Source organism: Nonomuraea cavernae, from assembly GCF_040655715.1.
Taxonomy (GTDB): Bacteria; Actinomycetota; Actinomycetes; order Streptosporangiales; family Streptosporangiaceae; genus Nonomuraea; species Nonomuraea cavernae_A.
Window position 1 is genome coordinate 1 of the sequence record NZ_JBFAKL010000001.1, and the last position, 56057, is coordinate 56057.

Annotated in this window: 56 protein-coding genes and 1 riboswitch (1 of these 57 running past the window's edge); of the genes, 32 read left to right on the forward strand and 24 right to left on the reverse strand. The window is 70.1% G+C overall.

The features are described from left to right. The first annotated feature begins 488 nt into the window (after positions 1–488). Positions 489–2588: a S9 family peptidase gene (locus AB0I38_RS00005; protein WP_358459236.1), complete on the forward strand. Its 2100-nt coding sequence runs from the start codon at positions 489–491 to the stop codon at positions 2586–2588. Next, the gene (mgrA, locus tag AB0I38_RS00010; RefSeq protein WP_358459238.1) at positions 2585–3571 is read left to right on the forward strand and encodes an L-glyceraldehyde 3-phosphate reductase; all 987 of its coding nucleotides are present in this window, start codon (positions 2585–2587) and stop codon (positions 3569–3571) included. The genes AB0I38_RS00005 and mgrA overlap by 4 nt, the downstream gene beginning before the upstream one ends. Before the next feature lie 3 nt (positions 3572–3574). On the opposite strand, the gene AB0I38_RS00015 is transcribed toward mgrA, so the two are convergent. Then, positions 3575–5953: a lysylphosphatidylglycerol synthase transmembrane domain-containing protein gene (locus AB0I38_RS00015; protein WP_358459241.1), complete on the reverse strand. Its 2379-nt coding sequence runs from the start codon at positions 5951–5953 to the stop codon at positions 3575–3577. A gap of 320 nt (positions 5954–6273) precedes the next feature. Here AB0I38_RS00015 and AB0I38_RS00020 point away from each other — a divergent pair, with 320 nt between their 5' ends. Next, positions 6274–8289 carry a molybdopterin-containing oxidoreductase family protein gene (locus tag AB0I38_RS00020; RefSeq protein ID WP_358459244.1) on the forward strand — a complete coding sequence of 672 codons (2016 nt, stop codon included), beginning with the start codon at positions 6274–6276 and terminating at the stop codon, positions 8287–8289. Here the strand turns inward: AB0I38_RS00020 and AB0I38_RS00025 are convergent. Further along, a complete protein-coding gene (locus AB0I38_RS00025) occupies positions 8267–9055 on the reverse strand; it encodes a dienelactone hydrolase family protein (protein WP_358459247.1) in 789 nt (262 codons plus the stop codon). The genes AB0I38_RS00020 and AB0I38_RS00025 overlap by 23 nt on opposite strands. A 67-nt stretch (positions 9056–9122) precedes the next feature. Between AB0I38_RS00025 and AB0I38_RS00030 the strand changes: the two genes are divergently transcribed. Beyond that, the gene (locus tag AB0I38_RS00030; RefSeq protein WP_358459250.1) at positions 9123–9680 is read left to right on the forward strand and encodes a PadR family transcriptional regulator; all 558 of its coding nucleotides are present in this window, start codon (positions 9123–9125) and stop codon (positions 9678–9680) included. Here AB0I38_RS00030 and AB0I38_RS00035 read toward each other — a convergent pair. Beyond that, positions 9659–10126, reverse strand: a complete 468-nt coding sequence (locus AB0I38_RS00035) for a GNAT family N-acetyltransferase (RefSeq protein WP_358459253.1) — start codon at positions 10124–10126, stop codon at positions 9659–9661. The two genes, AB0I38_RS00030 and AB0I38_RS00035, sit on opposite strands and share 22 nt — an antisense overlap. Positions 10127–10185: 59 nt before the next feature. Here AB0I38_RS00035 and AB0I38_RS00040 point away from each other — a divergent pair, with 59 nt between their 5' ends. After that, the gene (locus AB0I38_RS00040) at positions 10186–10569 is read left to right on the forward strand and encodes a VOC family protein (protein ID WP_358459256.1); all 384 of its coding nucleotides are present in this window, start codon (positions 10186–10188) and stop codon (positions 10567–10569) included. Between the two features lie 24 nt (positions 10570–10593). Next, the gene (locus AB0I38_RS00045; protein WP_358459259.1) at positions 10594–11061 is read left to right on the forward strand and encodes an SRPBCC family protein; all 468 of its coding nucleotides are present in this window, start codon (positions 10594–10596) and stop codon (positions 11059–11061) included. Positions 11062–11066: 5 nt separating this feature from the next. On the opposite strand, the gene AB0I38_RS00050 is transcribed toward AB0I38_RS00045, so the two are convergent. The 3 genes from AB0I38_RS00050 to AB0I38_RS00060 all read right to left on the reverse strand — a co-directional run bounded on the left by AB0I38_RS00050 (position 11067) and on the right by AB0I38_RS00060 (position 12828). Next, complete coding sequence (locus tag AB0I38_RS00050) at positions 11067–11516, reverse strand: hypothetical protein (RefSeq protein WP_358459262.1); 450 nt, start codon at positions 11514–11516, stop codon at positions 11067–11069. 78 nt (positions 11517–11594) lie between these two features. Then, a complete protein-coding gene (locus tag AB0I38_RS00055; RefSeq protein WP_358459267.1) occupies positions 11595–11915 on the reverse strand; it encodes a DMT family transporter in 321 nt (106 codons plus the stop codon). Positions 11916–11947: 32 nt separating this feature from the next. Continuing rightward, positions 11948–12005, reverse strand: a riboswitch (guanidine-III (ykkC-III) riboswitch). Between the two features lie 25 nt (positions 12006–12030). Then, complete coding sequence (locus AB0I38_RS00060) at positions 12031–12828, reverse strand: class I SAM-dependent methyltransferase (protein WP_358459276.1); 798 nt, start codon at positions 12826–12828, stop codon at positions 12031–12033. A gap of 103 nt (positions 12829–12931) precedes the next feature. Here AB0I38_RS00060 and AB0I38_RS00065 point away from each other — a divergent pair, with 103 nt between their 5' ends. Then, positions 12932–14737: an acyl-CoA dehydrogenase gene (locus AB0I38_RS00065; protein WP_358459279.1), complete on the forward strand. Its 1806-nt coding sequence runs from the start codon at positions 12932–12934 to the stop codon at positions 14735–14737. Positions 14738–14944: 207 nt separating this feature from the next. Then, positions 14945–15169, forward strand: coding sequence for a DUF6458 family protein (locus AB0I38_RS00070; RefSeq protein ID WP_358459282.1), 225 nt, complete (start codon positions 14945–14947; stop codon positions 15167–15169). Position 15170: 1 nt separating this feature from the next. On the opposite strand, the gene AB0I38_RS00075 is transcribed toward AB0I38_RS00070, so the two are convergent. The 4 genes from AB0I38_RS00075 to pdhA form a co-directional block, all read right to left on the reverse strand. Next, the gene (locus AB0I38_RS00075) at positions 15171–15464 is read right to left on the reverse strand and encodes a Dabb family protein (protein WP_358459285.1); all 294 of its coding nucleotides are present in this window, start codon (positions 15462–15464) and stop codon (positions 15171–15173) included. A 275-nt stretch (positions 15465–15739) separates the two neighbouring features. Next, the gene (locus AB0I38_RS00080; RefSeq protein WP_358459288.1) at positions 15740–17230 is read right to left on the reverse strand and encodes a dihydrolipoamide acetyltransferase family protein; all 1491 of its coding nucleotides are present in this window, start codon (positions 17228–17230) and stop codon (positions 15740–15742) included. Positions 17231–17247: 17 nt separating this feature from the next. Then, positions 17248–18228: an alpha-ketoacid dehydrogenase subunit beta gene (locus AB0I38_RS00085; protein ID WP_358459291.1), complete on the reverse strand. Its 981-nt coding sequence runs from the start codon at positions 18226–18228 to the stop codon at positions 17248–17250. A 61-nt stretch (positions 18229–18289) separates the two neighbouring features. Next, entirely contained in the window at positions 18290–19381 is a 1092-nt protein-coding gene (gene pdhA / locus AB0I38_RS00090; protein ID WP_358459294.1) for a pyruvate dehydrogenase (acetyl-transferring) E1 component subunit alpha, read from the reverse strand. Between the two features lie 224 nt (positions 19382–19605). Between pdhA and purS the strand changes: the two genes are divergently transcribed. The 4 genes from purS (at position 19606) to purL (ending at position 23675) form a co-directional block, all read left to right on the forward strand. Further along, positions 19606–19851 (forward strand): phosphoribosylformylglycinamidine synthase subunit PurS, encoded by a 246-nt coding sequence (purS, locus tag AB0I38_RS00095; RefSeq protein WP_189121864.1) that lies wholly within the window; start codon positions 19606–19608, stop codon positions 19849–19851. A gap of 170 nt (positions 19852–20021) precedes the next feature. Then, positions 20022–20459, forward strand: coding sequence for an ATP-binding protein (locus AB0I38_RS00100; protein ID WP_358459298.1), 438 nt, complete (start codon positions 20022–20024; stop codon positions 20457–20459). A gap of 193 nt (positions 20460–20652) precedes the next feature. Next, positions 20653–21336 carry a phosphoribosylformylglycinamidine synthase subunit PurQ gene (gene purQ / locus AB0I38_RS00105; protein ID WP_358459301.1) on the forward strand — a complete coding sequence of 228 codons (684 nt, stop codon included), beginning with the start codon at positions 20653–20655 and terminating at the stop codon, positions 21334–21336. A gap of 62 nt (positions 21337–21398) precedes the next feature. Then, complete coding sequence (gene purL / locus AB0I38_RS00110) at positions 21399–23675, forward strand: phosphoribosylformylglycinamidine synthase subunit PurL (protein ID WP_358460761.1); 2277 nt, start codon at positions 21399–21401, stop codon at positions 23673–23675. Between the two features lie 72 nt (positions 23676–23747). Here purL and AB0I38_RS00115 read toward each other — a convergent pair whose 3' ends face one another. After that, positions 23748–24617, reverse strand: a complete 870-nt coding sequence (locus AB0I38_RS00115; protein WP_358459304.1) for a hypothetical protein — start codon at positions 24615–24617, stop codon at positions 23748–23750. Between the two features lie 242 nt (positions 24618–24859). Here AB0I38_RS00115 and AB0I38_RS00120 point away from each other — a divergent pair, with 242 nt between their 5' ends. From AB0I38_RS00120 to AB0I38_RS00130, 3 genes are read left to right on the forward strand one after another with little or no spacing between them, the layout of a single operon-like run. Continuing rightward, positions 24860–26878, forward strand: a complete 2019-nt coding sequence (locus AB0I38_RS00120; protein WP_358459307.1) for an adenylate/guanylate cyclase domain-containing protein — start codon at positions 24860–24862, stop codon at positions 26876–26878. Positions 26879–26910: 32 nt separating this feature from the next. Next, positions 26911–27573, forward strand: a complete 663-nt coding sequence (locus AB0I38_RS00125) for a Crp/Fnr family transcriptional regulator (protein ID WP_358459310.1) — start codon at positions 26911–26913, stop codon at positions 27571–27573. A 43-nt stretch (positions 27574–27616) separates the two neighbouring features. Beyond that, complete coding sequence (locus tag AB0I38_RS00130; RefSeq protein WP_358459313.1) at positions 27617–29059, forward strand: MFS transporter; 1443 nt, start codon at positions 27617–27619, stop codon at positions 29057–29059. Between the two features lie 101 nt (positions 29060–29160). On the opposite strand, the gene AB0I38_RS00135 is transcribed toward AB0I38_RS00130, so the two are convergent. The 5 genes from AB0I38_RS00135 to AB0I38_RS00155 all read right to left on the reverse strand — a co-directional run bounded on the left by AB0I38_RS00135 (position 29161) and on the right by AB0I38_RS00155 (position 34016). Beyond that, on the reverse strand, positions 29161–31038 hold the full coding sequence (locus AB0I38_RS00135; protein ID WP_358459316.1) for an ABC transporter ATP-binding protein: 1878 nt from the start codon (positions 31036–31038) through the stop codon (positions 29161–29163). A gap of 132 nt (positions 31039–31170) precedes the next feature. Continuing rightward, the gene (locus AB0I38_RS00140; RefSeq protein WP_358459319.1) at positions 31171–31368 is read right to left on the reverse strand and encodes an anti-sigma factor family protein; all 198 of its coding nucleotides are present in this window, start codon (positions 31366–31368) and stop codon (positions 31171–31173) included. Beyond that, positions 31368–31886, reverse strand: coding sequence for a sigma-70 family RNA polymerase sigma factor (locus AB0I38_RS00145; RefSeq protein ID WP_358459322.1), 519 nt, complete (start codon positions 31884–31886; stop codon positions 31368–31370). The genes AB0I38_RS00140 and AB0I38_RS00145 overlap by 1 nt, the downstream gene beginning before the upstream one ends. Before the next feature lie 131 nt (positions 31887–32017). Then, a complete protein-coding gene (locus tag AB0I38_RS00150) occupies positions 32018–33454 on the reverse strand; it encodes an MFS transporter (protein ID WP_358459325.1) in 1437 nt (478 codons plus the stop codon). Positions 33455–33527: 73 nt separating this feature from the next. Further along, a complete protein-coding gene (locus AB0I38_RS00155) occupies positions 33528–34016 on the reverse strand; it encodes a MarR family winged helix-turn-helix transcriptional regulator (RefSeq protein ID WP_358459328.1) in 489 nt (162 codons plus the stop codon). 96 nt (positions 34017–34112) lie between these two features. On the opposite strand from AB0I38_RS00155, the gene AB0I38_RS00160 reads away from it, so the two are divergent. Continuing rightward, on the forward strand, positions 34113–34550 hold the full coding sequence (locus AB0I38_RS00160; protein ID WP_358459331.1) for a sterol carrier family protein: 438 nt from the start codon (positions 34113–34115) through the stop codon (positions 34548–34550). On the opposite strand, the gene AB0I38_RS00165 is transcribed toward AB0I38_RS00160, so the two are convergent. Beyond that, positions 34547–35527 carry a DUF4190 domain-containing protein gene (locus tag AB0I38_RS00165; RefSeq protein ID WP_358459334.1) on the reverse strand — a complete coding sequence of 327 codons (981 nt, stop codon included), beginning with the start codon at positions 35525–35527 and terminating at the stop codon, positions 34547–34549. The genes AB0I38_RS00160 and AB0I38_RS00165 overlap by 4 nt on opposite strands. A gap of 290 nt (positions 35528–35817) precedes the next feature. Between AB0I38_RS00165 and purF the strand changes: the two genes are divergently transcribed. Both purF and purM read left to right on the forward strand, forming a co-directional pair. Continuing rightward, positions 35818–37254, forward strand: coding sequence for an amidophosphoribosyltransferase (gene purF, locus AB0I38_RS00170; protein ID WP_358459337.1), 1437 nt, complete (start codon positions 35818–35820; stop codon positions 37252–37254). Continuing rightward, positions 37251–38285, forward strand: coding sequence for a phosphoribosylformylglycinamidine cyclo-ligase (gene purM, locus AB0I38_RS00175; RefSeq protein ID WP_358459340.1), 1035 nt, complete (start codon positions 37251–37253; stop codon positions 38283–38285). The genes purF and purM overlap by 4 nt, the downstream gene beginning before the upstream one ends. A 160-nt stretch (positions 38286–38445) precedes the next feature. Here the strand turns inward: purM and AB0I38_RS00180 are convergent, their stop codons facing one another. After that, positions 38446–38679, reverse strand: a complete 234-nt coding sequence (locus tag AB0I38_RS00180; protein WP_358459343.1) for a DUF3073 domain-containing protein — start codon at positions 38677–38679, stop codon at positions 38446–38448. Positions 38680–38830: 151 nt separating this feature from the next. Beyond that, on the reverse strand, positions 38831–39910 hold the full coding sequence (locus tag AB0I38_RS00185; protein WP_358459346.1) for a Glu/Leu/Phe/Val family dehydrogenase: 1080 nt from the start codon (positions 39908–39910) through the stop codon (positions 38831–38833). Positions 39911–40016: 106 nt separating this feature from the next. Here AB0I38_RS00185 and AB0I38_RS00190 point away from each other — a divergent pair, with 106 nt between their 5' ends. Together AB0I38_RS00190 and bldC are read left to right on the forward strand one after the other, a co-directional pair. Continuing rightward, a complete protein-coding gene (locus AB0I38_RS00190) occupies positions 40017–40883 on the forward strand; it encodes a hypothetical protein (RefSeq protein ID WP_358459349.1) in 867 nt (288 codons plus the stop codon). A gap of 322 nt (positions 40884–41205) precedes the next feature. Next, positions 41206–41409, forward strand: a complete 204-nt coding sequence (gene bldC, locus AB0I38_RS00195) for a developmental transcriptional regulator BldC (RefSeq protein ID WP_013133571.1) — start codon at positions 41206–41208, stop codon at positions 41407–41409. Positions 41410–41556: 147 nt separating this feature from the next. On the opposite strand, the gene AB0I38_RS00200 is transcribed toward bldC, so the two are convergent. After that, entirely contained in the window at positions 41557–42222 is a 666-nt protein-coding gene (locus AB0I38_RS00200) for a TetR/AcrR family transcriptional regulator (RefSeq protein WP_358459352.1), read from the reverse strand. A 146-nt stretch (positions 42223–42368) separates the two neighbouring features. Here AB0I38_RS00200 and AB0I38_RS00205 point away from each other — a divergent pair, with 146 nt between their 5' ends. From AB0I38_RS00205 to AB0I38_RS00250, 10 genes are all read left to right on the forward strand, one after another. Continuing rightward, a complete protein-coding gene (locus AB0I38_RS00205) occupies positions 42369–43418 on the forward strand; it encodes a LacI family DNA-binding transcriptional regulator (protein ID WP_358459355.1) in 1050 nt (349 codons plus the stop codon). A gap of 120 nt (positions 43419–43538) precedes the next feature. Further along, positions 43539–43781, forward strand: a complete 243-nt coding sequence (locus tag AB0I38_RS00210; RefSeq protein ID WP_358459358.1) for a hypothetical protein — start codon at positions 43539–43541, stop codon at positions 43779–43781. Between the two features lie 28 nt (positions 43782–43809). Continuing rightward, positions 43810–44628 carry an N-acetylmuramoyl-L-alanine amidase gene (locus AB0I38_RS00215; protein ID WP_358459361.1) on the forward strand — a complete coding sequence of 273 codons (819 nt, stop codon included), beginning with the start codon at positions 43810–43812 and terminating at the stop codon, positions 44626–44628. After that, on the forward strand, positions 44625–46223 hold the full coding sequence (locus AB0I38_RS00220; RefSeq protein WP_358459364.1) for a beta-N-acetylhexosaminidase: 1599 nt from the start codon (positions 44625–44627) through the stop codon (positions 46221–46223). Before AB0I38_RS00215 ends, AB0I38_RS00220 begins: the two co-directional genes overlap by 4 nt. Positions 46224–46363: 140 nt before the next feature. Further along, entirely contained in the window at positions 46364–46876 is a 513-nt protein-coding gene (locus AB0I38_RS00225) for a hypothetical protein (RefSeq protein ID WP_358459367.1), read from the forward strand. Further along, entirely contained in the window at positions 46873–47904 is a 1032-nt protein-coding gene (locus AB0I38_RS00230; protein ID WP_358459370.1) for a peptidoglycan-binding protein, read from the forward strand. The genes AB0I38_RS00225 and AB0I38_RS00230 overlap by 4 nt, the downstream gene beginning before the upstream one ends. Continuing rightward, entirely contained in the window at positions 47897–48547 is a 651-nt protein-coding gene (locus AB0I38_RS00235; RefSeq protein ID WP_358459373.1) for an ABC transporter ATP-binding protein, read from the forward strand. The genes AB0I38_RS00230 and AB0I38_RS00235 overlap by 8 nt, the downstream gene beginning before the upstream one ends. Continuing rightward, a complete protein-coding gene (locus AB0I38_RS00240; protein ID WP_358459376.1) occupies positions 48544–49713 on the forward strand; it encodes an ABC transporter permease in 1170 nt (389 codons plus the stop codon). Before AB0I38_RS00235 ends, AB0I38_RS00240 begins: the two co-directional genes overlap by 4 nt. Before the next feature lie 57 nt (positions 49714–49770). Beyond that, positions 49771–50424, forward strand: a complete 654-nt coding sequence (locus AB0I38_RS00245) for a response regulator transcription factor (protein WP_358459379.1) — start codon at positions 49771–49773, stop codon at positions 50422–50424. 11 nt (positions 50425–50435) lie between these two features. Then, positions 50436–51548, forward strand: a complete 1113-nt coding sequence (locus AB0I38_RS00250; RefSeq protein WP_358459382.1) for a sensor histidine kinase — start codon at positions 50436–50438, stop codon at positions 51546–51548. Here the strand turns inward: AB0I38_RS00250 and AB0I38_RS00255 are convergent. Both AB0I38_RS00255 and AB0I38_RS00260 read right to left on the reverse strand, forming a co-directional pair. Then, positions 51545–52096, reverse strand: a complete 552-nt coding sequence (locus AB0I38_RS00255) for a GNAT family N-acetyltransferase (protein WP_358459385.1) — start codon at positions 52094–52096, stop codon at positions 51545–51547. The two genes, AB0I38_RS00250 and AB0I38_RS00255, sit on opposite strands and share 4 nt — an antisense overlap. A gap of 93 nt (positions 52097–52189) precedes the next feature. After that, a complete protein-coding gene (locus AB0I38_RS00260) occupies positions 52190–53242 on the reverse strand; it encodes a quinone-dependent dihydroorotate dehydrogenase (RefSeq protein ID WP_358459388.1) in 1053 nt (350 codons plus the stop codon). Positions 53243–53309: 67 nt separating this feature from the next. Between AB0I38_RS00260 and AB0I38_RS00265 the strand changes: the two genes are divergently transcribed. Together AB0I38_RS00265 and lpdA are read left to right on the forward strand one after the other, a co-directional pair. Further along, positions 53310–53723 carry a DUF488 domain-containing protein gene (locus tag AB0I38_RS00265; RefSeq protein WP_358459391.1) on the forward strand — a complete coding sequence of 138 codons (414 nt, stop codon included), beginning with the start codon at positions 53310–53312 and terminating at the stop codon, positions 53721–53723. 27 nt (positions 53724–53750) lie between these two features. Continuing rightward, positions 53751–55130 carry a dihydrolipoyl dehydrogenase gene (lpdA, locus tag AB0I38_RS00270; protein ID WP_358459394.1) on the forward strand — a complete coding sequence of 460 codons (1380 nt, stop codon included), beginning with the start codon at positions 53751–53753 and terminating at the stop codon, positions 55128–55130. A gap of 18 nt (positions 55131–55148) precedes the next feature. On the opposite strand, the gene AB0I38_RS00275 is transcribed toward lpdA, so the two are convergent. Both AB0I38_RS00275 and AB0I38_RS00280 read right to left on the reverse strand, forming a co-directional pair. Further along, the gene (locus AB0I38_RS00275) at positions 55149–55616 is read right to left on the reverse strand and encodes an anthrone oxygenase family protein (RefSeq protein ID WP_358459396.1); all 468 of its coding nucleotides are present in this window, start codon (positions 55614–55616) and stop codon (positions 55149–55151) included. An 83-nt stretch (positions 55617–55699) separates the two neighbouring features. Then, positions 55700–56057, reverse strand: the final stretch of a protein-coding gene (locus AB0I38_RS00280) for an acyltransferase domain-containing protein (protein WP_358459399.1). Its footprint extends 620 nt past the window's final position; only the last 358 of its 978 coding nucleotides appear in the window; its start codon lies beyond the right edge, outside the window; the stop codon is at positions 55700–55702.

Sequence of the window (56057 nt, forward strand, 5' to 3'; positions counted from 1 at the left end):
TGTCAACCAAAGGAATCCGTCACATACATGACGGGGTTGTGCATCATGCACTGGCTTTTAACACACTGTTGAGTTCTCAAGAAACGGACGCGTACACCCTCACAAACCCGGAACCAACCGGACCCGCTCAGAGGCGTTCACTTCGCTTCACATTTCGTTCTGTTGTGTTCAAATCCTCCCAGCCCCCCAGATCCGTGTCAAATTCACCCGAACCAGTCTGACCAGCAGAAATCGAACACCACCCCGTTCCCAGGGCAACCCCTCTAACTTACCAGCCTTCAGAGCGATCCGCGAACCGATCTTCAAGCTAGGTGAGTCTGAGAGATTACCGACCAATGCTGCGCACCATGCCAATGTCACCTAAGTGAAGGAGGTTGGTTGCCGCACCGCGTCGACTTCTCAAGATTAGCAGCGCCCCCGACCGCCCGAGACGCATTCACCACCGTTCATGGCCACAGAACGATCACAGGCGACCATAGACTCCCCACGTGAGCAGCAAAAGACCGCCACTGGCGAAGAAGGTCCTGACTGAGCGCGCGCACCATGGCGACACCGTGGTCGACGAGTACGCGTGGCTCGCCGACAAGGACGACCCCGACACCATCGCCTATCTCGAAGCGGAGAACACCTTCCTCAAAGAGGAGACCGCTCACCTGGCCGACCTGCAGGAGCAGGTGTTCCAGGAGATCAAGGGCCGCACCCAGGAGACCGACCTGTCGGTGCCGAGCCGCAAGGGCGCGTGGTGGTACTACACGCGCACCGAGGAGGGCAAGCAGTACGCCGTCTCCTGCCGGGTCCCCGCCGACGGTGACACGCCGCCCGAGGTCAAGCCCGGCGAGCGCCTCGACCGGGAAGAGGTCGTGCTCGACGGCAACGAGCTGGCCGGCGACAGCCCCTTCTTCTCCATCGGCACCAGCAGCATCACCCCCGACGGCACGATGCTGGCCTACTCCACCGACTACAAGGGCGCCGAGCGCTTCACGCTGAGGTTCAAGAACCTGGAGACCGGCGAGCTGCTGGACGACCAGATCGAGGACGTCTTCTATGGCGGCTGCTGGTCGGCCGACGGCTCGACGTTCTTCTACACCCGCGTAGACGACGCCTGGCGCCCCTTCCAGGTCTACCGTCACGCCCTCGGCACAGCTGACGACGTCCTGGTCTACGAGGAATCCGACGAGCGCTACTGGATCGGCATCGGGCTCACGAGGAGTGAGCGCTACCTCGTCCTCGGCGCCGGTAGCAAGATCACCAGTGAGGCGCGCGTCCTCGACGCCAACGACCCCACGGGTGAGTTCCGCGTCGTCCGGCCGCGGACGGTGGGCGTCGAATACAGCGTCGAGCACGCCGGCGACTTCTTCTACGTGCTCCACAACGAGAACGCCGAGAACTTCGAGCTGGCCACCGCCCCGCTCGACGCTCCCGGCGACTGGACGCCGCTGATCGCCCACAGCGAAGGCACCCGGCTGCTCGACATCGAGGCGTTCTCCGACCATGCCGTCATCCACTTCCGCCGCGACGGGCTGACCGGCATCCGGGTGCTCCCGTACGGGGACGAAGCCCCGCACAACGGCTGGCGCGACCGGGTGGAGGCCGCCTACGCCGGGGGCGCGTACGAGATCGAGTTCCCCGAGCCGCTCTACGACGTCAGCCCGGCGGGCAACCCCGAGTTCACCACGCGCCGGCTCCGGCTGGCCTACACCAGCATGATCACGCCGCCCAGCGTCTACGACTACGAGCTGGCCACCCGCGAGCTGATCCTGCTCAAGCAGCGGCCGGTGCTCGGCGGCTACACCCCCGGCGACTACGAGCAGTTCCGCGACTGGGCCACGACCGGCGACGGCACGCGGGTCCCGATCTCCATCGTCAAGCGCAAGGACACCAGCGCCCCCGCCCCCACCGTCCTGTACGGCTACGGCAGCTACGAGACCTCCATCGACCCGGGCTTCTCGGTGCCGAGGCTGTCGCTGCTCGACCGCGGCTTCATCTTCGCCGTGGCCCACGTCAGGGGCGGGGGTGAGATGGGCAGGCGCTGGTACGAGGACGGCAAGCTGACCAAGAAGCGCAACACGTTCACCGACTTCGTGGCCGCGGCCAGGCACCTCAAGCAGGCCGGTTGGAGCGATCGGGTCATCGCGAGAGGCGGCTCGGCGGGCGGCCTGCTGATGGGCGCGGTGGCCAACCTGGCGCCGGAGGAGTTCGCGGGGGTGGTGGCCGAGGTGCCGTTCGTCGACGCGCTCAACACGATCCTCGACCCGTCGCTGCCGCTGACGGTGATCGAGTGGGACGAGTGGGGCGACCCGCTGCACAACGCCGATGTGTACGCCTACATGAAGAGCTACACGCCGTACGAGAACGTGGACGAGCGGTCGTACCCACCGATTCTGGCGATCACCAGCCTGAACGACACCCGGGTGCTCTACCACGAGCCCGCGAAGTGGATCGCCAGGTTGCGGGCCACGGCTCAGGGAGGGCCGTTCCTGCTCAAGACCGAGATGGGTGCGGGCCACGGCGGGCGCAGCGGGCGCTACGACGCCTGGCGTGAGGAGGCCTTCGCCCTCGCCTGGATCATCGAGAGAGGCACCACGTGACCTATCAGGCCGGCGAGAGCCGCTACGAGCGCCAGCCGTACAACCGCAGCGGGAGGAGCGGGCTCAGGCTGCCGGCCGTGTCGCTGGGGTTGTGGCACAACTTCGGCGACGACCGCCCGATCTCCACCTCGCGCGCGATCCTGCGCCGGGCGTTCGATCTGGGCATCACGCACTTCGACCTGGCCAACAACTACGGCGTGCCGTACGGGTCGGCGGAGAGCAACTTCGGGTGCGTCCTTCGGCAGGATTTCGCCGCCTACCGGGACGAACTGGTCATCTCCAGCAAGGCCGGCTACGACATGTGGCCCGGGCCCTACGGGGAGTGGGGGTCGCGCAAGTACGTGCTGGCCAGCCTCGACCAGTCACTGGCGCGGATGGGGCTGGAGTACGTCGACATCTTCTACAGCCACCGTCCCGATCCCGACACGCCGCTGGAGGAGACGATGGGCGCGCTGGACCGGGCGGTGCGCTCGGGCAAGGCGCTGTACGCGGGCATCTCCAACTACTCGGCCGAGCAGACCGCGCAGGCGGCGCGGATCATGCGTGAGCTGGGCACGCCGCTGCTCGTCCACCAGCCGTCCTACTCGATGATCAACCGGTGGATCGAGGGCGGGCTGCTCGACGTGCTGGAGGAGGCGGGGATGGGCTGCGTCGTCTACTCACCGCTCGCGCAGGGGTTGCTGACCGACCGCTACCTGGACGGCGTGCCCGCCGACTCCCGGGCCGCGACCAGCAGGTTCCTGAGCGCCGACCAGATCGACCGCGAGCTGGCCCGCGACCTCGGCGAGATCGCCAGGAGCAGGGGTCAGACGCTGGCGCAGATGGCGCTGCTGTGGACCCTCCGGGACCCCCGGGTGACCAGCGTGCTGATCGGCGCGAGCAGCGTGCGGCAGTTGGAGGACAACGTCGCCTGCCTGGAGGGCCCCGTCTTCACCGAGGACGAGCTGGAGGCGATCGACAAGATCACCTGTTCGGCCTCGTGACCGTCACAGGGCCTCGTGCCGCTGGAGGTAGGTGAACGAGGCCCAGCCGGGCAGCACCGGCAGCCAGAAGGTGAGCAGCCGGTAGAGCAGCACGGCCGATGTGGCCAGCTCCTTGGGCAGGCCGGCCACGGTCAGGCCGACGATGAGCGACGCCTCGACGGCGCCCAGGCCACCGGGCGTCGGCGCGGCCGAGCCGATGGCGTTGGCGGTGAGGAAGACGACGGCGACGGCGGTGAAGTCGAGCTCACCGCCGAAGGCCGCTACGCAGGCGTCGAGGCAGACCACGAACGCCAGGGTGATCATCAGGGTCCCGGCGCAGCCCTCGATCATCTTGCGCGGCGACTGGATCACGTCGAGCAGCCGCGGCAGCACGTTGGAGAACAACCTCCGCATCCGCTCGGTGATCATCCGGCGCAGCCGTGGCACTCCCAGCAGCACGACGACCAGCACGGCCAGCGCCAGCAGGGCGAGGACCAGCTCGCGCGACGGGCTGAACGAGGTGGCGGTGTTGGAGCCGGTGATGTAGGCGAACAGCAGCAGCAACGTGATGTGGAAGATCATCATGACCAGCTGCGAGGCGCCCACGCTGGCCACCGCGAGCGACGGGGAGATCCCGCGTTTTTGCAGGTAGCGGGTGTTGATGGCGACGCCGCCGACCGCTGCCGGCGCCACGAGCTTCACGAACGAGGCCGCGAACTGCACGAGCACGGTGCGCCACAGCGGCAGCGCCTCGGGCACGAATCCGCGCAGCATCAGCGCGGCCGCCACGAAGCTGACGAACGAGGCGACGAGCGCCAGGCCCGACCAGCCCCAGTTGGCCGTGGAGATCACGTGGCCCAGGTTGACCTGGCTGAGCTGGGAGAGCAGGAAGTAGGCGGCCAGCGTGCTGGCGATGATGGTCACCAGGGTGCGCGGCCTGAAGCGTTCGAGGCGTACCTCCTCGACCGTGCTCTGGGGCTTGAGCGCGACGATCTGCTCGCGGATGGCGGCCAGCAGGCCCTTGTCCTTGGACAGGGCCGAGCGGGTCTCGCGGGTCAGCGCGATGCGCTGGAGCAGCGGCATCGCGTGACCCAGCGCGTCGGGGCCCATGACGGCGGCGGCCGCGCGGACCGAGCGTTCGGGCCCGACGCGCAGCGCGAGGTAGGTCAGCAGCTGCGCGACGTCGAGCCGCAGCAGCAGGTCACCGGCGGCGATCTCGCCGCTGCGGGCGTCGGTCAGCACGACGCGGCCCGCTCTGTCGAGGTGGATCCCGTCGCCGGTGAGCCGCCGGTGCGCCAGCCGCTGGATCTGCAGCAGCGCCACCTGCTCCCAGATCTGCGCGAGGACGCCGTCGTCGATCTCGTCGTCGGGGACCTCGTCGAGCGTGCGCGTGTCGAGGTGCTCGTAGGCGAGCAGCGCGGCCTCGGTGCCGATCTCGCTGGTGCCGAGGAGTCGCGGCGTGCTCGCGCCCGCCGCCTGCGTGGCGTACGCCATGAGCGCCTCGCGCTCCAGCTCGGCGCGGAGCGACCTGATCGCCCGGCGCCTGGTCTCGGAGTTGAGCCGGATCCGCCGCCACAGCCGGTACGGCAGGCCGGCCACCTGGCGGTCGCGATCGAGCACGGTGACGTCGAGGCTGCTGCCGTCCTGGAGGCCCATGTGGTAGCGGCGGCTGCCCTGGTGGTCGTCGTCGATCCGGCGGGCCGAGACCGGGGCGAAGGAGAGTTTGCGGAGGGCGGCGACCACGGCGTTGCCGGGCGGCCTGGTGTTGGGGCTGCCCACGCCGTAGAGCGTGGCGTAGCCCATCGCCATGCCGACCAGGACGGTGACGACGGCGCCCGGCAGCGTGATCTGCCGGCCGGAGAACAGCGCGAAGATGTAGAGCGCGATCACGGTCCAGGTGAGCGCGCGCCAGGTGGGCCGGCGGGAGATGCGCACGGCGGTGGTGTAGGCGATCACGGACGTGAGCAGCGTGTTGAGCGGCTCGATCGAGCGGCCGCCGGTGAGCAGCTGGCCCAGGTCCTCGGCGTTGCCGGAGAGGAGCCACTGGCCGAGCAGGAAGGAGCCGACCATGCCGATGATCGCGGCGATCAGACCTTCGGCGACGCGCAGCCCGTCGCGGTGGAAGACGCGCTCGACGGCGAACGCCACGGGCACGGTGAGCACGGCCGCGCCGCCGAGGAACGTGGCCACGCGGCTGAGCAGGTCGGGGACGAGAGTGGTGCCCTCGGTGACGTCGGCCTCAAGCCCGTTGAGGGTCTGCTTGGCGATCAGGGCGAGCAGGATGACCGCGCCGAGCACGAGCAGCGTGGCGAGGAATCGCAGCAGGTCGGAGGGGCGGCGGAGGCGTTGCGGCAGCAGCGGCTCCACTACGTAGACCTCGTGGTCTGGACGTGCCTCAGCCACGGCAGGGTCCTCCTTCGAGAGATCCTCCGTGTTCGCGCGTTCGCTGATTTCGGCCACCGACAGCGATTCTGCACCTTCCCGGCCGGACCGTACGATCTTTAGCCGCTAGTGTCCCTAATCGTCACCTCCGTCTGCACCGAATAACGACTCGGTCGGCAGTGACGTGCCCCGCCCCGGCGTTTCGAAGCGTCCGGCTTTCGCGCCCGTCACCGCACGTCAAGCGGTAGACGAGGCGCGCGAGGCAGAGTACACGCCCCAGGTGTCCCATCGGCAACACGGCTCCCCCGGGCGGTTCTGGTCTGGGAAGTAAGCTCTGCCCTATGTCGGGTGAACTGAGGGTTTGGGGAGCTTGTCCACTGGACTGCCCTGATGGCTGCTCGTGGATCGTGACCGTCGACGAGGGCCGGGCCGTGAAGATGCGCGGCAACCCGGACCACCCCTACACGCGGGGCTCCCTCTGCGTGAAGGTCAACCGCTATCTGGAGCACACCCGGGCGGACGACCGCATCCTGCACCCGCTGCGTCGTACGGGACCGAAGGGGTCGGGTCGGTTCGAGCGGATCAGCTGGGACGAGGCACTGGAGGAGATCTCGGTACGGCTACGCGGCATCATCGAGGAGCACGGCGGCGAGGCGATCTGGCCCTACCAGGGCACCGGGTCGCTCGGTTTCGTCCAGGGCTGCGAGGGGATGGCCGGGCGCCGGTTCTGGAACGTCCTGGGCGCCTCCAGGCACCGGCTGAACATCTGCTCCACCGCCGGCAACACCGGGCTGATGCTGACCAACGGCACCCCCGGCGGGATGGATCCCGAGGATTTCGCGCTGTCCAAGCTGATCCTGCTCTGGGGCACCAACACGCTGACCAGCGGCCACCACCTGTGGAAGTTCGTCCAGGACGCGCGGGCGGACGGCGCCCACGTGGTGGCGATCGACCCGATCCGCACGAGGACCGCCGACCAGGCCGACCAGCACCTGGCGATCAGGCCGGGCACGGACGCGGCGCTGGCGCTCGGGCTGCTCAACGTGGTGCTCGCGGAGGGCGCGCAGGACGAGGAGTTCCTGGCCGAGCACACGGAGGGCTGGGCGGCCTTCCGCGAGGAGATCCTGAGCCACCCGGTCGCGAAAGTGGCGGAGATCACCGGCCTTCCGGCCGAGGACATCCACAGCCTGGGGATACGGCTCGCGCGCACCCGGCCCACGGCGATCCGCGCCACGATGGGCATCCAGCGCCACGCGGGCGGCGGCACCGCGATGCGCACCATCGCCGCGATCCCGGGCGTCACCGGCGACTGGCGGCACCCGGGCGGCGGCGTCTCCTACTCCACCAGCGGGCACGTGCGCCTCCGCGTCGACACGCGCGAGGACCTGCTGGCCGCGCCGGTGCGCGCGCTGACCATGACCCGGCTGGCCTCCGACCTCGGCTCGGTGAAGTGCCTGTGGGTGTACGGGGCCAACCCCGTCGGCTCCACCTCCGACACCAACGCGATCAGGCGTGAGCTCCTGCGCGACGACCTGTTCACCGTGGTGATGGAGCAGTTCCCCACCGACACGGTCGACTACGCCGACATCGTGCTGCCCGCGACCATGCAGACCGAGCACCTCGACCTGCACGCCGGCTACGGCCACATGTACCTGCAGTGGAACGAGCCCGCCGTGGAGCCTCCGGGCGAGTGCCTGTCGACGACCGAGACGTTCCGGCGGCTGGCCCGGCACATGGGGCTGACCGAGCCCTCGTTGTACGACTCGGACCTGGAGCTGGCCGGGCAACTGCTGGCCGGCGGGCACCCGTCGCTGGAGGGCATCACGCTGGACCGGCTGCGCAAGGAGGGCTGGGTGCGGATGAACTATCCCAAGCCGTTCATTCCGTTCGCCGAGGGCTTCCCGACGCCGTCGGGCCGGTTGCGCTTCCCGCCCGCGGGTGAGGCGTACGTGCCGTCGCTGTCGGTCCGTACGGCCGGCCGCTCGCCGTACAAGCTGACTTTGATCACGCCCGCGGCGCACACGTTCCTCAACACGGTGTTCGGCAACAATCCGGAGCTGCGGCGCCGGGCCAAGGAGCCGGTCGTGCTGGTCAACCCGGCCGACGCGGCCGAACGTGGGCTGGTGAGCGGGCAGCGGGCGCGGGTGCACAACGACCGCGGCGAGTTCCTGGCCGACGTCGAGGTCAGCGACCGGGTGGCGCGCGGCGTGGTGGCCTCGCCCAAGGGGCGCTGGCCGAAGCACAGCCCCGGTGGCGCGAACGCGAACGCCGTCGTCGAGGAACGCGACGCCGACCTGGGCCGGGGGGCCGTCTACCACGACAACCTGGTCGAGGTCAGCCCTTGTGCCGGTCCATGAAGGCGACGATCCGGTCGAGCACCTCGGGGCCGTAGGAGCTGCGGAACAGGTCCGTGGCGTGAATGCGCTCGCCCTTGATGACGTGCACCTCGTTGGCGGGGGCCTTGGTGGCGGCGTCGTGGGCCGCCTGGAGGTCCTTGGCGCCGCCGTAGCCGTCGTGCTCGGTGCCGATCTGGAGCAGCGGCACGGTGATCGCGGCCGCGTTCTCGGTCTCGATCGCGCCTGACAGGGCGACGATGCCCGCCGCCTTGTCGCCCATCCGCGCCGCGGCCGGAGCGGAGACGGTGCCGCCGATGGAGCCGCCGACGAAGAACAGCCGCTTGACGCCCTTCTTTCCGGCCAGCCGCTTGACGCCCTTCTTTCCGGCCAGCCGCTTGCCCATCCTGACGGCCATGTCCTCCGGTGTGACGCTGCTGTCGCGGGCGTAGAGGAGGACGCGATAGCCGGCCTGGACCAGGCGGTCGGAGAGCGGGCGCCAGTTGCAGACGTTGCCGAGGCGCTCGTAGGTGATCACCACGCCGACCTCGCCCTTGCCCGTGATCACACCGGGCAGGTCGTCGCCGTGGGTGAAGATCTCGCCGTCCTCCTCGCCGAAGCAGCCGCTCACGTTCGGACCGGTGATCACGCGGGTCGGGGTCGGGGTCGGGGCCGGACTGGACGTCGGCGTGGGCGCCGGGGTGGGGGCGCCCGACGCGGTCGCGGTGACCGTGCCCCCGCAAGCGGTCACCACCACCACGAGCCCTAGCAAGCCGATGATCCTTCGCATGGCGCCCCCTCTTACCGTATGTCTGAACTGACATAGTCGCGGGACGCACAATACCCTTGGAAGCACCATGAGCTCAACGACGAAAACCTCGACCCTTGGATTCGCGATCCTCGCCGTGCTGGCCCGCGGCGAACGCACCGGCTATGACATCGCCGCGGCCATGCGGCGGCCCGTCTCCTACTTCTGGACGGCCGGTCACAGCCAGATCCACCCCGAGCTGCAGAAACTGCTGGCCGGCGGGCTGGTCGTCTACGAGACCCGGCACGGGCCGGGCCCGCAGGACAAGAAGGTCTACCGTCTGACGCCCGAGGGCTCCGGGGCGCTGCGGGAATGGGTGACCACGCCACCGCGCGAGCGGCCCGAGCGCGACGAGCTGGTGCTGAAGACGTACGCGTCGTGGCTGGCCGATCCCGAGCTGGTCAGGCGGCTGTTCGCCGACCAGCTCGCGGTGCACGAAGCGCGGCTGGCCGAGTACGAGCGCGAGGAGGAGCACTTCGCGGAGCCGCCCGGGCCGGGCGACCCCAGGTTCGGCAACTACGCGACGCTACGGTGCGGCCTCGGCTACGAACGGCACCGCGCCGAGTGGTGCAGATGGATGGTCGCTCAGCTCAGCGACAGCTTGTAACCCTCGTGGGAGGCGGCGAAGCCGAGCGAGTCGTAGAACCGGTGCGCGCCGGTGCGCGACTTGTCGGAGGTGAGCTGCACCATCGCGCAGCCGCGCGCCCTGGCCCGGTCGATGCCCCACTGGATCATCCGGCGGCCGAGACCCTCTCCCCTGCTGGCGGCCGCGACCCTGACCGCCTCGATCTGACAGCGCTCGGCGCCGAGCCGTGACAGGCCGGCCAGGTAGGTGAGCTGCATGGTGCCCACGACCTCGCCGTCACGCTCGGCCACGATCAGCTCGTCGTGGGGGTCGGCGTCGATGCGGGCGAAGGCGTTCAGGTAGCGGTCGTCGCCCGGGTCGCCCTCGCGCTTCGCGCCGAGCGGGTCGTCGGCCAGCATCGCGACGATCGCGGGCACATCCTCGGCCGTGGCCGTACGGAAGAGCGGGTCTGAAGGGGTTCGCGACATGGGGCTCATTATCGTGTAACCCGTTTGACGGGGCCTACTGGGGGCGCTTGGCTGGCGGGATGATTGAGATCCATGCCGTGACCATCGACTGCGCGGAGCCGTACGAGCTGGCTTCCTGGTGGAGCGAGGCGACCGGGCTGCCGCTCGGCGACGACGACGAGCCGGGCGACGACGAGGTCATGCTCCGCACCGAGCGCGAGCCGTTCCTGCTGTTCATCCGGGTCCCCGAGGGCAAGACCGTGAAGAACCGCGTCCACCTCGACGTCAACGGCACCGAGGGCCGCACCCGCGACCAGGAGGTCGAGCGGCTCCTGGGCCTGGGCGCGACGGTGCTCTGGGACCGTCGCCAGGCCGACGGCACCGGCTGGGTGACCATGCGGGACCCCGAGGGCAACGAGTTCTGCGTCTGCCGGAGCCAGGCGGAGCGGGGGTTGCCCGAATAACGTTCTGTCAGCGATGCTGACCGCATGAGCGAGCCGAGCGCGTCCGCGAGCATCGAGATCACCGCTTCGCCCGAGCGGGTCTACGCACTGGTCACCGATCTGTCCGGGATCGGCGACTGGAACGCGGAGTGCCTGCGCGCGCGGTGGATCGGCCCCGTCAAGGAGGCCAGGCCAGGAGCCAGGTTCGTCGGCGGCAACCGCAACGGGAGCCGGCGCTGGTCCACCAGTTGCACGGTCACCGCCGCGGAGCCAGGCCACACCTTCGCCTATCACGTGCGCGCGGCGGGAGTGCTCGACATCGCCATCTGGCGCTTCGACATCACCCCGACCGAGACGGGCTGCAGGGTGGAGCAGAAGACCTGGGACACCCGGGGCAGGTTCATGAACATCGTCGGCGGCTGGGCCACCAACGTGCCCGACCGGGCGAGCCACAACACCGCGAACATGAACCGGACCCTGCAGGGGCTCAAGCGCGCGGCCGAGCGCGCCTGACGGCGTCACTCGCTCCCCGCGCGTCCCCGCATGGTGAGGGTGAGGATGCCGGCGATGATGTACACCAGCAGGCCGTGCCAGAGCGACTGGAAGGCCGAGCCGAAGACGCCCTCGCCGTCGAGCACCAGCTGCACCGGGTAGTCCAGCACCGCGGTGATCCCGGCGGGGAGCAGCGCGAACTTCCACGGATGCTGCAGCGACCAGCGGCGGGCCTGCCGGGTCACCCGGTCGCCCTCGTTCGGCTTGGACACCGCGCCGATGGTGGCGATCAGCGCGAACAGGCTGATGCCGAGGCCCAGCGCCCAGACCAGGTCGGCGGGGCCGGGCAGCAGCACGCCCATGCCCCAGCTGGCCGCGGTGATCGCGCCACCGCCGATGGCCGCGGTCCTCCAGGGAGCGCCGCGCAGCGCGGCGCCGGACAGGGAGACTTCGTCGCTTCGACTGAGTTCGTTCATGTCCTCAGGGTGCCTTTTGGGTCCCCCGGTTCGCATCGGGGACGGACCCTGAGAATTCCCTTACCGGATCGCGCGGGGTCAGTGCGCGCCGGCCAGGTTGAGGCCGACGATCCCCACGACGATGAGGGCGATCGAGGCGATCCGGACGAACGACGCGTTGTCCCCCATGGCCAGCATGCCGACCACCGCCGTGCCCACCGCGCCGATGCCGGTCCACACCGCGTACGCGGTGCCGACGTCGAGGGATTTGAGCGCGTACGAGAGCAGACCGAAACTCAGCACGGCCGTGACGAAGAACGAGACCGACCACCACACGTGGGAGAACCCGTCGCTCAGCTTGAGCGACAGGGCCATGACGACCTCGAAGAGACCGGCGACGACAAGGAAGATCCAGGCCATGAGTGAAACCTCCGGGCAGCGGGACGACAGATCGTGCGTCGTCTTGGCTTTCCGGGTACGGCGCGTCTCGTCCGGGAGCGGGGGCTCTATCGAGGGAACGGCGGTGCGGGCCTGGTCATTCCCACCAGATGGTGACCCAGCGGTCTTTCGGGACGGGCCACATGCCGAGGGAGAGCGCGGTCTCCCCGACCTCTGTGGCGAGCGCCGGGTCGAGGCAGATGCGCTGGCAGGCACTGGCCGCGAGCTCCTCCAAGGAGGAGAAGCGTTCGAGCGGCGCCTCCCGTTCCTCGACCTGCACGGCGTAGCCGAGCGCGGCCGCCAGCGCGACGCAGTCTTCGGCGACGGGCCTGACCGGGCGCTCGACGCCGTGGAAGTGCTGCCAGAGCGGCGCCAGCCAGCTCATCGGATGGCGCTGCGGGAGCTCGATCACCACCCGGCCCCGGGTGCGGTCGTCGAGCGCGCGCAGGAAGACGGCCAGGTCGGGCACGTTGTAGACGACGTGCGCGGCGATCGTCACGTCGACCACGGGCACCTGCTCGACCACGTCGGGCCAGCGGCCCTCGACCGACGTCAGGGCGACGCCCAGCTTGTCGGCCCGGGTGGTGAGCTCGGCCAGCATCGCGGGCGAGGTGTCGACGGCGTAGAGCTCGCCGATGCGCTCGTGCAGCGGGAGCGAGGCGGCGCCGGTGCCGGCGCCAACGTCGAGCAGCGCGCCACCGGGTGGCAGCGCCTCAGTGAGCCGGGCCATCGTGGGCCCGTCGTCCGGGGCGGTGAGCGCCCAATCGGTGCGCGTGGCGAAGCGGCCGGGCGAGTGGCCCCAGGGATCGACCGGGGCCTTGGCCATGATCTCCTCTGGAATGGCCCAGGATTCCAGCCGCTCTCGCCAGCGCGTGGCGAGTTCTTCGGCATCCATGAAGACGAGCATGCCACGCATACCGCTGGTTACTCGCGGGTAGCATTGCTAGTAGGGTTACTAGCCAGTAGATAAAGCCCCCGGTTCAAGGAGATCAGCAGCCATGGGCCACTTCAAGAGCAACCTGCGTGACCTGGAGTTCAACCTCTTCGAGGTGTTCGGGCGCGGCGAGATCCTCGGCACCGGGCCGTACGCGGATGTGGACGAAGATGTCGCCCGCAGCATCCTGGACGAGGTCGGCCGACTGGCTTCGGGTGTCATCGCCGACTCGTTCGAGGAAGGCGACCGCCATCCGCCGGTCTTCGACCCGGAGACCAGCAGCGTCACGATGCCGGCCGGCTTCAAGAAGTCGTACAAGGCGCTCGTCGACGGCGGCTGGGCCCACCTGGACCTGCCGACCGACCTGGGCGGCCCCGGCATCCCCCGGAGCCTCGCGTGGGCCACCGCCGAGATGGTGCTGGGCGCCAACCCCGCCGTGTACATGTACGGGGCCGGGCCCAGCTTCGCCTACACCCTGTGGAAGGTCGGCAACGACGACCAGAAGAGGTTCGCCGAGCTGGCCATCGAGCGCAACTGGGGCGCCACCATGGTGCTCACCGAGCCCGACGCCGGCTCCGACGTCGGCGCCGGCCGGGCCAAGGCCGTGCGGCAGCCCGACGGCACCTGGCACATCGAGGGCGTCAAGCGCTTCATCACCAGCGCCGAGCACGACCTGACCGAGAACATCTTCCACCTGGTGCTGGCCCGCCCCGAAGGCCACGGCCCAGGCACCAAGGGCCTGTCGATGTTCCTGGTGCCCAAGTTCCACGTGAACCTGGAGAACGGCGAGCTGGGCGAGCGCAACGGCGTCTACGTCACCAACGTCGAGAAGAAGATGGGCCTGAAGGTCTCCACGACCTGCGAGCTGACCTTCGGCGACAAGCACCCGGCGATCGGCTGGCTGATCGGCGACGTGCACGAGGGCATCAAGCAGATGTTCATGGTCATCGAGCACGCCCGGATGATGGTCGGCACCAAGGCCATCGCCACGCTCTCCACCGGCTACCTCAACGCCCTGGAGTACGCCAAGTCCCGCCTGCAGGGCGCCGACCTGACCCAGATGTCCGACAAGACCGCGCCGCGGGTGCCCATCACCCGCCACCCTGATGTGCGCCGCGAGCTGATGCTGCAGAAGTCGTACGCCGAGGGCATGCGGGCGCTCGTCCTCTACACGGCGACCTTCCAGGACACCATCCAGCTCAACCCCGGCGACCAGCACGCGCAGGCCATGAACGACCTGCTGCTGCCGCTGGTCAAGGGCGTCGGCTCGGAGCGGTCGTACGAACTGCTCGCCCGGTCGCTGCAGACCCTGGGCGGCTCGGGTTACCTGCAGGAATACCCGATCGAGCAGTACATCCGCGACGCCAAGATCGACTCGCTCTACGAGGGCACCACCGCCATCCAGGGCCTCGACCTGTTCTTCCGCAAGATCCTGAGGAACCAGGGCGCCGCGCTCGGGTCGCTGCTGACCGAGATCGACGCGTTCGCCTCCTCCGAGGCGGGCAACGGCCGGCTCAAGGAGGAGCGAAAGCTGCTCGCCGAGGCCGCCGCCGACGTCAAGGCCATGGGCGACACGATGGCCGGATGGGCGATCGGCTCGATGGAGACGCCCAAGGAGGTCTACAAGGTCGGCCTCAACACCACCCGGTTCCTGCTGGCGCTGGGCGACCTGGTGATCGGCTGGCTGCTGCTGCGCCAGGCCGAGGTGGCCCTGGCCAAGCTGGACGACGGCGAGGACCCCTTCTACCAGGGCAAGGTCGCCGCGGCCTCGTTCTTCGCGACGACCGTGCTGCCGCGTCTGGCCGCCGAGCGCCGCGTGGCCGCCGCCACCGGCCTGGACCTCATGGACCTGCCGGAGGAAGCCTTCTGAGCCTCCCCTGAGGATCGCCGACGCCCGCTCCGGCTCCGGAGCGGGCGTTCCGCGTTCTCAGCCGCGGTGCGCGGTCAGGCACGTGGGGTTCGGCGAGCTGATCACCCTGAACGGCGGCCGGCCACTCTCCTGCCCCGCCCGAGCGTGTGATCGCCCATACCCGGGTATGACCGTGGGCGTACTCGCTCTTTGCCTTCGGAGGTCGTCATGGGTGTCGGGGTCAGCATCTTCTTCCTCACGCTCGGCGCCATCCTGAGGTTCGCCATCGAGCCCGACGTGTTCGGAGACAGCGTCCACATGGACGTGATCGGCTTGATCTTCATGCTCGTCGGCGGAGCGGGCATCGTGCTGAGCATCGTGCTCGCCCCGCGACGCGGGCGCACCTCCGAGAACCGGCTGATGCACCGCGAGAACCAGCCGCCGGAGATCTGACCTACGCCTCGATCTGCACGGCGGCACGCGCCGCCATGATGGGCCTGATGTGGTCGGTGACAACCGCCAGGTGCCGAGGGTGGTCGCGGTAGACCAGGTAGTCGTCGACGGTGTCGAAGTCGGCGACGACCGCGAACTCGTGATTGCCCTGGTTGACCCCGACATCGCCGCCGATCGTGTAGGCGCGGATCTGCGGGATGAGGCCGGGCAGCTCGCGCAGCTCGGCCGCGACCGTGGCCTTCTGCTCCTCGGTGGCGTCTTCGGTCCAGGTGAAGAGCACGACGTGGCGGATCATGTGGTCACCTTATCGCCGCGTCCCGCGAAGCCGCCCGCCCGGGTCGTGGCCACCGATCGAGCGTTGTCGCGGGCCGGCCGGTGATACGGGCCGGCCGGTGATACGGGCCGGCCGGTGATACGGGCCGGCCGGTGATACGGGCCGGCCGGTGATACGGGTCAGGCTTTGTCGCGCGGGCCGGAGGGGTCGCGGTTCGGTCCGGACGCGAGCGCACCAGGGCGCCCGCGTCCGGGCCGACATGCTTGGGCGGATCCGGTCGCGGTCAGGCGACCGGATCAGCTCCAGGCCAGCATCCGCAGGGGATCCTCCAGCATCGCGCCCACGTCGCGCAGGAACATCGAGCCCAGCTCGCCGTCGACGATCCGGTGGTCGAACGAAAGCGCCAGGGTCGTCACCTTGCGGACCGCCAGCTCGCCGTCGACCACCCACGGCATGTCCCTGACCTGGCCGAAGGCCAGGATGGCCGCCTCGCCCGGGTTGAGGATGGGAGTGCCGGCGTCGACGCCGAACACGCCCACGTTGGTGATCGTGATCGTGCCCCCGGCCATCTCGGCGGGCTGGGTGCGGCCCGCCCTGGCCGTCTCGGCCAGCTCGCCCAGCCGCCTGGCCAGCTCGGGGAGCGACAGCTCATGGGCGTTCTTGACATTGGGCACCACGAGCCCGCGCGGGGTCGCGGCCGCGATGCCGAGATGCACGTAGTGCTTGACCACGATCTCCTGGGCCTCCTCGTCCCAGGAGGAGTTGATCATCGGGTGGCGGCCGGCCGCCGTCAGCACCGCCTTGGCCACCAGGAGCAGCGGCGAGACTTTGACCTCGGTGAAGTCGGGCAGCGCGCGCAGCCGACGGACCGCGTCCATGGTCTCGGTGACGTCCACCTGGAGGAACTCGGTGACGTGCGGTGCGGTGAAGGCGCTGGTCACCATGGCCTGCGCGGTCATCCTGCGCACGCCCTTGACGGGGATGCGCTCCTCACCCCGGCTGGCGGGCGCCGCCGCGGCCACCGGCCGTGTCGCGGCGTGGACGTCGTCTCGGGTGATGGAGCCCTCGGGGCCGGTGCCCGTGATCGTGGCGAGGTCGACGCCCAGGTCCTTGGCCAGCTTGCGTACCGGCGGTTTGGCCAGCACGGCGCGACGATCGGCGGCCGGACCCGCCGCGCGGCCCTCGACCACGGGTTTCGACGCGCTCCCCGCCTCGCCCCGGGACGGGCCGGCGACCGGGGGCGCCTGGGCCGCGCCCTCAGGCCGCACCTGGGTACCCGGTTTGCGGGGGCGGCGCCTGGTGGCGCCGGTCTTGACGCCGTAGCCGACCAGGACCGCCTGGCGCTGCTCCTTGGGCGCCGGGCTGCCGTGGGTGCCCGGCTCCACCGCGCCCTCCTCGGGCGGACGCGGCACCAGGTCGTCGGCCAGGGCCTCGATCCGGCCGGCCTGGCCCTCGATCCGGCCGGCCTGGCCCTCGGCCCGGCCGGTCTGAGACCCGCTGCTCTGTCCGGTCTGGGACTCGCCGCCCTGGCCGGCGCCGGCCGGCGCCTCCTCCGTCTCGACGGAGATGATGGCCACGCCCACGTCGACCGTCTGGCCCTCGTCGGCCAGCAGCTCAGCCACCAGTCCGTCCCAGGGGACGGGCAGCTCCACGATGGATTTGGCCGTCTCGATCTCGACCACGATCTGGTTGACCTTGACCGCGTCACCCTGCTTGACATGCCAGCGGACGATCTCCGCCTCGGTCAGCCCTTCGCCGACGTCGGGGAGCTTGAAGTCACGTCGCATGAGACCAGGTCCCCCTCTCAGTAGCCGAAGGCGCGGTCGACGGCGTCGAGCACCCTGTCCAGGTCGGGCAGGTAGTGCTCCTCAAGCTTCGACGGGGGGTACGGCGTGGAGAAGCCGCCGACCCGCAGCACCGGAGCCTCCAGGCGGTAGAAGCACCGCTCGGTGATCCGCGCCGCCAGCTCGGCCCCGAACCCGTTGTTGACCGGCGCCTCGTGGACGACCACCACCCGGCCCGTACGGCTCGCGGAGTCCATCACCAGCGGCTGGTCGAGCGGGTTGAGCGAGCGCAGGTCGATGACCTCCAGCGAGCGCCCGTCGTCCTCGGCGGCCGTCGCGGCCTCCAGGCAGGTCTTGACCATGGGTCCGTAGGCGATCAGCGTGGCATCGGTGCCGGGCCGGACCACCCGGCCCTTGTCGAACGGGGGCCACCAGTCGCCGGTCGACGTGTCGATCTCGGCCTTCTCCCAGTAGCGGCGCTTGGGCTCGAAGAAGATGACCGGGTCGTCGCTGCGGATGGCTTGCTGGATCATCGAGTAGGCGTCGGCCGGGTTGGAGCAGGCCACGACGCGCAGCCCGGCGGTGTGGGTGAAGTAGGCCTCGGGCGACTCGCTGTGGTGCTCGACCGCGCCGATGCCGCCGCCGCACGGGATGCGTACGACCACCGGCAGCTTGATCGCGCCCAGCGAGCGCATCGGCATCTTGGCCAGCTGGGTGATGATCTGGTCGGCCGCGGGGAAGACGAAGCCGTCGAACTGGATCTCGCACACCGGCCGGTAACCGCGCAGCGCCAGCCCGATCGCGGTGCCGATGATGCCCGACTCGGCCAGGGGGGTGTCGATGACCCGGTCTTCGCCGAAGTCCTTCTGCAGGCCGTCGGTGACCCGGAACACGCCGCCCAGCTTGCCGACGTCCTCGCCCATGATGAGGACCTTGGGGTCGTCCTCCATGGCCTTGCGCATGCCCTCGTTGAGCGCCTTGGACAGGCTCATCACGGTCATGAGCCCTCCTTCGCCGACGTCAGGACCAAAGTGCTGTGCTCACTGAACTCACTCCGGTCGCTCATGACTCGAAGCCCTCCAGATAGGCGGCGAACTGGGCGCGCTCCTCGTCGATCAGCGTGTGCGGCTCGGAGTAGACGTGGTCGAAGATGTCGAGCGGCCGGGGATCGGGCATGGCGAGGCAGCGCCTGCGCAGGTCGGCGCCGAGCTGGTCGGCCTCGGCGTCGATGGAGTCGAAGAACGCCTGGTCGGCGTGCTCGTTCTTGAACAGGTAGGCCTTGACCCGCTCGATCGGGTCCTTGAGCTTCCAGGCTTCCAGCTCGCTGGCCACCCGGTAGCGCGTCGGGTCGTCGGTGGTGGTGTGGGCGCCCATCCGGTAGGTGTAGGCCTCGACGAGCGTGGGGCCCTGGCCCTCGCGGGCGTTCCTGAGCGCCTGGCGGGTGACGGCGAGGCAGGCGAACACGTCGTTGCCGTCGACCCGGACGCCGGGGAAGCCGAAACCGGAGGCCCTGCGGTAGAGGGGGATGCGGCTCTGCTTCTCCAGGGGTTCGGAGATGGCCCACTGGTTGTTCTGGCAGAAGAACACGATCGGCGCGTTGAACACGCTGGCCCAGATGAACGCCTCGTTGACGTCGCCCTGGGAGGTGGCGCCGTCGCCGAAGTAGGCGATGGTGGCCGCGGTCGCGTCGTCGCGCTGGATGCCCATGGCGTAGCCCACCGCGTGGAGGGTCTGGCTGCCGATGACGATCGTGTAGAGGTGGAAGTTGTGCTCCTTGGGGTCCCAGCCGCCGTGGTTGACGCCGCGGAACAGGCCGAGGAGCTTGACCGGGTCGACGTCGCGGCACCAGGCCACGCCGTGCTCACGGTAGGTGGGGAAGGCCATGTCGGCGTCGGTCAGCGCGCGGCCGGAGCCGATCTGGGCGGCCTCCTGACCGAGCAGCGAGGCCCAGATGCCGAGCTCGCCCTGCCGCTGCAGGGCCACGGCCTCCAGGTCCACGCGCCTGACGAGTGCCAGGTCGCGGTAGAGGGACCTGACCTCTTCCGGCGTCAGGTCGATGTCGTAGTCGGGATGCTCGACCCGCTCTCCCTCCGGGGTGAGCAGTTGGACGAGCTCTGGGGGTGCTTGAGCACCACGAGAGGCGTCGGCTGTCACGTGCCACTCCTGTGCGTTCGGGGCCTGTCTTGGTGGGGTCGCCACTTTGGCCGGCCTGCTGAGCGTCTGACCAACTGGTGGTGGTTCGTACGCTTTGGGGACATGGTGGCAGACGTCACAGCCCTTCGCGCAAGCCCCATGCCCTCCCCGTTCCCGTTGTGCCGGTGGCCACACGCACCGGTAGGCTGGGCTTTCCCATCACTGCCATAGCCAGGAGGAACGCAGTGGCGCGCGTCATCGTAGACGTCATGCTGAAGCCCGAGATTCTCGATCCGCAGGGTCAGGCGATCGCCCGAGCGCTGCCCCGGCTGGGCTTCTCCGGCGTCGCGGAGGTGCGGCAGGGCAAGCGGTTCGAGATCGAGCTCGACGGCCCCGCCGACGAGGCGGCCATTGCGGACGTCCGAAAAATGGCCGAGACTCTCCTGGCCAACACGGTGATCGAGGACTACAGCGTCCGGGTTGAGGGGTAGAACAGCACATTTGACACTGGATTTCCCCCTGGCGGCTTAAAGCCAGATTTTGGCGTGCCACAATGCCACGGGCGTGCCAACACTAAATAACAACAACGTGATTTTGCGGTTAGCCCCGATTTCACGGGGAAACCTACTCCAGGTGACATTCCGGAGCCCGGAGGAGTCCGGTGGACATTGAGTTCTCGTTGGCACTGCCGCGGGATGCGATAGGCATCCCGATGGTCAGGCGAGTGCTGGGCGATGCGCTGCGTTCGCTCAACGTGAGCGAGACCTGCATCGCCGACATGCTGCTCGCGGTCTCCGAGGCGTGCTCCAACGCGGTGCGGCACGGAGGTCCCGCCAATCGCTACGAAGTGACCGCGTCGATCGGATACGGCCGCTGCGACGTGCGCGTGGCCGACAGCGGAGGCGGCCTGCCGTCGATGCCGCCGCACTTCCCGCCTCCCGACACCGAGAACGGCCGCGGCCTGCTGATCATGCGATCCGTCGTGGACGAGATCTCCTTCGGCGTCACGCCCGGCAACGGCACCACGGTCCACCTGCGCAAGCGGCTCTCCTGGGACGACGAGGCCACCGCCCGTCCCCGTCAGCTCGCCGCCGTCTGAACACGACTCCTGCCGGCCACCTTCCGCCGATGCCCGCCGCAGCGCGCCGAAGCGGCCCGCCCTGCCGGGCTCGCTGACCTGGCCCACCTGGCGAGGAACAACCCTCCGTACCCGATAACCTGGGAGCACCGCCCCGTCCACCCCGAAGCGACGGCGGCGCGTGCGTGCGCAATCCTCGAAGGGGACGACTGTCATGAGCGCTGCCCGTGTGGGCGTAGTCACGTTTCCAGGAACTCTCGACGACCAGGACGCCGCCAGAGCCGTGCATCTCGTCGGCGCGGAGGCGGTTCCGCTGTGGCACGCCGACCACGACCTCAAGGGGGTCGACGCGGTGTTCCTGCCGGGCGGCTTCTCCTACGGCGACTACCTCCGCTGTGGAGCCATCTCCCGGTTCGCGCCGCTGATGGACGAGCTCATCCCGGCCGCCCGCGCGGGGCTGCCCGTGCTCGGCACCTGCAACGGGTTCCAGATCCTGTGTGAGGCGCACCTGTTGCCTGGCGCGCTGACCCGCAACGCCTCGCTCCATTACGTATGCCGTGACCAGCGGCTCCGCATCGAGCAGACCGGCACCCCGTGGACCGGCGCGTTCGCGCCCGGCCAGGAGATCGTGCTGCCGATCAAGCACGGCGAGGGCCGCTACGTGGCCTCGGCCGACACGCTCGCCGCGCTCGAGTCCGGCGGCCAGGTCGTCGTGCGCTACCTCGGCGGCAACCCCAACGGCTCGCTCAACGACATCGCCGGCATCAGCAACGAGGCGGGCAACGTGGTCGGCCTCATGCCGCACCCCGAGCACGCGGTCGAGGACCTGGTCGGCGCCCCGAGCACCGACGGCCTCGGCTTCTTCACCTCCATCCTAAAGAAGCTGGTGAACACGTGAGCGAGCGACACAGCATCGCGGCCGACAGCGTCCAGCGGGCCGCCGAGACGCCCGACGAGCCGATGCCCTTCGCCGAGCTCGGGATGAAGCAGGACGAGTACGACCGGGTCAAGGAGATCCTCGGCCGCCGTCCCACCGGCTCCGAGCTGGCCATCTACAGCGTCATGTGGTCCGAGCACTGCTCGTACAAGTCGTCCAAGGTGCATCTCAAGCAGTTCGCCACCAAGGCGCCCAAGTCCGAGGCGCTGCTCGTCGGCATGGGCGAGAACGCCGGTGTCGTCGACATCGGCGACGGCTGGGCCGCCACCTTCAAGATCGAGTCGCACAACCACCCGTCCTACGTGGAGCCGCACCAGGGGGCCGCCACCGGCGTCGGCGGCATCGTGCGCGACATCATGTCGATGGGCGCCCGCCCGATCGCGGTCATGGACTCCCTGAGGTTCGGCGGCGCCGACGCCGTCGACACCCGGCGGGTGCTGCCCGGCGTGGTCGAGGGCATCAGCCACTACGGCAACTGCCTGGGCCTGCCCAACATCGGCGGCGAGGTCGTCTTCGACCCCTGCTACATCGGCAACCCGCTGGTCAACGCGCTCTGCGTGGGCCTGTTGCGCAAGGATCAGATCAAGCTGGCCACCGCCCCCGGCCCGGGCAACCAGGTCGTGCTGTTCGGCGCCTCGACCGGCCCCGACGGCATCGGCGGCGCGAGCGTCCTGGCCAGCGCGACCTTCGAGGACGAGTCGCACGCCAAGCGGCCCGCCGTGCAGGTGGGCGACCCGTTCATGGAGAAGCTGCTGATCGAGTGCTGCCTGGAGCTCTACGCGGCCGACGTGGTCGTCGGCATCCAGGACCTCGGCGCGGCGGGCGTCTCGTGCGCCACCACCGAGCTGGCCGCCAAGGGCACCGGCGGCATGCGCGTCGACCTCAACCTGGTCCCGCTCCGCGATCCCTCGCTCAGGCCCGAGGAGATCCTGATGAGCGAGTCGCAGGAACGGATGATGGCCGTCGTCCAGCCCTCCGACATCCCCGCGTTCATGGCGATCTGCGAGAAGTGGGACGTCCCGGCCACCGTCATCGGCGAGGTCACCGACACCGGCCGGCTGGTGATGACCTGGGACGGCGAGACGATCGTCGACATCCCGCCGGGCACCGCGGCCGACGAGGGGCCCGTCTACGAGCGGCCCTTCCACGAGCCCTCCGGGCAGGCCGCCCTCAACAGCGACTCTCCCGACCGGCTCGACCGGCCCACCGACCTGCGGGCCACGCTGCTCCAGCTGCTCGGCTCGCCCAACCTGGCGTCCAAGGAGTGGGTGACCTCCCAGTACGACCGCTACGTCCGTTCCAACACCGTGCTGGCGCAACCGGCCGATGCCGGGATGCTGCGTATCTCGGAGCGATGGAACTCGACGGGAGGGAGCGAGGCACGAGCCAACGAGCCCCGAAGCGGTCGCGACCATGAACACGAGGCCATCGACGGGACCGAGCCGACCACCAGGGGCATCGCGCTGGCCACCGACGGCAACGGTCGCTACGCCAAACTCGACCCCTACGCGGGCGCGCAGCTCGCGCTGGCCGAGGCCTACCGCAACGTCGCCGTGACCGGCGCCGAGCCGCTGGCCGTCACCAACTGCCTCAACTTCGGTTCGCCCGAGGACCCCGAGGTGATGTGGCAGTTCGCCGAGGCGGTGCGCGGCCTGGCCGACGCCTGCAAGATCCTGGGCGTGCCGGTCACCGGTGGCAACGTGTCCTTCTACAACCAGACCGGCACGACCGCCATCCACCCGACCCCGGTCGTGGGCGTGCTCGGCGTGATCGACGACGTGGCCAAGCGGGTCCGCACCGGCTTCGTCGCCGAAGGGCTGCGCGTCGCGCTGCTCGGCGAGACGCTCGACGAGTTCGGCGGCTCGGAGTGGGCGCACGTCGTCCACGGCCACCTCGGCGGCCTGCCGCCCGCGGCCGATCTGGAGGCCGAGCGGGCTCTGGCCACCGTGCTCGTGGAGGCGGCCCGGCGCGGGCTGCTCGAAGGCTCCCACGACCTGTCCGACGGCGGGCTGGCGATCGCGCTGGCTGAGTCGTGCCTGGCTCGGGGCGTCGGCGCCACGGTGACGCTGGGCGAGGACCCGTTCATCGAGCTGTTCAGCGAGTCGGCCGCGCGGGCGCTGGTCGCGGTCGCGCCGGAACGGTTCGAGGAGTTCGCCGCGCTGTGCGGCGACCACGACGTGCCCTGTCACGGGCTGGGCGTCACGGGCGGCACGTCGCTCGTCGTGGAGGGCGTGCTGGAGGTGCCCGTCTCGGAGCTGCGCGACCGGCACTCGGCCGCGCTGCCCGCGCTGTTCGGCTGAGGTTCACTCAACAGGAAGGGCCGGCACGGAACTTCGTGCCGGCCCTTCCTGTCGGTGTCAGCTCTTTCGGTGTCAGCTCTTGAGGCAGACCACGTAAGCGGTGCCGTTCACGCTGGTGCCGTTGTGACCGCCACCGCTCTGGATCGAGGCTTCGCCCGAGGGCCTGTCGTTGCCGCCGCCGTTGTCGTCCTTGGCCACGGTGACGGTCCACGAGCCGCTGCCAGGGGCGCTGCCCATGACCTTGGCGTTCTTGAGCGTGCCGAACGAGAAGCCGCCACCGCTGGCGATGTCGCCGCTGTTGCACCTGGCGGTGGCCGAGCCGACCGAGTTGAGGCTCGCGGTCTTGGTGTAGCTGGTCAGCTTGGCCGAGCCGGAGTCACCCTTGGGGCCCTGAGGGCCGGTGTCGCCCTTAGGGCCCTGCTTGCCGTCCTGGCCGTTCTTGCCGTCCTTGCCGGGGAGGCCGGGCTTGCCGTCCTGGCCGTCCTTGCCGGGGAGACCGTTCTTGCCGTCCTTGCCGTCGGCGCCCTTCGGGCCCTGCGGGCCGGTCTCGCCCTTGGGACCCTGGGGACCGGCGGGGCCGGTCTCACCCTTCGGGCCCTGGAGGCCCTGCTTGCCGGCGAGGCCCTGGCGGCCCTGCGGGCCCTGAGAGCCCGTGTCGCCCTTGGGGCCCTGCGGGCCGGTGTCGCCCTTGCTGCCCTCGACGACCGTCGTGGTGGACGATCCCCCGCCGATCAGCACGCGGACCTCGGTCGTCCGGCACTTGGTGGCCGGGTTGACGATGCGCGCGTACCGGGTCTTCTTGTGCACGCAGGCGTGCACCTCGCCCGCCGCGGACGTCTGGCTCGTCGCCGAGGCCGTGGCGGCGCCACCGACGGTGAGAAGTGATGCCGCCAGTGCGCCAACGGCGGCGAGAGTGAGCGTGCGCCCCCCGCGAACCTTCATGATCAGTTTCCTTCCGGACAACAGGTGTTGCTCAGGTTGAGCATGAGGTTCACGTTTCAAACGTTCCAGGGGAGTACAGAAACTACATAACGTGTTTATTACATCGCAAAGCGTTACTGTCGGCCCTGACGCTTCTTGACAGGTCAAGATGGTCGACTACCCGTAAAAGGACGCATTGGCAGGCCCCGTACGGCATGGATAATCGGGACTGTCCGGGGGGCACCATTCGACGGAGGACGACCTTGGCGACCGACAGTCCCTACCTCCCACCCGCGACGCAGCCGGTGCGAGGGGTCGTCTGGGCTCTCCACCTGATCCTGCCGTTAGCAGGGCTCTGGCTGCTGCTGGCCCAGCCGCAGCTGAACATCCACTGGCAGCACAACCCCAGCCACTTCTGGATGATCATCACGGTGGCCGGCGTCAACGTGGTGCTCGGCACGCTGATCAGCGAGGCGTCCCGCAGGCGGCAGGACGCCCGGTTGTTCCTGGTGTCGATGGTGTTCCTGGCCAGCGCGGGCTTCTTCTTCCTGCACGGCCTGGCCACGCCGCGGGTCATCCTGCCCACCGGCTCGCTGGGGTTCGACCTCGGCCAGCAGGTCGGGCTCACCATCGCGGCCGGGTTCGCCTTCGCCTCGGCCCTGCCGCTGGGCGAGCGCGAGGCGCGGATCGTGCTCGCCTACCAGCATCTCGTGCGCGGCGCGCTGTTCGGCTTCATGATCCTGTGGGGGCTCGCCTCGCTGATCGACGGGCTGACGCCGCTCAGCCGGCCGCCGCTGACCGCGCCGGTCCTCTGGCTGTCCTGGGGCGCGATCCCCGGCCTCATCCTGTACGCCGCCGCCAGCGTGATGATGTTCAGGCTGCACCGGCGGCGGCCGTCGGCCATGCTGATCAGCCTGATCACCGCCTACGCCCTGCTCGCCGAGTCGATGGTCGCCGGGATGTCGCAGCTCAACTGGCATCTGTCCTGGTGGGAGTGGCACATCCTGCTCACGTTCGCCTTCGTGTTCGTGGCCTACAGCGCCTACCTGCAGTTCAGACGCGAGGGCTCCAGCGCGGGGCTGTTCGACTCGGTGACGCTGGCGGCCACCCTGGCGCGCATCCAGCAGCAGTACGACAAGGCGCTGGAGGAGCTGGTCGAGCACGTCCGCCGGGGCGAGCCGCTGGCCGCCACCCGGCTGTCGGGGAAGTTCCGGCTCAACGAGAGCCAGGTCGCGGTCCTCGACCGGGCAGGTGAGGCGCTGGCCAACGAGCGCGAGCTGTCGGAGCGGCTGTCGGCCCTCGTCGCGGTGAGCGCCCAGACCCGTGTCGGCCTGCCCGAGACGCAGCTCCTCGCCAACGTCCTGGAACACGTGCGGCAGGCGTACGGAGACGTGCGGATCGGCCTGATCGCCGAGGGCAGGACCCACATCGGCTCCCGCGAGTACGACTTCACCGGAGACGAGCCGATCAGGCGGGACAACCTGCTGGCCTTCCCGCTGACCGTCAAGGGGCGGCCGGCGGGCGCGCTGGAGGTGCCGGTCGGGCGCACCGCGCAGGACGAGGCGCTGGCCGCGACCCTGGCCGGGCAGCTGTCGCTCTCGCTCGAGAACGCCCGCCTCTACCAGGAGCTCGACACCCTCTTCCGGCAGTACATGTCGCCGGACGTGGCCAACGCCCTGCTGGCCGATCCGGCCCAGGCGGCGCTGGGCGGCCAGCTGAAGGAGCTGACCGCGCTCTTCGCCGACCTGAAGGGGTTCACCACGTTCTCCGAGCTGGTCACGCCGGGCGAGATCGTGGAGATGCTCAACCGCTACCACACGGCCGCCGTGCCGTGCATCCTCAACAACGGCGGCACGATCGTGCAGTTCGTCGGTGACGCGCTGCTGGCCCTGTTCAACGCTCCGGCCACGCAGGACGACCACGCCAGGGCGGCCTGCCGGGCGGCGCTGGCCATGCAGCAGGCGGCCGCCGAGGTGGCGGAGGAGGTCTCCTGGAGCCGGGTGGACGACGTCGAGTGGCCGACGTTCCGGGTGGGGGTCAACACCGGGCCGGCCCTCGTGGGCAACATCGGCAGCCCCGAGCTGCGCGGCTTCAACGCCATGGGCGACTGCGTGAACGTGGCCGCCAGGCTGCAGGGGCTGGCCGAGCCGGGCACCGTGGTGATCGGCGAGACCACGCTCAAGCAGCTGGGGCGCGGCGCCACGGTGAGCCCGCTGGGCAGGCTGAGCCTCAAGGGCAAGGAAGAACGTGTGGGCGCGTATGTTCTGACGGCGTTGACATAGCTGGTCAGGGATTCCCCGGCCATAATCAGCGCATGACTCCAGAGCCCGGCGAGTTCCTCTCCCTGCTGACCCCCGAGGAGATCGAGGCGTTCCGCGCGGTCGGGCGACCGCGGCGCTGGGAGCGCGGGGCGACCGTCATGACCGAGGGCGACACCTCCGACTGGGTGCTCGTGCTGACCGAGGGCCGGGTCAAGGTGTCCTCCCACACCAGCAGCGGCACCGAGGTGGTGCTGGCCGTACGCGGGCCCGGCGGGCTGCTGGGCGACATGTCGGCCATCGACGGCTCGCCGCGTTCGGCCACAGTCACCGCGCTGGAGCCGATCGCGGGCTTCGTGGTGCGCGACTTCCCGGCCTTCCTGCAGGCTCACGGGCGCATCGCCGTTCTTCTCATGCAGCTCGTGACGGGGCGGCTGCGCGACGCGGACCGCAAGCGGATCGAGTACGGCGCGTTCGACACGACCGGCAGGGTGGCGACGCGGCTGCTGGAGCTGGCCGAGCGCTATGGCGAGAAGACCAACAGCGGCGTGCGCGTGGCGCTGCCGCTCTCCCAAGACGAGCTGGCCGGATGGACCGGCGCCTCGCGCGAGGCGGTGAGCAAGGCGCTGCGCACGCTGCGCGACCGCGGGCTGATCGAGACCGGCAGGCGCCGCGTGGTGATCCACGATCTCGAAGGGCTGCGCAAGCGGGCCCACTGACCCCGCCCAAAGTGGACGTACGTTGTACGTCATAGTGGAGGGCATGCTCGAGGTCCCCCCCGATCACGCCGCCCGGATGCGCTACGCCTGGAAGGTCTGCTCGGTCACCAGCCTCGGACTCATCCTCATCGGTGTCGCGGGCAGCACGCTGAACGTCGCCCTGCCCACGGTCGTGCGGCACTTCTCGGCCGACCCGTTCCAGTCGAACTGGATCCTGCTGTCGTTCCTGCTGGTCAACACCGCGAGCCTGGTGTTCTTCGGCCGGGTCGCCGATCTGCTGGGCCGGCGGGAGGTCTACCTGCTGGGCTTCGCGTTGTTCACCGTGGCCTCGCTGCTCGCCGGGCTGTCTCCGAACGTGTGGTTCCTGGTCGCGATGCGGATGCTCCAGGCGGTCGGGGCGGCGATGATCCTGGCCAACGGCACGGTCATCATCACCGACGCGTTCCCGCCCGAGCGGCTCAGCCAGGGCATGGGGGTCTACATCGGCACCATGTCGGTGGCTCAGCTCACCGGGCCCACGCTCGGCGGCCTGATCGCGGAGACCGCGGGCTGGCAGTGGATCTTCTGGGTGAACGTGCCCGCCGGGCTGATCGCGATCATCTGGGGCGCGATCACCCTGCGCAGGGTGCCCCGGGGGCCGAAACAGCCGGTCGACGCGCTGGGCAACGCGCTGGTCTTCGCCGCGCTGTCGGCGGTGCTGCTGGCGCTGTCGGAGGCGGGCTCGCGCGGCCTGTCCAGCCCGGTCGTGCCGGTCGGCGTGGCGGTGTTCGTGGTGCTGGCGCCGCTCATCGTGCTGGTCGAACGCCGGGCCTCACATCCGGTGCTCGACCCGCGGCTGTTCGGCGGGCGGATGCTGGCCTGCGCGAACCTGGCGTCGTTCTGCAACGCCATCGCCCGGGCCTCGCTGATCCTGGTGGTGGCGCTGTACTTCCAGGCGGCGCGTGGCGTGGACGCCTTCGCGGCCGGGCTGAGCGTGCTGCCGGTGCCGGTCGGCATGGCCCTGGCCTCGCCCATCGCGGGCTCGGTCGGCCGCTGGATCTCGCCGTACGCGCTGGCGATCGGGGGCTCGCTGATGAGCGCCGCGGGGCTCGGCACGCTGATGCTGACGACCGATCCCGCGACGCCTTACTGGATCATCGGCATCGGGCTCTTCGTGGCGGGCTGCGGCAGCGGCACGTTCCTCACCGGCAACACCACGCAGGTCATGGGCGCGCTGCCGGCCGGGAGCCTGGGCGTGGTCAACGGGTTCCGGCTGATGATCATGAACGTGGGCATCGTGCTCAGCGTCGGGCTCTCGCTCAGCGTGCTGGCCGGCTCGGTGGGCCCCGAGCTGGGGGCGCAGGTCTACGCGGCCACCCTGTCGGAGCTGTCACCGGTGGCCGTGGACCTGCTGATGGACGGCTTCCGGCGGACGTACGGGGTGCTGTTCGGCGTCGCCCTCACCGGTGCCGTCATGGCCGCCCTGGCCCGCACCCGCCGCGGTTAGCGCCGCCGCTCCGCGACCCCGGCCAGGACGGACGGCGTGCTGGCCGGGATCGCGGTGAGCCTCTACACGCTGCGCGCCCGGCGCGGGCCCGTGGAGCCTCCTCAGGCGACGCCGACCACCGTGGGATCGGCGAACTGAGTGCGGTAGAGCTCCTCGTAGCGGCCGCCGACGGCGAGCAGCTCGGCGTGCGTGCCGCGCTCCGCCACCCGGCCGTCCTCGATCACCAGGATGACGTCGGCGGCCCGTACGGTGGACAGCCGGTGCGCGATCACCACGGCGGTGCGCCCCTCCAGTGCCTCGGCCAGCGCCGCCTGCACGGCCGCCTCGGAGGTGGAGTCGAGCGCGGCCGTGGCCTCGTCCAGGATGACCACCTGGGGCCGGGCCAGCAGCAGCCGGGCGATCGTGAGCCGCTGGCGCTCGCCGCCGGACAGCCGGTAGCCGCGCTCGCCCACCACGGTGTCGAGCCCATCGGGCAGCGACTCGATCAGCGTGCCGAGCCTGGCTCTGCGCAGCGCGTCCCAGAGGTCGTCCTCGCTCGCCTCGGGCCGGGCGAACAGCAGATTGGCCCGGATCGAGTCGTGGAAGAGGTGACCGTCCTGGGTGACCATGCCCAGGGTCGCGCGGATCGAGTCGGCGGTCAGGTCGCGGACGTCCACGCCGCCGAGCCGGACGGCGCCGGAGTCGACGTCGTACAGGCGGGGCAGGAGCTGCGCGATCGTGGACTTGCCCGCGCCGGAGGAGCCCACCAGCGCGACCATCTGCCCCGGCTCGGCCCGGAACGAGACGCCGTGCAGCACCTCGGCACCGCCGCGGCTGTCGAGCACGGCCACCTCCTCCAGCGAGGCGAGCGAGACCTTGTCGGCCGAGGGGTAGGCGAAGCGCACGTCGTCGAACTCGACGGAGACCGGCCCGTCGGGCACCTCGACCGCGCCTGGCCGGTCCTGGATGAGCGGCTTGAGGTCGAGCACCTCGAAGACCCGCTCGAAGCTGACCAGCGCGCTCATCACGTCCACGCGGGCGCTGGCGAGCGCGGTCAGCGGCGAGTAGAGCCGGGTCAGCAGCAGCGCCATCGCCACCACCGAGCCCGGTTCGAGCTGCTGGCGCAGCGCGTAGAAGCCGCCGAGCCCGTAGACGAGCGCCAGGGCGAGCGCGGAGACCAGGGTCAGGGCGGTGACGAAGACCGACTGCGTCATGGCCGTGCGGACGCCGATGTCGCGCACCCGGCCGGCCCGGCGGGCGAACTCGGACGACTCGTACGCGGGCCGGCCGAACAGCTTGACCAGGGTCGCGCCGGGCGCGGAGAACCGCTCGGTCATCTGGGTGCCCATGGCCGCGTTGTGGTCGGCCGCCTCGCGGCGCAGCCGGGCGATCCGGACGCCCATCCGGCGGGCGGGCAGCACGAACACCGGCAGCAGCACCAGTGCCAGCAGGGTGATCTGCCAGGAGATGCCGATCATCACGGTGACCGCGAGAAGCAGGGTCACGACGTTGCCCGCCACGCCGGACAGCGTGTCGGTGAAGGCGCGCTGGGCGCCGATCACGTCGTTGTTCAGCCGGCTGACCAGGGCGCCGGTGCGGGTCCTGGTGAAGAACGCGATCGGCATCCGCTGTACGTGGTCGAAGACCGCGGTACGCAGGTCGACGATCAGCCCTTCGCCGAGGCCGGCCGACAGCCAGCGGGTCAGCAGCCCGAGCCCCGCCTCCAGGACCGCCAGGCCCGCGATCAGGGCGGCTAGGCCGACCACCACGCCGGCCGCCTCACCGCGGCCGATCGCGTCGATCACCCGCCCCGCCAGGACCGGAGGGGCGACGGCCAGCGCCGCCATCACCACGCTGAGCAGCAGGAACAGGGCCACCTTCCGGCGATGCGGGCGGGCGAATCCCCAGACGCGGCGGAGCGTCGCCCTGGACACAGGACGACGCTCCCGCTGGTCGTTCATCGAATACAACTGGTGCCACGCGGTCATCTCCATGCTCATGACATGGAGACTAAGACCTCAACTTTACTTGAGGTCAACTTCCGATCCGCTTGCCCTTGGTGTGCCCCACGACCGCGACCGACGGCAGCGGCCGGCCGCCGTCGGGCAACCATGCTGACGCGCCGCGCCGCGTCAGCGCGGCATGGGCATCGGGGGGTCGTCCTCCGAAGCGGAGGGAACGAACTTCAGCTCGTCGAGCAGGTCAGGAGTCTGGGCCAGCTCCTTGAGCTCCGCCTGGCACGACGCGCACGTGTCGAGGTGGCGCTCGAACGCCTCGTGCTCGTCTTCGTCGAGGACGCCGAGAACGTAGGCCGCCACCCCTTCGTGCATTACCCGGCTACCCCCTTGTTCGCCAGCAGCGCACGGAGAGCCTTGATCCCGTAGTAGAGCCTGGACTTCACCGTGCCCGGCGGGATCCCCAGAATCTCCGCCGCCTCACTTATCGTACGGTCCCGTAGGTACGTCTGCTCGATGACTTCGCGGTGTTCTTCCGAAAGATCACGAAGAGCGGCTAAGACGACGATGGCGGATAACGGGCGTTCTGCCCCATCCGCAGCCGCCTCCTGAGAACGCGCCCCGTCGCGCCGGCGCCCGTCTCTCACCAGGCGGCGGGACTCGGTGACGAGCCACGCCCACAACAGGCTCGACTCCCAGTGCCGTCTCGCCGGGTCGCGCCCGGCCTTGCCGATCGCCTCCCGTACGACGTCCTCGGTCCACCGGAGGTCGTTTCCGGTCAGGCCGCGCACATGCCGCCGGAGAGGGCCGCCGAACTCCCGGTGGAGGGACGCGGTGCGGTGCTCGGCCTCGGCATCCGCACTCTCGAACCTGTCGTCGACATGTGTCAGCACGGGCGTATCTTTACATCTTCGTTATCAGTCCGATAGGTACTCGGATAACTCCAGTCATTTCTAACTATTTCCGCCGAAGAGGGAACCGATGTGGCCGACATCACGTCCCCTCCGCGGGCGCGAATTCCCGATCAGTCCTGGCGTTCCGGCCGCGGCTGCCTCAGCACCACGAGGGCGACGACGAAGGCGGTCGCGAGCAGCGCCGTGGCGCAACCGAACGCCAGGCGATAACCGCTGGTCAGCGCGGCGGCCTCGGCGGTGCCGGCGGACAGCAGGTCCGAGGTGCGCGAGGCGGCCAGCGTGGACAGCACCGCGACGCCCACGGCCATCCCGATCTGCTGGGTCGTGTTGAACAGCCCGGAAGCCAGGCCCGCGTCGTCGGCCCTGGCGCCCGACATGCCGAGCGCGGCCAACGCCGGGAGCACCAGACCGCCGCCCGCGATGAGCACCATCACCGGCAGCAGGTCGGTGACGTAGTCGGCGTTCACCGGGACCCGGCTGAGCCAGCTCATCGCACCGAGCAGGAGCAACAGTCCGGCCACCAGGACGGCTCGCTCGCCGAAGCGGGTGTTGAGCCGGGCCGAGACGAACAGGGACACGCCGCCGATGGCGACCGCCGCGGGCAGCAGGGCGAGGCCGGCGCCGAGCGCGCCGTAACCGAGCACCTTCTGCATGAAGATCGCGACGATGATCTGGAAGGCGAACATGGCCGACACCATCAGCATCTGGACCAGGTTGGCGCCTGAGACGTTGCGCGAGCGGAGGATCCGCAGAGGCATCAGCGGGGTTCGGGCGGTCATCTGGCGGGCGACGAATCCGGCCAGCAGGGCGAGCGAAACCGCGCCCAGGCCGAGGGTGTGCGCCGCGAGCCAGCCGTACTCCTCGATCTTGACCACGGTGTAGATGCCCAGCATCAGACCGCTGGTGACCAGGACGGCGCCGACGACGTCCGCCCCGGCGGCGAGCCCGGCCCCGCGCTCGTCCGGCAGCACCCGGATCGCCAGCGCGATCGTCGCCAGGCCGATCGGCAGGTTGACGAAGAAAATCCAGTGCCAGCTGAACGCGTCGGTGAGGACGCCGCCCAGGACCTGACCGATCGAGGCGCCGGCGGCCCCGGTGAAGCTGAAGACGCCGATCGCCTTGGCACGCTCACCGGGCTCGGCGAACAGGGTCACCAGGATGCCGAGCACGACCGCGGCGGCCATGGCGCTGCCGACACCCTGCGCGAACCGGGCGGCGATCAGCAGGCCGGGACCGGTGGACAGGCCGGCGAGCAGCGACGCGGCGGTGAAGACCGCGTTGCCGGCCAGGAACATGATCTTGCGGCCAAGGAGGTCGCCCAGCCGCCCGGCGAGGAGCAGCAACCCGCCGAAGGCGATCAGATAGGCGTTGACGGTCCAGCTCAGGCCGGCCGGCGAGAAGCCCAGGTCCCGCTGCATGGCGGGCAGCGCGACGGTCACGATGCTCCCGTCGAGGATCGTCATCAGCGATGCGGTGGACAGCACGCCGAGCGCGGTCCAACGCGAGGCGGCGCGAGGGCGCCGGGAGGAAATTTCGGTATGCGACAAAGCCGTCTCCTGATCCGAGAGGAACAGGAGAGACCGTAACAGATAGTTTTGTTATAGACGATCCTTTGCGGACCTACTTTGTGCGCTGCCGTGCTCGGCGGGCTCCCGGCGGGGCCTCGACCGGACTGGCCAGATGGCCTGTGACCAGGCGGTTCATCGCTCGTACGAGCACCTCGGCCTCGTCCGCCGGCAGCGCGGCCAGAGCCTCCCGGTGGACACCGTCGACGACCTCCTGGCTCCGTCTCGCGACCTGCGCGCCCTTCTCGGTGACCGCGATGATCCGCGCTCTGCGGTCGGTGGTGGACGGGCGGCGCTCGGCCAGCCCGGCCTTCTCCAGGGCGTCGACCGTGACCACCATGGTGGTCTTGTCCATGTCGCCGAGCTCGGCGAGCTGGATCTGAGTGCGCTCCTCCTCCAGGGCGTGGACCAGGACGCAGTGCATCCGCGCGGTCAGGCCGATCTCGGCGAGCGCCGCCGCTATCCGGGTGCGCAGGACATGACCGGCGTGGTCCAGCAGGAATGACAGGTCGGGCTCCGTGCGAGTGGGCGCCAGGGCGATCATGCCGCCAGTCTACCGATTGGTTCCGTTCTGGATTATCTAGGCATCGACGCATCCAGGGATGGGTACGGCACGCCTGACCAGGAGGACAATGGCGGGGTGCCACCACGCAGACCCGATCCCGAGAAGCTGCGGGCCGCCCTCGACGCCCAGCTGGTCGCGCTCGACGAGCCGCCCTACGACGGGCCGGCCACCGCGCTGCCCGGCGCGCTCGTCGCGGCCGTGCTCGCCGCCTACGACCGGGGCCTCACGCCCGAACGCGACGCCGCCCGGCAGGCCGTGCGCCACCTGCTCGACCGGCTAGTGGCGGCCGCTCCGGGCCGCACCGTCGAGGTACGGGTGCCGCCCTACGCCGCCGTGCAGGCCATCGCGGGTCCCCGCCACACGCGCGGCACTCCCCCCAACGTGGTCGAGATGGACGGCCGCACCTGGATCGAGCTCGCCATGGGCCGCCTCACCTGGGCCGACGCCATGGCCACCGGGGCCGTCTCGGCGAGCGGCGCCCGTGCCGACCTGTCCGAGCATCTGCCGCTCTAGCTCGGGGGCGTCATCCACGGAAACTTGTTCCGGAAGCACTGGTCGGCGAGCTCGCCGGGCAGCTGGGCGCACTCCTGCACCACGCTGTAGAACCAGACGGCCACGACGGTGAAGAGGATCAGCGCCAGCACGCTCAGCACGATGCCGGTGATCGCCCGGCCCTTGCCGACCCCCTTCGTGAGGGCCACGGTCCCGAACACGATCGACAGGATGGCGGTGAGCAGACCGGTGAAACAGACGAAGACGAGAAACGGGCTGGCCACGCCGAGCACCAGCGACGCCGTGGCCAGGCCGCTGCCCGGCCCGCTCGGCTGGTAGCCGTAGGGGCCCGGCCCGTAGCCGCCCGGCTGGGCGTAACCGGGCGGCCCGCCACCGGGCGGGCCACCGTACGGGCTGGAGGGCGTGGTGCCCGGCACCGCCGGCTCGCCGGGCCGGCCAGGCACACCGGGCGCCGGGTCGTACCTGGAGGGCGCCGACGGGGCCGGCGGACCCTGCTCGTGCCCCTGGGCCCCCTCCCAGCCCGGGTAGGGCGGCGTGCCACCGGGTCCCTGGTACGGCTGCGCCTCGGGACGGGGCCGGGCAGGCGTGCCGAAGGCCACGGTGCGCTCGGCGTCGGCCTCACCGCCGTCGGACACCTCCGTCGGCTCCGGCACCTCGGGCGAGGTGGGCAGGTCGGGACTCGGAGGTACGGGCGGCTCCTCACCGGGCTCCCTGCCGGGCGGGTGCAGCCGCTTCGGCGTCGGCTCGCCCTCCGTCGGCGGCTCGTCGGGGTGCGGCACCACCGGCGGCAGGGGTTCGATGGGCAGGTCGGGCTCGTCGGGTTCGCTGCGCGCCCCTGGGGCGCCGGAGCCCAGGTAGTCGTCGGGCAGGTCGTCGTCCCACCTGGAGGTGGACGGCGGCTCGTCCGGGCCGGACGGTCGCCCGGGGGGTTCGTCACTGGACGGACGAGGCTGGTTCGGGTCCTCAGGTGTCTTCACGTCTGCGTCTCCCGAGGTGTCTACATACCGGATACTTCACCCTTGCGCGCAGAGCGCCACCGAAACCGCCCGACACGGTCAGGATCGCTCCAACGTTCCGTCACCATGCGCCAAAGTGGCAGGCAGCAGGCAAGATGGGGCATGCGTCGAGCCCCCGGCCGTCACCAAGACGCTCCAGCGCCTGGAACGGGCCCGGGCACCCCGGTCACCGGACGCCGGAAGATCGGCTCACGCTCGCTGATCCGCCCCGGGTGTGCGAGCAGGGAAGAGTCCGACCTAGACTGAAGCATGTGCTGAAGGGCGACGGCCGGCTCGGCCATGACCTGGACCCCCAAGACCGCGCACCCCAAGACGCCTGCGGGGTCTTCGGCGTATGGGCTCCAGGCGAGGAAGTTTCCAAACTCACCTACTACGGGCTGTACGCGTTGCAGCACCGCGGCCAAGAGTCCGCGGGCATCGCGGTCAGCGAGGGCAGCCGCATCCTCGTCTACAAGGACATGGGCCTCGTCGCCCAGGTCTTCGACGAGTCGGTGCTGGGCACGCTCCGCGGTCACCTGGCGATCGGTCACTGCCGCTACTCCACCACGGGCTCCAGCGTGTGGGAGAACGCACAACCCACGCTGAGCTCCACCGACGTGGGCGGCCTCGCGCTCGCCCACAACGGCAACCTGATCAACACCCCCGAGCTGGCCCAGCGCCTGTCTCCGGGGGCGACCCGGGCGACCACCGACACCGAGGTGCTCACCACCCTGCTGGCCCAGGATCGCAGCCGGTCCATCGAGGACTCCGCGGCCGAGCTGCTGCCGCAGGTCAAGGGCGCCTACTCACTGGTGTTCATGGACGAGAAGACGCTCTACGCCGCCCGCGACCCGCAGGGCATCCGCCCGCTGGTCCTCGGCCGGCTGGAGCGCGGGTGGGTGGTCGCCTCCGAGACGGCCGCCCTCGACATCGTGGGCGCCACGTTCACCCGCGAGATCGAGCCCGGCGAGCTGCTCACCATCGACGAGCGCGGCGTCCGGTCGCGCCGCTTCGCCCTGGCCGAGCCCAAGGGCTGCCTGTTCGAGTACGTCTACCTCGCCCGCCCCGACACCACGATCGCCGGGCGCGGCGTCCAGGTCACCCGGGTCGAGGTCGGCCGGGTGCTGGCCCGCGAGCACCCCGTCGAGGCCGACCTGGTCATCCCCACCCCCGAGTCCGGCACGCCCGCCGCCGTCGGCTACGCCGAGGAGAGCGGCATCCCCTACGGCCAGGGCCTGGTGAAGAACTCCTACGTCGGCCGCACGTTCATCCAGCCGTCGCAGACCATCCGCCAGCTCGGCATCCGGCTCAAGCTCAACCCGCTGCGCGAGGTCGTCGAGGGCAAGCGGCTGGTCGTGGTCGACGACTCGATCGTGCGCGGCAACACCCAGCGCGCGATCGTCAGGATGCTGCGCGAGGCCGGAGCGCGCGAGGTGCACGTACGCATCTCCTCGCCGCCCGTCGCCTGGCCGTGCTTCTACGGCATCGACTTCGCGACCAGGGCCGAGCTCATCGCGGGCTCGCTGTCCGTCGACGAGATCCGGGCCTCCCTCGGCGCCGACTCCCTCGGCTACATCTCCCTCGAGGGCCTGACCAAGGCGACCACGATCCCCGCCGAACGCCTCTGCCGGGCGTGCTTCGACGGTTCTTATCCGATCCCGATCGACCAGGACAACGTCGGCAAGTTCGTGTTGGAGAGCAAGGCGTGACGAGCTACGAGGCAGCCGGGGTCGACATCGAGGCGGGCGAGCGGGCCGTCTCGCTGATGCGGGACAAGGTGGCCCGCTCCCGCCGGCCCGAGGTGGTCGACGACGCCAGCGGGTTCGCCGGCCTGTTCGACGCCTCGGCGCTGCTGCGCTACCAGCGGCCGTTGCTGGCGACCTCCACCGACGGGGTGGGCACCAAGGTCATGCTCGCCCAGCAGTACGGCAGGCACGACACGATCGGCATCGACCTCGTCGGCATGGTCCTCGACGACCTGGTGGTCTGCGGGGCCGAGCCGCTCTTCATGACCGACTACATCGCCTGCGGCAAGGTGGTGCCCGAGCGCATCGCCGAGATCGTCGGCGGCGTCGCCGAGGGCTGCCGCCTGGCCGGGGCGGCCCTGGTGGGCGGCGAGACGGCCGAGCACCCGGGTGCCATGGGCCCCGACGAGTACGACCTGGCCGGCGCCGGCACGGGCGTCGTGGAGGCCTCGGCCATGCTCGGGCCGTCCCGGGTGCGCGAGGGCGACGTGGTGCTGGCCCTGGCCTCGTCCGGGGTGCACTCCAACGGCTACTCCCTGGTGCGCCACGTGCTGCGCGAGGCGTCGCTGTCGCTCGACGCCGACCTGCCGGAGCTCGACCGCCCGCTGGGCGAGGAACTGCTGGAGCCCACGCGCATCTACTCCCTCGACTGCCTGGCCCTGGCCCGCGAGGTCGACGTGCACGCCTACGCGCACATCACCGGCGGCGGCATCGAGGGCAACCTGTCACGCTCGCTGCCCGACCACCTCGACGCGGTGCTGGACCGGGCGGCGTGGACCCCTCCGGCGGTCTTCTCGGTGCTGGCCGGGCACGGCCGCATCGCTCAGGCCGACATGGACCGCACGTTCAACCTCGGCGTGGGGATGGCCGCCATCGTCGCCGCCGAGGCGGTGGACGAGGCCCTCAGGCTGCTCCAGGGCCGCTACGTGGACGCGTGGGTGCTCGGCGAGATCACTCTGGGCACCGGACAGGCCCGTTACCGCCAGGCCCGCTGAAGCCACCCGGCCGGCCCACCGCGCGCGGGCCGACGGCGATCATCCTGGAGGCCCGAAGCCGCGCGAGCGACTTCGGGCCTCCAGGATGAGAAACAGATGGTCGCACCGGCGACGCGCACACGCGCACCCGGCGTGATCTCACGCCGGGTGCGCGAATGCGTCAACTAGAAGACCGGTTGCCGGAAGGACGATCGTCGTTTCCGGTGCCGTAGTCGTCGGCGTAATCGGCATAGCGATCCGCCAGCTCATCGTTGAGGTCGTCGGTGTCGTCCTCACGGCCGGGGTCTCCGACCCCGAGTTCATCGCGAAGACGGTCAAGATCCGTGCCACCGCTGTTGTACTTCAGCTGGCGAGCAACCTTGACCTGCTTGGCCTTTGCTCGGCCGCGCCCCATTGGCTCGACCCCCTCGTGTGGGGTCGTCCCCGACCCCTCGTCGCTAACGCACCACACACTGACGCCGCCTGACTATGGGCGTCAGCCTATCGTTCGCCTATTACCGTACCTGTTTTGTGCCCAGCTCGGTACGTCGTATGGGCGCGGGGCGTCAGCGGCCCAGCCAAATGCCCCTAACGCGCCCGACTTCCGACATTCTGCGCTCAGCCAGCCTATCCGCTGCCACCGCCGGGGGGACGTCCTCCTCGGCCGCGATAGCGAAGATCTTCAGGGTGGTGTCGTAGATCCGCTCCGCCTTGGCCCGAGCGCGTTCCATGCTGAAGCCCTCGATCTCGTCGGCGACCTGGATCACGCCGCCGGAGTTGACCACGTAGTCGGGCGCGTAGAGGATGCCGCGCTCGGCCAGTTGCTTCTCGACGCCCGTGTGGGCCAGCTGGTTGTTGGCCGCGCCGCAGACGATCTTCGCGCGCAGCCGGTCGACCGTGTCGTCGTCGAGCGCTCCGCCCAGCGCGCAGGGCGCGAAGATGTCGAGGTCGGCCGAGGTCAGCGCCTCGGCGTCGGCCACCACGTCCACCTCGGGACGCAGCCGGCGCACCCGCTCGACGGCCTGCTCGCTGACGTCGCAGATGACCACGTCGGCGCCGTCCTCGCGGAGCAGTTCGACCAGCCGGTGGCCGACCTTGCCGACGCCCTCGACGCCGACCCGGCGTCCGAGCAGCGACGGCGTGCCGTAGACCTGCTCGGCCGAGGCCCGCATGCCCTGGAAGACGCCGTAGGCGGTCAGGATGGAGGAGTCGCCGGCGCCGCCGTGGGCCGTCGTGCGGCCGGTGACGAAGCGTGACTCGCGGGCGATGATGTCCATGTCCTCGCTGAAGGTGCCCACGTCACAGGCGGTGAGGTAGCGCCCGCCGAGCGACTCGACGAACCTGCCGTAGGCGCGCAGCAGCGCCTCGCTCTTGTCGCGACTCGGGTCGCCGATGATGACGGCCTTGCCGCCACCGAGGTCGAGCCCGGCCAGCGCGTTCTTGTAGGCCATCCCTCTCGCGAGGTTGAGCACGTCGGTGAGTGCCGCCTGCTCGCTCGCGTACGGATAGAACCTGGTGCCGCCGAGGGCGGGGCCGAGCGCGGTGTTGTGGATGGCGATGATGGCTCGCAGGCCGCTGTGCGCGTCGGCGCAGAAGACGACCTGCTCGTGCGTGTCCTTGTGGGACGGACTGAAGACGTCGGTCACTGTAGTGACTCCTGGTCCGGTCCGCCGCCTCTTCGCGGCGGAGATCGCCTCCCAGCGTAATGGCCACTACGGTGCACACCGGTGGTCTTCATGACACGATGCCTCCGTGCTGCCCTATGCCGCGTACCTCCGTGTCTACGAGCCGTTGAGCGCCTTTGCCGAGACTGAGCGGAAGGTGTGGGCCGACTACGCCGACTCGCGCGACCGCCCCCGCCGCGCCAACGCGCTCAACGCCGAGCACGGCGAGGCCGTGCTGCGCCTGCTCGGCACACCTCCGCAGCCGGTGCCCGCGCAGGAGAGCCCCAACGCCTACCTGCGGCGCGTGGAGGACCGGCTGTACGTCTGCCCCTGGCAGACCCAGTTGCGGTCGTGGCTGGCGTTCTCACGGCTGCGGGGCGGCACCCCGGTGAAGCTGATGGACCGTCTCGTCCCCAAGACCATCGCCGACCAGACCGCCGACGACTTCGACCGCTACAAGCGCACGGGCGGCTCGTCGGCGCTCCGCACCCACATCCGCACCACGGCGTGGCACGTGCCGCCCTCGTGGTTCGTGCCGTTTGATGGAAACGAGCGCTGGCTGGTGCTCGGCTCCTCGACACCGGGACAGGATGTGACGACGGCGACGGGACGCAACCTCATCTACGTCACCTCCATGGCCCAGGCCCGCAGGCGGTCGGCGCGGGCGCTGCAGGTGCTGCGCAGGCACCTGGGCGACGACGTGTCGGCCAACTTCGACGTGGAGGACGTCGCCCGCTGGCTGGAGGAGTTCCATCCGCACTCGCTGGTCGAGCTCGACTACGGCGGTCTCGTGCACCTCATGGACGACGACGCGCTCCAGGCCGACCAGTCGGTGGCCGAGCTCTCGGCGTCCCTCACCGGCCTGGACACGGGTCAAGAAGAACTTGCCTTCGCCATGTATCAGAGGGTCATCCTGCGCTGGAAGTCAATGCAACTTCTGGAATCTGCCAACTGAACCCCATTACAACCCTCTGACCTGCATGAGTCGGTCACGACTCCCGACCACTCACTTCTGCGAACTGAGTAGTTTGCCGTTTTCACTGCGATACCACGAAACGTGTCGCTAGAATCACCGAGCGTGACATCGCCACGGGGGCGGGCAGTTGGGTCAAAGAAGGGCTCGCCAATCGCTCAGCGTGGCTGTATGGTCACTTCGGGTGATGCCGCATATGAGCCAGAAAAGCCGCACGCTCTGGCACATAGGGGGACATCCGTGACACGCGCACAAGCAGTCACAGGATCGCTAAGCCGGTCCACACGGAGGAGAGGCCGCACAAATGTCAGCTCGTACACCCGAGGCCGAGCCACTGCTCACGCCCGCCGAGGTCGCGACCATGTTCAGGGTCGACCCCAAGACCGTTACGCGGTGGGCCAAGGCGGGCAAGTTGACGTCGATTCGTACCCTCGGAGGTCACCGGCGTTACCGCGAGACCGAGGTTCGGGCACTGCTGGCGGGGATTCCGCAGCAGCGCTCGGAGTAATGCCGAGGTCGTCACGAACCTCAGGGGGGTTGAACGGTGGGCCCGGCTGGACGGCCTGGTCCACCTCTGTGACGACGAAGCGTCGCAAACGGGAGTTGGCGCCGCCCGCCCGGCGCCATTTCTCCTGACCTCTACGCCGGCCGCACCCTACGCGAGTTGCTCCTGCGTCAGGAGTATCAGGAGCCGGTTGACGTCGGGGTCGTAGCCGGCGGCCACACTGAGCAGTGACACCATGTGGTCGACGAGCATCTTCTCGAGCGTGGGGCGTTCGATGTCGCGATGTTCGAGCCAGTCGAGACCCGCGGTCTCGACCGAGGCGATCCACGATCGCAGCGTGGTGCGGAGCACCGGGCTCGGCTGCTCGACCCGCATCTGCTTCTGGATGAGCCGGAAGAGGCGTTGCCGGACTCCGTCGACGATCTCGCCGACCTCCCCCGCGCGGTTGGCGGGCCCGCCGCGCAGCAGCGCGGCGAACCCCGCCGCGTGCTCCTCGACGAAGTCGAAGTAGCGAGTGAGCCCCGCTGACAGCTCGTCGAGCGGCCGGCCGCCCCCCTGCGGGCGCAGCCGCGACTCCAACTGCTCGGCCGCGCTCCTCAGCGCCGCCACATAGAGCTCCTGCTTGCCGCCGAAGTAGTGGTAGACCAGCGCCCGCGAGGCGCCCGCGGCCGAGGCGACGTCGTCGATCGAGACGTCTTCGGCATCGCGCTTGCTGAAGAGCTCCAGGGCCGCCGCCATGAGCTCCTCGCGGCGGCGGTCGACGCTCAGCCTGCGCCGCGTGGGTCGTGCGGTCTCGGCCGACTTACCGGGTGTCACCCTTGCACACTATCCGACGCGATCCCCAATAGCGGACGTGTGGCGATCCGGTCAATATCAGCCTTCCCTTACCTCAGGCCGTACCCTGCGGCTGACTCGATCGTTTGGTGAGACAGGTGCCCAACTTCGCATCGCGGGGGAGACACATGTCAGGACCGCCCGTCAAGACTTCAACTATCGCCGAGCTACGAGAGGTTGACGCACTGCCTCGTCCAAGACCCACCATCCGCAACGTCGCCGAGCGTGCGGGCGTCTCGAAATCGCTGGTCTCGCTCGTGTTACGCGGCTCCCCGCACGTGAGCGAGCATCGGCGGCAGGCCGTGCTCCAGGCGGCCCGCGAGCTCGGCTACCGGCCCAACGCGGTCGCGCGCAGCCTCGTCGAGGGCCGCACCCACCTCGTCGGCGCGCTCGTCGCCGACCTGCACAACCCGTTCTACGCCGAGTTTCTCGACGGCCTGCAGGAGAGCCTGCACGGCGACGGGCTGCGCATGCTGATCGGCAACAGCCAGTGGGACCCCGCGTTCGAGGACGAGGCCGTGGAGGCCTTCCTGGAGCTCAGGGTCGACGGGCTGGTGCTGTTAGGCATCGCCCCGACCAGCGAGACGCTGATCGAGGCGACCTCCTACACGCCGACGGTCGTCGTAGGGGAACGTGACATCGAGCTCGAAGGCGTCGACATCGTCGTCGACGACGACCAACTGGGCGCCCGCCTGGCCATCGACCACCTGGTCGACCTGGGCCACAAGCGCATCGCGCACATCGAGGGCCCGCGCCCGTCACGGTGCGAGGGCTACCTCGTGGCGATGCGCAGGCACGCCCTCGCCCCGTACATCATGGTCGAGGCCGCGTCCTCGTCCGAGGAGGGCGGCAGGGAGGCGGCGCACGCCCTGCTGACTCGGGATCCACGGCCCTCGGCGATCTTCGCCGCCAACGACATGGTGGCGCTCGGCGTGCTGTCGGCCGCCGGCGACCTTGGCCTGCGGGTGCCCGACGACCTGTCGGTGGTCGGCTACGACAACACCCACCTGTCGGCGTCGCACCACATCTCGCTCACGTCCGTCGACCAGCCGCGCCGCACCATGGGCCGGTCGGCGGCGGCACTGCTCAGCGACCGGATCGGAGATCCCGCCAAGGTCGCGAGGCTACGCCAGGTGACACCCGAGCTGATCGTACGGCGCAGCACGGGACCCGTCTAAGAACAGCCAAAGGCTCGGTCAACTCGCCCGGCATCCTCCACGTACGGCGGTTTACTCGCCAGGGTCATGCAAAGTGTGGCCGAATATCGTTCGGTCACGATCTGATCCGGGGGAACGGTCATGCGTGATCCAGAACTGGTGTCCTGCGCCCAACGGGCGGCGGCCGAACTCGAGCGGGCCTGGGGCTACTGGCGGGCGGGCAGGGGGCTCGGCGCCGACGCCGAGTCCGTGGCCAGCTACGTCGCCCACTCCCTCGACCACCCGTGGGGCCGCCCCCGCGTCGTGCTCGGCCTCGACGCCGAGGACGCGCGGGAGCTGGCCGCGCTGCTCCAGCGGCAGGAGGTCGGCGAACGCGTCTGGTGAGAACCGGCCCTGGCGTAAGTTGGAAGCCATGCGTCCACTTCCAGCCAGCGTCCTCGCCGCCTGCGGCCTGATCGCCTCCGCGTGCGGCGCCGCCGCCTCCGGTGGCTCCGCGGCAGGTCAGGCCGACGCGCCGGCCCCGGTCACCGCAGCGCCCGCGCCGGCGGCGGCCGCCGCCGCCGTGGCCAACCCGCTCGACGGCAAGGTGATCGTCCTCGATCCCGGTCACAACGGTGGCAACTACCGCAATCCCGCAGCCGTCAACCGCAAGGTGAACGTGCTGACCCAGTGGAAGGCCTGCGACACCACCGGCACACAGACCAACGGCGGCTACACCGAGGCCGCCTTCACCTGGGACATCGCCAACCGGACCGCCAAGATCCTCAAGAGCCGGGGCGCCAAGGTCAAGCTGACCAGGTCCGACAACAACAGCGTGGGACCGTGCATCACCGAGCGGGCCGCGATCGGCAACCAGGCCAAGGCCAACGCGGTCATCTCCATCCACGCCGACGGGAGCGCCCCGGGCAACCGCGGGTTCCACGTGATCATGCCCAAGAAGATCAACGGGCCGGTCGACCCGGTCGTGGCCGACTCCCGCAGGCTGGGGGTCGACATCCGCGACGCCTACCGCAAGGGCACCGGTCTGCCCTACTCGACCTACATCGGCAGCAAGGCGCTCGACTTCCGCAACGACCTCGGCGGGCTCAACCTGTCGGCCGTGCCGAAGGTCTTCATCGAGACCGGCAACATGAAGAACCCCGCCGAGGCGGCGAAGCTCAGCGATCCGAAGTTCCGGGAGCGGATCGCTCTGGCGTTGGCGAACGGTCTGCAGCGATACTTCACCTCGTGATCCCCCAGCCACGCCTGCTCAGGCCCCTCTCCGCCTCGTACGAGCTGCCCCGTGGCGCCACCGTGTCGGGGCCGGCCGAGCTGGCCGGCGCCGTACGCGTGGCGCTTCCCGGGCTCGACCTGCTACCCGGTGACTCGGGGGCGGTCGACCTGCGGCACGACCCGGCGCTCGGGCCCGAGGCGTACAAGATGGTCGTGGGGTCGCGCGGGGTGGAGATCACCGCGGGTGGGCGGGCCGGGGCGTTCTACGCCGGTCAGTCGCTGCACCAGCTGCTGCCCGACGCGTCCTATCGGTTCTCGGCGAGCGCGGCCTGGACTGTTCCCGGGGTGCGGATCGAGGACTCCCCCCGGTTCGCCTGGCGGGGGCTGCACCTGGACGTGGCCCGGCACTTCTTCCCCAAGCGGGAGGTCCTGCGCCTGATCGACCTGATGGCCGTGCACAAGCTCAACCGGCTCCACCTGCACCTGGCCGACGACCAGGGATGGCGGGTGGAGAGCAGGGCCTACCCGCTGCTGAACGAGGTCTCCTCGCACCGGCCGCGCACCGTGACCGACCTGCGCGGCGACCCGCGGACCTACGACGATCTGCCGCACGGCGGCTGCTACTCGCTCGACGACCTGACCGAACTGGCCGCCTACGGGCGGGCTCGCGAGGTCGTGATCGTGCCCGAGATCGACGTGCCCGGTCACGCCTCGGCCATCCTGGCCGCCTACCCCGCGCTGGGGGCCACCGGCGAGCGCCACGAGGTGCTCGACCACTGGGGCATCTCCCCCGCGATCCTCTCGCCGCTGCCGCCCACGGTCGAGTTCCTGGCCACGATCTTCGACGAGCTGATCGGCGCCCTCGGCGAGACGCCCTACGTGCACATCGGCGGCGACGAGGTGGTGCTCGACCACTGGGCGGCCTCGCCCGAGATCACCGCCTACCGCGACTCGCTGGGGCTGGGCTCCATGAGCGCGCTGCAGTCGTGGTTCCTGCGGCGGCTCGCCGACCTGCTGGCCGAGCGGGGCTCGCGCGCGGTCGTCTGGGACGAGGCGTTCGTCAGCGGCGGGCTGCGCCAGGACACCCTGGTCATGCCGTGGCGCGGCATGGAGGTCGGCCGGCGCGCCGCCTCGGCCGGCCACGACGTGGTGGCGACGCCGGTGTTCCCGCTCTACTTCGACTACGCGGAGTCGACCTCCGAGGACGAGCCCAGGGCCCTCGGCGACGTGATCACGGTGGCCGACGTGGCTGCCTTCGCCCCCGCTCCGGATGACTGGACGGACGAGGAGCGCGCTCGTGTCGTCGGGGTCCAGGCGCAGCTCTGGAGCGAGTACATCCCCGACGCCGGCACGCTCGACTATCGTGCCTGGCCCCGGGGGTGCGCGCTGGCCGAGGTGGCCTGGCTCGGCGAGGCGGGCGAGGGCCTCACCGAGCGGCTCAAGGCGCACCTGGGCCGGCTCGACGCCCTCGACGTGCGGTATCGCCCCCTCGACGGGCCCCGCCCGTGGCAGCGGCGCAGGCCACACCGGCCCAGCTCGTACACGATGACCGAGCTCATGGAGCGCCTCGACCAGATGACCCACGACGCGGAGTCGACCCGTCCCAGCGTCTAGTGTCCCGCGCCTGACATTCGCCTGCGTGCTTCATCGGCGTGGTTTCGTCGGCGACGTCGGGCGCGGCGAACAGGCACATAAACATCACATAAACAGATTCGCTTAACGCATGCTTAACCGGGTTCAGTTAGAAATCCGGCATGGCGAAATTCAGATTATTGATTGCCGCTGTTCCCCTGGTGTGCGCGGCGGCCTGCGGCGCGCAGCCGTCGTCCACCGGGGTCGCGTCGGCCGGTGGCGGCACGGCGTCCGCGAGCCCCGCGAAAGCGCAGGGCGACGCGGTGAAGTACGCCCAGTGCATGCGGGAGCACGGCGTCGAAATGGACGATCCCGGCACCGACGGTAAGATCAAGATGAAGATGCCCGCAGGCGGCGAGGCGGCGCTGAAAGAGGCCCAGGAGGCATGCAAGCAGTACGCCCCGGTCATGGCCGGGAAAGGCGCCGCTGAAATTCCCGCCGCGGATCAGGCCAAATTCATCGCCTACGCGAAATGCATGCGGGAACACGGCGTCAAGATGCCGGACCCGAAATTCGACGGCGGCCAGGCCGCGATGGGCGTGCCCGCGGAGGCGGGAGTCTCCCCCGAGTCGCCGGTGATGAAGAACGCCGACAAGGCCTGCAAACCGCTGCTTCCCCAGCCCGGTGACCAGTGAAGCGTCGCCTCGCCCTCCTGGGCGCGGTCGTGGCGGGGTGCGCGGTCGTGGCGCTGGTCGCCACCCGCGACGACGCGGCGCCCGTGTCCGCCTCGACCGCCGCGCCCGCCGGGACGGCCGACATCACCCGATCCGACCTCGTGGACCACAAGGCCGTTCCGGGCACTCTCGGCTACGCCGAGCGCCGCGCCCTGCCCAACCAGGCGCGTGGCGTGATCACAAAGACCAGGCCGGAGGGCGCTGTGATCCGCCGGTGCGGCTGGATCTATGAGGTCGCTGGCAAGCCCGTACTCCTCATGTACGGCGAGACGCCCATTTATCGACAAATGTCGCAAGGAACCACGGGCAAGGACGTCAAGCAGCTCGAAACCAACCTCAAGGCCCTCGGCCACGATCCGGGGAAGGTCGACAACACCTTCACCGCGGAGACGGCGAAGGCGGTCAAGGCCTGGCAGGGCAAGAGCGGCCTGGGCAGAACCGGCCGCGTGGACGGATCCCAGGTGATCGTGGCAACGGGTCCCATCCGCATCGCCGAGATGACCGGCGCGAAAGGCGATCCGGCCGGCCGGTCGGCCGTCACGGCGACCGGCACGAGGCTGATCGTCCACATCGATCTGGCGGCGACCAGCCAGCACCTGGCCAGACTGGAGGCGAAGGTCGACCTGGAGAGCCTGACAGGTGACCAGGCCACCGGCCGTGTCACGTCGATCGGCAGCGTCGCCCGGCAGCCGGAGCGGCCGGGCGGTGAGCCGACCATCGACGTCGAGGTGAGCCTGGATGGCGAGCTCAAGGGGTTCGACCAGGCGCCGGTCTCCGTGTCCATGCGGAGCGAGGTGCGTCCCGGCGTCCTGTCCGTCCCGGTCGAGGCGCTCCTCGCGCTGCGCGAGGGAGGGTACGGCGTCCGCGTCGTCGAGGGCGCGGGCAAGCGCATCGCCAAGGTGCGGACCGGCATGTTCGCCTCCGGACGCGTGGAGATCACCGGCGACCGGCTGCAGCCCGGGATGAAGGTCGAGGTGCCCGGTGATTGAGCTGATCGGCGCCGAGAAGACCTACCCCGGCGGGGTTCGCGCGCTGCGCGGCGTGGATCTGAAGGTGGAGGCGGGAGAGCTGGTGGCGATCGTCGGCCCCTCCGGCTCCGGCAAGTCCACGATGCTGCATCTGATCGGCACCCTGGATCGGCCATCGGCCGGGACCGTGCGCATCGCGGGACACGACGTCGCCGAACTCGACGACAACGGCTTGTCGGAGCTGCGCGCCCGGCACATCGGCTTCGTCTTCCAGTCCTTCCACCTGTCCGACGGCCTGAGCGCGCTGGACAACGTGGCCGACGGCCTGCTCTACGCGGGCGTACGGCGGAGCGAGCGCACCGAGCGGGCGGCCGTCGCGCTGCGGCGGGTGGGGCTCGGTCACCGGCTGGATCACCGGCCGAACCAGCTCTCCGGTGGCGAGAAGCAGCGGGTCGCCGTGGCCAGAGCCGTCGTGGGAGAGCCCGTGCTGCTGCTCGCCGACGAGCCCACCGGAAATCTGGACAGCATCTCGGGAGCCGAGGTGCTGTCGATCCTTCGCGAGCTGAACGGGTCGGGCACCACCGTCGCGATCATCACCCACGACACCGAGGTGGCCGTCGCGGCGCCCAGACGGATCCGGCTACGGGACGGGCGGATCGAATGAGACTCGCGGCATCGGACGTCATCCGGGTGGGCGCGGAAGGGCTGCGCTCCCGCCCCGCCCGGGCGCTGCTGTCGGCGCTGGGCATCGCGATCGGCATCGCCACCATGGTGGCCGTGGTGGGCATCTCCTCCAGCAGCAGGGCGGACCTGCTCAACCAGTTGGACCAGCTCGGCACCAATCTGCTGCGGGTCTCACCCGGCGACACCATGTTCGGCGACGGCGCCCACCTGCCGAAGACCTCGACCGAGATGGTCAAGGGCATCGGGCCGGTGGAATCCGTGGCCTCCACCGGGTTGATCAGCGTGTCGGCCTACCGCACGGACCGCATTCCGGTCACCAACACGGGCGCGATCCTGGTGCAGGCCGCGACGGCCGACCTGCTCCAGACGCTCAAGACCTCGGTGCGCCACGGCGTCTGGCTCAACCCGGCGACCGAGCGGCAGCGGGCCGTCGTCCTCGGTGCGCTGGCCGCCGACCGGCTCGGCCTTGAGACGGGCGGGCAGGTGTGGATCGGCGGGCAGTGGTGGACCGTGATCGGCGTGCTCGACAGCTCGACCCTGGCCGGCGAGATCGACAGATCTGTGCTTGTCGGCTTCGCCGCGGCAGAGCACTACCTGGCCTTCGACGGATATCCGACCACCATCTACACGCGGGCGGACAACGACCACATCCTCGACGTCCGCGACGTGCTGTCCAGAACGGCGAACCCGGAGCATCCGGAGGAGGTCAAGGTCAGCCGGCCGTCCGACGCCCTGGCCGCGCGGGCGGCGGCCGCGGGCGCCTTCACCGGCCTCCTGCTGGGGGTCGGGGCGGTCGCCCTGCTGGTCGGCGGGGTCGGCGTGGCCAACACGATGGTCATCTCGGTGCTTGAGCGGCGGCGGGAGATCGGCCTGCGGCGGGCGCTGGGGGCCAGGCGCGGCCACGTGCGCACCCAGTTCCTGACCGAGTCGCTGCTGCTGTCCGGCCTGGGCGGAGCGGTGGGCGCGGTGTGCGGGGCCGGGGTCACGATCGGCTTCGCGGCCGTACGGGACATGCCCGCCGTGGTGCCCCTGTGGGCCATGGGCGGCGGCCTGGCGGCGACGCTCCTGGTGGGGGTCGTGGCGGGGATCTATCCGGCCATGCGAGCGGCCAGGATGCCACCGACGCTGGCGCTCGCGACCACCTGACGCCCCCTCTCAGGGGCTTAACCCACCTCTTACGGTTCGTCGTGGATCATTTCCCGCATGCGGGTGCTCATTGCCGAGGACGAACGCGTCCTCGCCGAGGTCGTGGCGACGGGCCTCCGGAAGGAGGCGATGGCGGTGGACGTCGTCCATGACGGCTCCGCCGCCGTCGAGCGGGCCATGACCAACGACTACGACGTGATCGTCCTGGACCGGGATCTACCGTCCATCCAGGGCGACGACGTGTGCCGCACGCTGGCCGCGGAGCGGATCCCGTCGCGGATCATCATGCTGACGGCGGCGAGCGATCTGCGCTCCAAGGTCGAGGGGCTGGGCCTCGGCGCCGACGACTACCTGACCAAACCCTTCGACTTCCCCGAACTCGTGGCCCGCCTGCGCGCACTCGCCCGCCGTACACCGCGGGCGGTGCCGCCCGTGCTGGTACGCGCCGGACTGAGCCTGGATCCCGGCCGCCGCCAGGTCTTCAGGGATGCGCGATATGTGGCGCTCAGCCCCAAGGAGTTCGCCGTGCTGGAGATACTCATGCGGGCCGAGGGCACCGTGGTGAGCGCTGAGGGGCTGCTGGAGAAGGCATGGGACGAGAACATCAACTACTTCACGAACTCGGTGCGGATGACGGTGATGACCCTGCGGAAGAAGCTCGGCCAGCCGCCGGTGATCGAGACCGTGCCCGGCGCGGGTTACCGCATCTGACCGGCCGGCGGATGCCGGTCCGCTGGCGGCTGACCCTCACCTACGGGAGTCTCTTCTTCCTCGCCGCCGGCATCCTGGTGGCGATCAACTACGTCGTGGTCAACCAGATCCTCAACCAGCAGGTCCTCGCCGAGGGAGCCTTCGTACGGCCGGCCGGGACCGAGGCGCCGACCCCGCCACCGGGATCCGGCAGAGCGATCATGGTGTCGTCGGTCAACGACCAGATCGGGCGTTATCGGGAGCAGGTGATGAGCTGGCTGCTGAGTTGGTCCCTGCTGGCGACCGCCATCGTGGGGCTCGCCGGTCTGGCGGCCGGCTGGTTCATCGCCCGGCGGGCGATGACTCCGCTGCTCACCGTCACCGAGACCGCCAGGAAACTGTCGGGAGAGACGCTGCACCGCAGGATCTCGCTCGGCGGGCCGCACGACGAGATCAAGGAGCTGGCCGACACCTTCGACTCCATGCTGGAACGGCTCGACCGGGCTTTCGACGGCCAGCGGCGGTTCGTGGCCAACGTCTCGCACGAACTCAGGACACCCCTGGCGATCAGCAGGGCGCTGCTCCAGGTCTCCCTCGCCGATGACGCCCTCCCCCGGCCGCTCCGCCCCGTCCGTGACGAACTGCTCGCCGCGAACGGCAGGCAGGAGCGCCTGATCGAGGGGCTGCTCCTGCTGACCCAGAGCGAGCGGGAGCTGACCACGCGGGAGCCGGTGGATCTGCGCGACCTGGCCGACCGTCCCGATCTGGAGTCCGCTCCCACGGTCGGCGACCCGGTCCTGCTGGAGCGGATGATCGCCAATCTCGTGGACAACGCGACCAAGTACAACGACGAGCGCGGCCTGATCGAGGTCCGCACCGCCACGCTGGGCGACCATGTCGCTCTCACCGTCGAGAACACCGGGCCGGCGGTGGCGGCCGCGCAGGTCGCGCGGCTCTTCGAGCCCTTCAGCAGGCTCGAACGCGATCGCGTCGGTTCGGCTTCCGGCGCCGGGCTGGGGCTGTCGATCGTCCGGGCGATCGCCCGGGCACATGGAGGTACGGCCGTCGCCACGCCTCGTCCGGAGGGCGGCCTGAGCGTGACCGTCACGCTGCCCAGAGCCCGAGCCGGCCTCCCCGCCGGCTAGCTCCCGGGTGGGCGCTCGTTGAGGATGCGCTGGAAGAGCCGGTGGTCCTGCCACGAGCCGTCGATGTGCAGGTAGCGCGGGGCGACGCCGATGGGCTCGAACCCCGCCTTGTCCAGCACTCGCTGGGAGGCCACGTTGTCCAGCAGGGTGACCGCCTGAACCCGGTGCAGGCGCAGGTGCTCGTCGGCCACCCGGCAGGCCGCCAGCGTGGCCGCGGTCGCGAGACCGCGGCCGTTGTACCGGGCGTCGACCCAGTAGCCCAGGTGGGCGTTGCGGTAGGCGCCGAGGACGATGTCGTTCAGGTTGAGGCAGCCGACGACGGTGTCGCCGTCGGCGAGCACGTACGGCACCAGGCGTCCGGTGCTTCGTTGCTCCAGTTGGTCCTGCACCCGGGCGGCCTGACCCTCCGGGGTGAAGAAGTCGTCGGGACGGTCAGGGTCCCAGCGGCGCAGGTGCTCACGGTTGCGGGTGTACGCCTCGGCGAGGGCCTCCGCGTCGTCGACCGCGAGCGGACGCAGGACGACGCCGTCAACCAGTGGGAAGTTCACCGTCCCACCCTAGGACCCGCGCCACACCTCCGCACCGCACCACCGGTTTCAGGCGGTGCCGTCTCAGGCGGTGCCGTCTCAGGCGGTGCCGTCTCAGGCGGTGCGGCCGATGATCTCGGTGATGGAGGTCAGGCGGTGGCGGCGTACGCGGCGTGACAGCTGCCGGTGGATGCGCGAGGCCCACAGCGGACCGCCGTAGATCCAGCCGGTGTAGCCCTGCACGAGCGTGGCACCGGCGAGCAGCCGCTCCCACACGTCGTCGACGTCCTCCACGCCGCCCACGGAGACGAGGGTGAGCCGGTCGCCGACGCGGGCCCGCAGCCGGCGCAACACCTCCAGCGAGCGCTCCTTGAGCGGCCGCCCCGACAGGCCGCCGGTCTCGCCGCCGTGCCTGATCGTGGTGTTGGTCGCGATGATGCCGTCGAGGCCCAGCTCCAGCGCCAGGTCGGCCACCGCGTCCACGTCGTCGTCGGCCAGGTCGGGGGCGATCTTCACCAGGAGCGGGGTGCGGCGGGCGGTGCCGTCGGCGACCTCCTTGACCGCGCTCAGCAGCGGCCGGAGCAGCTCCACTGCCTGCAGGTCGCGCAGCCCGGGCGTGTTGGGCGAGCTGACGTTGACCACGAGATAGTCGGCCAGCGGCGCCAGCTCCTTGGCGCTCTCCACGTAGTCGGCCGCGGCCCGCGCCTCCGGCACGACCTTGGTCTTGCCGATGTTGACCCCCACCACGACCGGCAGCCCGCGCGGGCGGCGCAGGCGGCGGGCGGCGGCGACGGCCCCCTCGTTGTTGAAGCCCATCCGGTTGATGACGGCCCGCTCCCGCACCAGCCTGAACAGCCGAGGCCGGGGGTTGCCGGGCTGGCCGTGGGCGGTGATGGTGCCGACCTCGACATGGCCGAAGCCGAGCGCGGCGATGCCCTCGGCGCAGGCGGCGTCCTTGTCGAAGCCGGCGGCCAGGCCCAGCGGCCCGGGGAAGTGCACGCCGAACGCGCTGATCCGAAGGGCCGGGTCACGCGGCGCGAGCCGCCGGTGCAGCAGGCGCTTGACCAGCGGCAGCGTCGAGAGGACCGCGAGGGTCCGGACGGTCAGGTGGTGCACGGCCTCGGCGTCGAAACGTCGCAAGACCTGCGTGAATACGAGGCGATACATCAGGAGGTCAGGCTACCAACCCGGCGTGGTGCGCGATGATCGCGGCCCGCCCGGGTACGCGACCTGTATGGGACCTGTGAGAATCCAACGCGTCTATGACCACGAACCCGCCGAGGGGACGGTGTTCCTGGTCGACCGGCTCTGGCCGCGCGGCGTTCGCAAGGCCGACCTGCACCTGGACGGCTGGCTGAAGGACCTCGCGCCCGCGACCGAGCTGCGCCAGTGGTTCGGCCACCGCCCCGAGCGTTTCCAGGAGTTCGCCTCCCGCTACCGGGCCCAGCTCGACCAGCATCCCGAGGCCCTGCGGCCCCTGCTGGAGGCGGCCAGGCGCGGCCCGGTGACGCTGCTCTACGCGGCCAAGGACACCGAGCACAACGAGGCCCGCGTGCTGTGCGACCACGTCCGGAAGCTGCTCGCCGGATCGTCGGCCGGAGCACGAAAGGGGGCAGGACATCAGGACGAGGGCGGCGGTCAGGGGTAGCGCCGGGCGGGCGGTATGGTCCGACTCATGAGCTCTCACTATGACGTCGTCGTTCTCGGCGCGGGTCCAGGAGGATATACGGCCGCGGTCCGCGCCGCCCAGCTCGGGCTGCGCGCAGCGGTCATCGAGGAGAAATACTGGGGTGGCGTCTGCCTGAACGTGGGGTGCATCCCGTCCAAGGCGCTGCTGCGCAACGCCGAGCTGGCCCACATCTTCCACAACGAGGCCAAGACGTTCGGCATCAGCGGCGAGGTGACCTTCGACTACGGCGCCGCCTACACGCGCAGCCGCAAGGTGGCCGACGGCCGGGTCAAGGGCGTCCACTACCTGATGAAGAAGAACGCCATCACCGAGTACGACGGCCGTGGCACGTTCCTGGACGCCAACACGATCCAGGTCAACGACGAGACCGTCACCTTCGACCACTGCATCATCGCCACGGGCGCCACCACCAGGTTGATCCCGGGCACCAGCCTGTCGGAGCGGGTGGTGACGTACGAGGAGCAGATCCTCTCCGAGCAGTTGCCGGCCAGCATCATCATCGCGGGCGCCGGCGCGATCGGCGTGGAGTTCGCGTACGTGCTGCGCAACTACGGCGTCAAGGTGACGATCGTGGAGTTCCTCGACCGGCTGGTGCCGCTGGAGGACGAGGAGGTGTCGGCCGAGCTGGCCAAGCGCTACAAGCGGCTCGGCATCGAGGTGCTGACCTCGACCCGCGTGGAGGACATCACCGACACCGGCTCCTCCGTCAAGGTGACCGTCAGCCGCGACGGGCAGCAGCAGGTGCTCGAGGCCGACAAGGTGCTGCAGGCGATCGGCTTCGCGCCGCGGATCGACGGCTACGGGCTGGAGAAGACCGGCGTGGCCGTGACCGACCGGGGCGCGATCGCGATCGACGGCCGCTGCCGGACCAACGTGCCGCACATCTTCGCCATCGGCGACGTCACCGCCAAGCTCATGCTGGCCCACGCGGCCGAGGCGATGGGCATCATCGCGGCCGAGACCATCGGCGACGCCGAGACGATGGAGCTCGACTACGTGATGATCCCGCGGGCCACCTACTGCCAGCCGCAGGTGGCCAGCTTCGGCTACACCGAGGCGCAGGCCCGCGACCTGGGCTATGACGTGAAGGTGGCCAAGTTCCCGTTCACGGCGAACGGCAAGGCCCACGGCCTGGGCGACACCACCGGCTTCGTCAAGATCATCAGTGATGACAAGTACGGCGAGCTGCTCGGCGCCCACCTGATCGGCCCCGAGGTGACCGAGCTGCTGCCCGAGCTGACGCTGGCCCAGCAGTGGGACCTCACCGTCCACGAGGTCGCCCGCAACGTGCACGCCCACCCGACCCTCGGCGAGGCGGTCAAGGAGGCGATCCACGGCCTGTCCGGCCACATGATCAACATGTGATCGGCGAAACCGTACCGATCACCGCCATACGTACAGCCCCGCACCGATCAGCAGCAGGGCGGCGACGCTCGCGACGGCGCGGACCGTGTTCCAGCGGGTCCAGCGCGGCGAGTACGCCGCCCAGTCCAGCCGGTCGGCGTCCAGGGCGTTGTTCATCGGCACGTTGAGCGCGGCCGTCGGCAGGAACGCGCCCAGCGCGTAGACCACTCCCGCCGCGAAGAACCAGGTCGCGGCGGTGGTCTGGCCGTCGAGCAGCAGGAGCAGGCCGGCGCCCGCGGAGGCGAGCGGCGAGAGCGTGAAGACCGGCAGAAATCCCGGGTTGAGGATCTTCCGGTTGATGCTGCGCATAACGGTGGCCGCCTGCGCGGGGTCGACGGCGTCGAGCCCCGGCAGGACGGAGTTGGAGAACGCGTAGAAGATGCCCGCCATGACGCCGTTCAGCAGCAGGGCGAGGGCGGCCAGGACCGCGGCGAAGATGGACAGCATGCCCACATGATCCCGCTTCGAGCGGATTCGCACACCTTGTTAAGCGGGACGGTTCAGAGCGGGACGGTTCAGAGTGGGACGGTTCAGAGTGGGAACCACCCGTTGCCGCCGTACCAGTGGCCGCCGTCCCGCAGGTGATCGACGATCGCGCGCTCCAGCGTGGTGCGTGGGGACAACGCGTCCAGCTTCAGGTCGGGATCGCCGAAGACGAACTCGATCGGCCCGCTGTCGTTGGGGTGCTCGGCCGGGTGACCGGGGCGGAAGCGGCGCTGGAAGCCGACGATGTTGGAGCTCTCCGGCAGGTGATCGCGCAGCTGCGGATCGAGCAACCAGGAGTGGCAGGTGGCTACGGCGTACTTCTCCTCGGGGAAGTGGCGCGGGAAGAACTCGCGGGCGCGGGCCAGCGAGTCGTCGCAGGCGGCCCGGGTCAGCGGGCCGTAG

What these genes read in the sequence shown, in the direction of transcription:
- AB0I38_RS00085 (WP_358459291.1), bottom strand. Translation starts at nt 18,228, where the DNA reads ATGACCGTGATGAGCCTGTCCAAGGCGCTCAACGAGGGCATGCGCAAG.
- AB0I38_RS00025 (WP_358459247.1), bottom strand. Translation starts at nt 9,055, where the DNA reads ATGCGAAGGATCATCGGCTTGCTAGGGCTCGTGGTGGTGGTGACCGCT.
- AB0I38_RS00075 (WP_358459285.1), bottom strand. Translation starts at nt 15,464, where the DNA reads ATGATCCGCCACGTCGTGCTCTTCACCTGGACCGAAGACGCCACCGAG.
- purQ (WP_358459301.1), top strand. Translation starts at nt 20,653, where the DNA reads ATGAGCGCTGCCCGTGTGGGCGTAGTCACGTTTCCAGGAACTCTCGAC.
- bldC (WP_013133571.1), top strand. Translation starts at nt 41,206, where the DNA reads ATGTCAGCTCGTACACCCGAGGCCGAGCCACTGCTCACGCCCGCCGAG.
- AB0I38_RS00275 (WP_358459396.1), bottom strand. Translation starts at nt 55,616, where the DNA reads ATGCTGTCCATCTTCGCCGCGGTCCTGGCCGCCCTCGCCCTGCTGCTG.
- AB0I38_RS00140 (WP_358459319.1), bottom strand. Translation starts at nt 31,368, where the DNA reads ATGCACGAAGGGGTGGCGGCCTACGTTCTCGGCGTCCTCGACGAAGAC.
- AB0I38_RS00155 (WP_358459328.1), bottom strand. Translation starts at nt 34,016, where the DNA reads ATGATCGCCCTGGCGCCCACTCGCACGGAGCCCGACCTGTCATTCCTG.
- AB0I38_RS00215 (WP_358459361.1), top strand. Translation starts at nt 43,810, where the DNA reads ATGCGTCCACTTCCAGCCAGCGTCCTCGCCGCCTGCGGCCTGATCGCC.
- AB0I38_RS00245 (WP_358459379.1), top strand. Translation starts at nt 49,771, where the DNA reads ATGCGGGTGCTCATTGCCGAGGACGAACGCGTCCTCGCCGAGGTCGTG.
- lpdA (WP_358459394.1), top strand. Translation starts at nt 53,751, where the DNA reads ATGAGCTCTCACTATGACGTCGTCGTTCTCGGCGCGGGTCCAGGAGGA.
- AB0I38_RS00135 (WP_358459316.1), bottom strand. Translation starts at nt 31,038, where the DNA reads ATGAGCATGGAGATGACCGCGTGGCACCAGTTGTATTCGATGAACGAC.
- AB0I38_RS00250 (WP_358459382.1), top strand. Translation starts at nt 50,436, where the DNA reads ATGCCGGTCCGCTGGCGGCTGACCCTCACCTACGGGAGTCTCTTCTTC.
- AB0I38_RS00055 (WP_358459267.1), bottom strand. Translation starts at nt 11,915, where the DNA reads ATGGCCTGGATCTTCCTTGTCGTCGCCGGTCTCTTCGAGGTCGTCATG.
- AB0I38_RS00050 (WP_358459262.1), bottom strand. Translation starts at nt 11,516, where the DNA reads ATGAACGAACTCAGTCGAAGCGACGAAGTCTCCCTGTCCGGCGCCGCG.
- AB0I38_RS00265 (WP_358459391.1), top strand. Translation starts at nt 53,310, where the DNA reads ATGGGACCTGTGAGAATCCAACGCGTCTATGACCACGAACCCGCCGAG.
- AB0I38_RS00115 (WP_358459304.1), bottom strand. Translation starts at nt 24,617, where the DNA reads ATGAAGGTTCGCGGGGGGCGCACGCTCACTCTCGCCGCCGTTGGCGCA.
- AB0I38_RS00020 (WP_358459244.1), top strand. Translation starts at nt 6,274, where the DNA reads ATGTCGGGTGAACTGAGGGTTTGGGGAGCTTGTCCACTGGACTGCCCT.
- AB0I38_RS00040 (WP_358459256.1), top strand. Translation starts at nt 10,186, where the DNA reads ATGATTGAGATCCATGCCGTGACCATCGACTGCGCGGAGCCGTACGAG.
- AB0I38_RS00240 (WP_358459376.1), top strand. Translation starts at nt 48,544, where the DNA reads ATGAGACTCGCGGCATCGGACGTCATCCGGGTGGGCGCGGAAGGGCTG.
- AB0I38_RS00205 (WP_358459355.1), top strand. Translation starts at nt 42,369, where the DNA reads ATGTCAGGACCGCCCGTCAAGACTTCAACTATCGCCGAGCTACGAGAG.
- AB0I38_RS00070 (WP_358459282.1), top strand. Translation starts at nt 14,945, where the DNA reads ATGGGTGTCGGGGTCAGCATCTTCTTCCTCACGCTCGGCGCCATCCTG.
- AB0I38_RS00260 (WP_358459388.1), bottom strand. Translation starts at nt 53,242, where the DNA reads ATGTATCGCCTCGTATTCACGCAGGTCTTGCGACGTTTCGACGCCGAG.
- AB0I38_RS00035 (WP_358459253.1), bottom strand. Translation starts at nt 10,126, where the DNA reads ATGTCGCGAACCCCTTCAGACCCGCTCTTCCGTACGGCCACGGCCGAG.
- AB0I38_RS00065 (WP_358459279.1), top strand. Translation starts at nt 12,932, where the DNA reads ATGGGCCACTTCAAGAGCAACCTGCGTGACCTGGAGTTCAACCTCTTC.
- AB0I38_RS00045 (WP_358459259.1), top strand. Translation starts at nt 10,594, where the DNA reads ATGAGCGAGCCGAGCGCGTCCGCGAGCATCGAGATCACCGCTTCGCCC.
- AB0I38_RS00030 (WP_358459250.1), top strand. Translation starts at nt 9,123, where the DNA reads ATGAGCTCAACGACGAAAACCTCGACCCTTGGATTCGCGATCCTCGCC.
- AB0I38_RS00225 (WP_358459367.1), top strand. Translation starts at nt 46,364, where the DNA reads ATGGCGAAATTCAGATTATTGATTGCCGCTGTTCCCCTGGTGTGCGCG.
- AB0I38_RS00080 (WP_358459288.1), bottom strand. Translation starts at nt 17,230, where the DNA reads ATGCGACGTGACTTCAAGCTCCCCGACGTCGGCGAAGGGCTGACCGAG.
- AB0I38_RS00060 (WP_358459276.1), bottom strand. Translation starts at nt 12,828, where the DNA reads ATGGATGCCGAAGAACTCGCCACGCGCTGGCGAGAGCGGCTGGAATCC.
- AB0I38_RS00180 (WP_358459343.1), bottom strand. Translation starts at nt 38,679, where the DNA reads ATGGGGCGCGGCCGAGCAAAGGCCAAGCAGGTCAAGGTTGCTCGCCAG.
- purL (WP_358460761.1), top strand. Translation starts at nt 21,399, where the DNA reads ATGCCCTTCGCCGAGCTCGGGATGAAGCAGGACGAGTACGACCGGGTC.
- AB0I38_RS00125 (WP_358459310.1), top strand. Translation starts at nt 26,911, where the DNA reads ATGACTCCAGAGCCCGGCGAGTTCCTCTCCCTGCTGACCCCCGAGGAG.
- AB0I38_RS00130 (WP_358459313.1), top strand. Translation starts at nt 27,617, where the DNA reads ATGCTCGAGGTCCCCCCCGATCACGCCGCCCGGATGCGCTACGCCTGG.
- AB0I38_RS00210 (WP_358459358.1), top strand. Translation starts at nt 43,539, where the DNA reads ATGCGTGATCCAGAACTGGTGTCCTGCGCCCAACGGGCGGCGGCCGAA.